Raw genomic sequence first — 57,323 nt, forward strand, 5'->3', positions numbered from 1 at the left:
GAACCTGTGCGTCATAAAATTTTAGACTTAGTAGGGGATTTGAGTTTATTGGGTTTTATCCCCCAAGCTCATTACTTAGCATACAAAGCCGGACACCATCTCCATGTTCAACTGGTTCAGGAAATATCAAAGTAATAAGCCCGACCGGGCTTCCATCCCCCCAGTAGTAAGCCCTTCAGGGCTTCCATCCCCAGTAGTAAGCCCTTCAGGGCTTCCATCCCCAGTAGTAAGCCCTTCAGGGCTTCCATCCCCAGTAGTAAGCCCTTCAGGGCTTCCATCCCCTCTGTACAAACAGGATATTGATCACGCTCTAACCCCTATTGTGACGATTGTTGATGTCTACCACTGACGCTAAATTAAATTCATCGGATTCGGACGACGCCCCTGTGTTGAACGCTCAAACAGTATTGATGATTGAAGAGATTCAAACTTTATTACCCCACCGCTATCCCTTTGCGTTGGTGGATCGAATTATTGAATATATCCCCGGTCAAAAAGCCGTTGGCCTTAAAAATGTCAGTATTAACGAGCCCCATTTTCAAGGTCACTTCCCTGGACGTCCAATTATGCCAGGGGTGTTAATTGTCGAAGCGATGGCGCAGGTCGGAGGAGTCGTTTTAACGCAACTTCCCGATTTAAAAGGCAGTCTATTTTTATTTGCAGGAATTGATAAATGTCGTTTTCGGCGTCCGGTTGTTCCGGGAGATCAATTAATTATGACCACTGTATTATTAACCGTGAAACAACGCCGTTTTGGTAAAATGCAAGCTCGCGCTGAAGTCGATGGTAAACTGGCCTGTGAAGGAGAACTAATGTTCTCTCTTGTGGACTAAATTCTTGTACCTTGTTAGGTTTTAAACCCATTTTAATTTCTATGACGACCTTAATCCACCCCACTGCTGTCATTCATCCTGGTGCAGAACTCCATCCAACGGTTCAAGTTGGTGCTTATGCTGTGATTGGGGAATATGTTAAGGTCGGTTCTGACACGGTGATTAGTTCCCATGTTGTGATTAATGGACGCACAGAAATCGGCGATCGCAATCAAATTTTCCCCGGTGCGGTGATTGGTTCAGAACCCCAAGATCTTAAATATGATGGGTCTTTGAGTTTAGTTAAAATTGGTAATGATAACCTGATTCGGGAATATGTCACCATTAATCGCGCTACAAATGCCGGGGAAGCTACGATTATTGGGAATCAAAATTTATTGATGGCCTATGCTCATGTTGCCCATAATTGTGTGATTGAAGATCAGGTTGTAATTGCTAATTCTGTGGCGTTAGCGGGTCATGTTTATATTGAATCAAAAGCGCGATTAAGTGGGGTTTTAGGAGTTCATCAATTTGTGCATATTGGACAATTAGCCATGATTGGAGGAATGACCCGGATTGATCGAGATGTACCTCCATTTATGTTAGTTGAAGGCAATCCTTCACGGGTGCGATCGCTTAATTTAGTCGGGTTAAAACGCGCCGGATTTACATCAGAAGATTTTGGTTTATTGAAAAAAGCCTTTCGACTATTATATCGGTCTGATTATTCTTTTACTCAGGGATTAGAACAGTTAAATTTATTACCAGATCATCCCTCTATTGAACATTTACGTCAGTTTATTCGCTGCTCTCAAACAGAACCTGGACGTCGGGGAGTTACGCCGGGAGGAAAACGCAAAACCACTGAAGATTAATTAATGAGGAGGTGAGTAATTGATGATGATAGATTTAAAATATCTCTATGAAATTGATGATGTTCAATGGTTAGAAGAAACTGTTAAATTGATTAAAAATCAACAATTTGAAGATTTAGATTTAGACAATTTAATTGAGGAATTAGAGGACTTGGGAAGAGAGAAAAAAAACGCGGTAGCCAGTCTTTTAGAACAGATTATCCGTCATTTATTATTACTGCAATATTGGACAAGTGAAGCTGAATATAATACAGTTCACTGGAAAGAAGAAATTTATACCTTTAGAGTTCAGTTGAGACGAAAAATTACAACCAATCTTCGTAATTATTTAGAATTAGAATTGGATTCTATCTATCAAGATGCGTTAGGATTTGTGAAGATTAAAACTCAAAATTCCGTCTATTTTCCCCCAGAAAGTCCCTACACCCTTGACCAATTATTGAATATTGAATGGTTTCCCGTTTAAATTTTATTAGCAAAATGTTCCTGTAATAAACGGTTAATAAAACGATAGCGATCGCCTTTTTAATTTCCTCGAAACTACCCCACCGTCAATTCGGTAAACTGACGCATATAAGGCGACCTGTATCCTAGCACAATATCAGATTTAGGGACTCCGGCTTCAATTAATTGGTTGGCTATCCCTTCCTCAGTTCCATCTCGTTGAATCCAAATTTTTCCCCCCTTAATTTCAATATAAATAACACATCCAAAAACTCGTCTTTCTCCACGCCATCCCAGATGAAACATCAGGTAGCGATCGCGTTCGAGATCGAAAGCGATTTGAGTCTCTACTTCCTGATCATCATCAGCCGAGTCAGAATGTTTTTCAAAAATCGATTTAATAAGTTTTCTATATCTCTCTATTTCCATATTACAATCTCCTTTTTAATGGGATTAAATACAATCAAGTTTAATTGCATTCTGGTCACTGACATTTGAGCTAAACGCCGAGTAAAAAACTCTTCATAAATATCTTCTGGAACTGCTAGATAAAGAATTCTATTTGGCTCTTGTTCTTCCAGGACAACTTTATAGTTCCAAGCTTGACCAATCGCTTCATGAAAATCATTAATCAATGAAAGACCTAAAAAACTTTTAATTTCTACTGCTATTTTCTGTCCATACCTTTCTGCTCCTAATAAGTTATTCTCAGCACCTAAATCTAAGTACAGCTTGTCTTCATCTACTTTGAGATACAGAGGATCATGAGTAATCGTCCACCTTTCTTTTTCCAGTGCTAAACGGACAACAGCATGAAAGATATCTTTTGCAGGCATAGTTTTATATGATGGTATCTCCTCAGTTCTTAATGGATATCTTTATTTATAGCAAATTTCCTGAATGATGTCCTCACCTCTTTAACTAATTTGGCTTTCCAGATTAAATTTTATTAGCAAAATGCTCCTGTAACAAACGGTTAATAAAACGATAGCGATCGCCTGTTTTTTGTAAAAATAATTTACGAGTAGCATCATTTAAAAATCGTTGATAATTCCAAGGAATATTCCCGTCTTTATAGAGAACCCATCGGATCACAAACTGCTCTATTTTTTCTTTTAAAGCCGATTTTTCTAATAAAATTGCTAATAATAATCCCAGTCCCATTCCCGTAATTAAAATAGGAGTTTCTCTCAGGATTATTCCGGCTAAAATGATCAGCAAAATAATTCCCCAAACTAAGCCTAAAATTAACTTTATTGTTAGTTTATAACGCTGTTTTTGGGTATCATTATTTAACCAATGAATCGGTATTTTTTTAATTGAAAACTCCGTTAATTCATCGGTTTTGAGTCGAGTTGCTAACCACCCTAACCACCGTCTAAAACTTTCGATTTTAGGTGCTTTTCCCTGGGGATATTCTGATGGATGAATATCTTGATTGAGTTGACGACGAATATAAGCATTAAATAAATATTGACGTTGTTCCTCAAAAGAATTGAGGTGTTTCCAAGACATGATTAAAATTTCTTCATAAGCTAAAGTCATCATCGTTAAATATAACGGGACTTTCGCTAATTTTAATAAGGGTTCATCGGTTTCAATATTTTGCCAAAGTTCTCGACTACGAGAATTAATCAGATAATCTTGAATTTGTTGGGAGGTTAAAGGACGTAAGAAGATAGCACCATTGAGATCTAAGCGTTCGGGAAGTTTTTGATAACTAATAACATTTGCACAGATGACTAAATGTAAAGGGGAAATATCTCCATTCAAGAGTTGATTAATCTGTTGAACACATTGAACTTGTTTGTTTAACGGGAGTTCATCTAATCCATCCAGTAACGGTAAAATTTGAAGTTGTTGTATCCAATCTTGACTCACAGAAACAGCTATTCCATATTTAATCTGAAGCTGTTCTATAATCCAATCTATGATTCCTTGATTTTGATTTTTCCAAGTTAATAAATTTAATAAAACCGGAAGGGGTTCTTCAGCATCAGTTCTCGCACGACCGACTAATACTTTAGCTAATCCGACTAAGGTTGTGGTTTTTCCTGAACCGGGAGAACCTAAAATTAATAATCTCCCATTTAAGCGATCAAAAACCTGAATAATTCCCGTATCAGCCGTTAAACGAACACTAGGATGATGACTGACTTTTAACTCCACATCCCAAGTTCGTCGCATTTTTAACGGGGGTGTTTCCTGAGCTAAATAAGTCAATACGGCTCGATGTAACGACTGTAAGCGATACTGCTTGACTTCATTTTGAATCTGAAGCAGTAATTTTTGACGATTTTGCAATTGAGTCCTGGAAGAAGTCAATTTTGACATTGAAGATTTAGAATATATAAAAAACAAAAAAACACTATAGCGCTACGCGAAAGGGAACAGGGAACAGGGAACAGGGAACAGGGAACAGTAAGAAGTGAAAGGGTTTCAAGATTTAGAAATGTCCTAACTGTAATGCGTAGCGCTATAACCTACCCGTTCTCAGAAAATATAATCAGTATATACCTATAAAATAAAGTTGTTAAATTTTAGGGGGATATCCTGAAAAATAATATTGTTAACTGCTTAAAAATTGATTACTAGCCGTGCCAAAATGCACGGCTAATCATCAATTAAACTTAGGTTTTAATAAGCTAATCCTACTAATTTAGCACTTAAATCCCACATCTTTTCACCCTTTTGATCATCACTGGCTTGGGGAGAGACTTTTTGAACAAAAGACTGGCGATCTTTCTTCTGACGATTTCCCCAACTCCAATAAACTCCCGATTGTTTATATTCAGGATCAGCCACAACCATTGCCACGCGATCGCCCGATAATTCTTCAGTAACAAATCCCCCCGTAATGTATTTTTGAAATAGGGGAAAAATCTTTTGAAATAGGGGATAATGGTTGCGGAATAAAGCCGTTGTTGCTACACAACCTGGGTACAGAGAAGTAAAGGTAATTCCTGTGGAATCATGATAACGACGATGTAATTCTCGCATCGTTAAAACATTACAAACCTTACTATCTTTATAAGCTTTAACAGGTTCAAACTTTTTACCATCAATCATCGTGATCGGATCTTTGAAACCTTGTGCAAAACCGTCAAGATTTCCTAAATCGGGACGAGGAGGAATTTTACCTCCTAACTCGTCGGGGTTGTGGGTAACAGTTCCCAAAATCACCATTCTGCGATCGGGGTAGGAGGAGCGTTTCATATCCTCTAACATGACATTGCAGAGGTAGAAATGGGATAAATGGTTGGTGGCTACGGTTAACTCATAACCTTCTGGACTGCGTAAGGGCTCTTTAATTAAAGGCATATAAATCGCCGCATTGCAGACCAAGGCATCTAGGGAGCGACCCAGAGACCGGAAATTAGCGACAAACTGTTTGACACTGGCTAAAGATCCTAAGTCTATGGGAAGAATGGTATAGCTGTCGGTGGACATTCCCACGGATTGAGCCGCCTGTTCAGTTTTGGCGATATCCCGACAAGCCATGACCACATACCAACCCTTTTGGGCCAAGGCTCTAGCGGCTTGCAAACCAACACCCGAAGACGCTCCCGTAATCACAACTGTTGCTTGATTTGCCATAGAATTTTAACTCAATTGACTGTCGTTGACTCTTTCTAGGATCTCATGTTTTACCACACTCAGTCACTATCTAATTCCCACTATATTCAGTTGAGTTGGAGAAGGGCGATCGCTAAAATCAAGACGATATCCAGTAATTGGTTTTATTTGTGGTCGGGTAATGCTAAACAATCCATTATTCCCCAACACACATAAACGGGAGTATTGCTATCAGGTAAACTCTCCCCAGTTTTGGGTTGACGAACCATAACATTTTCCCCAGATAATAATTTCACTACATATTGAATATGGGTTCCCAAATACATCGCATTTAATAAACGACCTTCAAAACAATTCACAGCACCGCCAACGGGATAAAAACTTAATGTTACTTTCTCAGGACGCACACTCACAACCGCCGATGCACCTGTTCTTAAATCCTGTTGGGGGAGTTGAATACCAGGGATTTCAATCTGTTGAATTTCAATACTTAATCCGGTTTCCGTGACAATATATAAACGGTTAGCATCGGCGCTTTCAACCGTTCCCCGAAATAGATTGGTATCGCCAATAAAATCCGCCACAAATGGCGTTTGAGGATATTCATAAATCTCGTTAGGACTGCCAATTTGTTCAATTCTGCCATCGTGCATAACTGCAATCCGATCTGACAGACTCATGGCTTCCTCTTGGTCGTGGGTCACCATGATAAAGGTTAAACCCAAATTGCGATGGAGGTTGGTGAGTTCCATCTGCATTTGTTTCCGCAGTTTTAAATCCAAAGCTCCTAACGGTTCATCTAATAATAATACGGCGGGGCGATTGACTAATGCCCTGGCTAAGGCGACCCGTTGCTGTTGACCCCCTGACATTTGAGAGGGGTAACGATTTGCAAAGGATTCCATTTTGACTAAACTTAACGCTTCCCGGACTTTTTCTTCAATTTCCGACTTGCTTTTGCGTTTGAGCCGCAGTCCAAAGGCAATATTTTCCCAAACCGTCAAATGGTTAAACAGAGCATAACTTTGAAATACCGTATTCACCGGACGCAGATAGGGGGGAGTTTGGGTAACGGACTGGCCCCGAATCAAGACTTCTCCCGCCGAAGGCATTTCAAACCCAGCAATCAATCGCAGCGTTGTAGTTTTGCCACAACCGGAGGGCCCCAAAATACTAAAAAATTCTCCTCGGCAAATATCAAGATCGACACCCCGAACGGCCGTTTCTCCATTAAAGACTTTGAACACTTTCCGAAGTTCAACATCGAGCTTGGTTTCAGCCCCAATAGCACCTTGATTCTGCGTAGCCGCTTGCAGCATAGTGTCACGTTTTTGCGGAGATTTACCCTCACTACAGCTTATCTGATCAAGACTGGACTGACAAGATGCACAGCCTAGAGAATTCCAGATTGCTAGTAGAGTGTTACACAGATTCCAGTGTACAATATCGAGCGCGAAAGTACAGCGATTAACGCGCTAACTTGTGTATGAATTGGCCAAAAGATCCCTTGTCCGTCCTGCAAGATACGAGTCGAACGTTTTATATCCCGATTAGTCGTTTACCTCCCTTACTCCAAGAAGCGGTGGCTTCTGCGTATTTGTGTATGCGGGCGATTGATGAAGTTGAAGATCACCCCGACTTGGATAACGCTACAAAAGCCCGTTTGCTGCATCGGATGAGCCAAAATTTTCAAGCGGCGGTGTGTCGAGAAACCATTGCGGATGAATGGTTTGCGGAATTTTCCCACACCGGAACTTTAGAAGAAGTCACCTTACGGGTGGGAGAATGGGCCAAATTAGCCCCGGAACGGATTGGCCCCCGAATTTGGGATGCAACGGCGGCGATGGCTGACCGCATGGCGTTTTGGGCCGAACGCAATTGGCGGATTGAAACCGAAGCCGAGTTAGATCAATATACCTTTGGTGTGGCGGGTGCTGTGGGGCTGTTGTTGTCGGATTTGTGGGCTTGGTATGATGGGACTCAAACCAACCGAGTTCACGCCATTGGTTTTGGTCGTGGGTTACAAGCGGTTAATATTCTGCGAAATTATCGGGATGATGGTAGCCGAGGGGTGGATTTCTTTCCCGAAGGTTGGACATCGGAACAAATGCACAGTTATGCTAAACGCAATTTAGCTTTAGCGGATGCCTACGCCGAGGCGTTACCCTCTGGCCCAGCGTTGGATTTTTGTCGCATTCCCCTAGCTTTGGCCCATGCGACTTTGGATGTGTTAGCAGACGGTCAAGACAAGCTGACTCGCAGTGCGGTTGTGCAGTTAATTGAACAGGTTTGTGGCGGAAAATAGGTGTCTGTTGACGGTTGGCCGTTGGCTGTGTACAGACGTGCCCTGGCGCGTCTCTACTGACTCCTGTTATAAAATCAAAGATCAATTGAATTTTATTAATGGGAAAAAATGGCTGAATTTTTGGGAACTGGAGGAACAATTGTAGCGATCGCCACTGCTATTGTACCCCAACAGGGAAGTGTGGGAATTGTGCGGATGTCGGGAACAGAATCTCAATCGATTGCTAAACAGTTATTTTATTTTCCAGGACGGCAAACTTGGGAAAGTCACCGAATTTTATATGGGTATATTCGCCATCCCCAAACCCAAAAAACCATTGATGAAGTGTTGTTATTATTAATGTTATCTCCCCGTTCCTATACCCGTGAAGATGTGGTAGAATTTCACTGTCATGGGGGGATAATTGCCGTTCAACAAGTCTTACAATTATGTATTGAATTAGGGGCAAGATTAGCGCAACCGGGAGAATTTACCCTGCGGGCTTTTTTAAATGGCAGATTAGATTTAACCCAAGCGGAAAGTGTGGCGGAATTAGTCGGATCTCAATCGATTGCGGCGGCACAAACGGCTTTAGCTGGATTACAAGGAAAATTAGCAAATCCCATTCGACAATTACGAGCAACCTGTTTAGATATTTTAGCAGAAATTGAAGCCAGAGTAGATTTTGAGGAAGATTTACCGCCGTTAAATGAGTCTGAAATTATCGCCAAAATTCATCAAGTTTTAGAACAATTATCGCAATTTTTAGCAACGGCTGACACAGGAGAATTATTAAGAACGGGGTTAAAAGTAGCAATTGTTGGTCGTCCGAATGTGGGAAAATCGAGTTTATTAAATGCTTGGAGTCGGAGCGATCGCGCCATTGTCACCAACTTACCCGGCACGACTCGTGATGTGGTAGAATCTCAATTAGTTGTGGGAGGAATCCCGATTCAAGTATTAGATACCGCCGGAATTCGTCACTCTGAAGATCAAGTCGAAAAAATAGGAATCGAGCGATCGCGGCAAGCTGCCCAATCTGCTGATTTAGTCTTATTAACCTTAGATGCTATTGTGGGTTTAACTGAAGCAGATTTAGAGATTTATCAACAGGTAAAACATCGTCATTTTATTGTTATTATTAATAAAATAGATCAAGTTAATCCAGATCAATTAGAGGCTGTAAAACTAACCGTTATTCAACAGTTAAATATAGAAAATATTGCTATTGTTCAAATGGCTGCTGCTTTAAATCAAGGAATTCCAGAGTTAGAAACAGCTATATTAAATTCAGTGCAGAGAGGAAATATTCAAGCTGCTAATTTAGAGTTTGCGATTAATCAACGTCAAGCAGCCGCGTTAACCCGTGCTAAAGTTTGTTTAGAACAAGTGGAAACTACGATTAATGATCAACTTCCCTTTGATTTTTGGACAATTGATCTCCGAGGTGCAATTCAGGCGTTAGGGGAAGTCACGGGAGAGGAAGTCACAGAATCGGTTTTAGATCGGATTTTTAGTCGTTTTTGTATTGGGAAATAGTCTTAATTTGACAGAAATAAACTAGGTTCGACATGAAACAAATTACCTAATGCGATCGCTTGATTTAAAGTAATATTCTGTTGTTGATTCAAAATTATTTCCAGATTATTTCTTGAGCCAAATATTAAAATTAAATCCTCCTCCAAAACCCCTTGAGCTTCCATTAAATGAAGTAACCGCGACTGTGGAGTTGAAGCATTCAACCCATAATGTTTTTCTTCAAAATCTTCAATTAATTTAACTAAAAGTTCTAGCAATATCTCCTGTTCAGGAGTTAGACTAGGACAAGCTAACAAGTCTTCTACAATCGTTAAAAATTGGTCATTTTCTGCTTCTGTATTAATCAAATTAGGTAGCATTTTATGAATTATTGAATTATGTTATTGAACAATGCTTTTAGAAACCTTTGACCAGACTGTTCTAAATCATCTTCTAAAGAAAAAGTGAGACTCTGTAAACGGATTGAACTATTAGGAACTAGACAATTTAGCGGTTGATTTAAAGGTTTTGGATAAACTAAAATAGCATTTTGACTCTTTTTTAAAGTAGCATAGGCGATCGCTTGATAAATGTCTGAGTTGGATGGTTTGGAATCAGGAATTTTATATTTAGTATCAAGAATAAAGATAACTTGCTTTGTATTTTTATCATAAATAACTAAATCAATCTGAGATTCTATAATTTTACAAAAATCAACAATTTCTTGAGCTTTAATTTCAAAATTACCGGGAAGATGAAACTTTAACCAAGCATAAACAAATCTTTCATAGAGTATATCAGTTCTAACTAAAAAAGGAAACATCTGATAATTTCCGATTTGATGCGCTACCCCACAATGATCTAAGAAAAATCGACATAAACTGTGTAAAGTCTGATAATCTTGATTTAAGCGATTATAAGATCTATTAATACAATTATCCCCCTTAAACGGTCGTTGAGTCGCTAAACCTTGTAAGGTATGATAGGCTTTTCTAACGGTTGTTGATAGCTGCTCTGAACATAACCCACTGCGACCAATAATATATAATGTCCATAACAAGATTTGATTCTCTTCAATATCAGCCGTATACTGATTATATTGGCAATTGAGTTTAACTTTCCCAGGATGTTTAAACTGATATTGAAAATCAACCTTTCCCCGAACATAAGGTAAAAGTTCAGTATTTTTAACATAAGCTCGATAAAATCCTTTTCGACTTTGTTCTAATATTTTTTGTGTTAAAATATCAGCTAATCGATTATAAAATTCAGGAATAGTTTCACAATGAACTGATCCGTCTAGGAGTTGAAAACTTTTTAAATTATAGGTATATTCCAACATCCTAAATAAATTAGCAATAGGAACTTTGGGTTTTAGCAAAATCTGAATATCAGGGGTTAAGGGAATAAAACCCACATAACTTTTAGCGGTAAGTTTATATTGTTTCTGGGTTTTCGGGGATGGATACTCAATCTCAATATATTTAGAATAATTATGATAGATGAGATCTGCGATCGCTTCTTCTAATTCCTCTGGTTTAAAGAATTTAGATTGATGTTCTATCAGTTCAATTATTTTCATCAGTATTTAAACCCAGTTTAAGTTTAACTTTATCCCAACGAAATTCCTCTATTTTATCCATCGCATTATAAAAATATTCTTCTAAATAGGGTTCGATTTCCATTTCCCAGATATCTTGAATATTATCCTCAATATTAGGTATCATAAAGAAAGATATCCCGATTTCATAATTCGGATCATTAATCATTGTGTTAATATCTTGAAGAACTTGAATGAGTTGATCTATCGAAAAGTTGATTTCATCGTCTTCATGATAACGTTTTAAAATATTATAATTTGGAGCAATTTTAATAAAAGCAAAACGACGACGCAACGCATGATCCACTAACGCAATAGAACGATCTGCGGTGTTCATGGTTCCAATAATTCTAACATTTTCAGGAATCTTAAAGGGTTCCTGACTACCCGCTAAATTGATTTCTTGATCTCGATATTCTAATAAATACATTAATTCTCCAAACACATTTGATAAATTTGCCCGATTAATTTCATCAATAATCAAAACACAAGTATCTTTATAAGATTCAGCTTTTTTACAAAATTCTAAAAATCGACCAGGGACGAGATCATAAGTTAATTGTCCGTTTGTACTCCGAGGACGTATCCCTTGAATAAAATCTTCATAACTATAAGATGGATGAAATTGAATGATTTCTGAAAAACCATCTCTACCTCTAGTGAAATGTTTAGCTAATTTTTTAGCAATAAAGGTTTTTCCTGTTCCGGGTGGCCCTTGTAAAATAATTTGTCCTTTGCGGTTAATATTATTTACCCATCTCTGAAGTTCAGTTTGATCTATTCCTATTCTATTAGAGCAGTTTTCTAAGCTATAAAAAAAATAATCATCTCGATAACTCAAGTATTTATTAATAGCAGGTATTGGATCATCTAAACCAGCTAAAATTAATAAAGGTAAAAACTCAAGAAATATGCGAATAAATTGTGCAATTATCCTATTATTTGATGATTCTAAAATTTCTGTTTTGCCAATTTTATGAAAAATTTTGATTCCTTTATTGTTAAAACTAGATTTATCCGTAAGATTGTCCAAAAAATCGCTAAGATATAAAGAGTAATTTACCAATTTTTTTAGGTTATTTTGAGTAGAAGATAAATTCTTTTTTGAAATAAAACTTTCTGGATAATTTAGATTAAATAGACGTTCTTGATCATCAGGATACCATAATGTTATAGCGTTATTGATTAACCGATCTTTATCATAAGCTTGATTATTAATAGTGAAAGTAATATTAATTCCCGCAGGATTGAGTGTAATTTTAATATGAGCATGATTATTAATATCAAAATCTTCTAAATCAGAATTTTCAGGAGTTGATGCAGTTAATTTACAAGTATAACTTGCAACATTAAAATCATATAAATATGATAAATTTAATATTCTGTTTAACCGTAAGTTAGATATAAAAGTTTTAAAAATATTTTCGAGGTAATATTTAGCATATTTAGTGGCTCTATCATCATCTTCATTCTCTAATAATCCCACACATTCAAAAGTTTTAGCACAAAATAAATTATTTTCTTGAGAATTTCCAATCATTTTTTATTGACATTTAAAATTATTCTATTCTGAATGATTCACTAGATTGTCAATCATTCATGCTATTATAGTATAGCATCAAACAGTAATTCATGCTATAGCTTTAAACAATCATGCTAAAAGCCTTGAAATCAATTTCAGGCTAAAAGCTCAAACCCGTTAAAACGGGTTAAGGAAGATCGGAGTTTAGTCATCTTTAGATGACTTCAGCTTTTAGCCCGAAATGCGCGTTCAGGGTATAGCTTTATTATATTAACCCTGAAATTGCGATAACAACCAAGCACTAACTTTACCATGATTGGTTTGACGACTACGACGAAATGCTTCCTCTAATATCCCCATTTGTAACCCAGGTAAAACGTGAGATTTTTTAATTCTATAACTACCTTGATTTTTAACCTCAAATGCAATAACTTTAACCGCTTGTACATCAATAATCCAATATTCTTGTACCCCCAAAGATTCATAAAGTAACCTTTTTTCGCCCTTATCATCTGCTAAAGAAGAATAGGCAACTTCTATGACTAAATCAGGCGACAGAAACTGATCTAAATCAATAATTGGGGTTTCCCAAGGAATGATTTCTGCATTGTCAGCAATATAAAAAGAAGCATCGGGTTGGGCTTCGTTAAACCCTGTTTTACGGTAGGTGCAGTTATCATGAGCATCTAAATCAATATTCCGCAATGCAGCAAATAGATAAAGGGCGGCGATAATGGTGGCGTGATCACGAGAATGGGGGTTTCCTAGGGGCGACATTTCTAACCTCATGCGTCCATTAAAATAGTAACCTCTGGCGTTAGCATAGGCGGGATTATCTAATGCAGCGAGGTATTCTTCCCAGGTTGCTGTTACCCAGGTATCGGTCAGGAGTTGGGTTTGAATAGGACTCATAAGGGTATTATTGATCAGCGATCGCTTTGATTTTAACAAAATTGTAACTAAGTTTTTTGGTTTAAGCGATCGCTTCCCTACAATCATTTTTTAAATAAATTGTTATAATGATGATTACCCCCCACTTGCAAGCTAAAATAGGTTATCCCAAACAACTATAAACTTTAATAAAAATGATACAATCATTGATTCAATTGCACGATTATTTTCATGTTCTTGCTTCTGATGATATCCGAATTAAAGGAACACGCATCAGCATTGAACAGATTTTGTATGAATATCTGTATAATCATCAGTCCCCTGAAGAAATTCAAAAGCATTTTACAACAGTTACATTAGAACAAATTTATGCCACTATTCTTTATTATTTTAGAAATCAAGAACAGGTTTCTGATTATTTAGAAAATTGGTTAACAGCTACGAATCAAGCTGAAGCAGAACATGATCAAAATCCCCCTACTGTTGTCAAAAGATTGTTGAAGTTAAAAGCTGAACAGGAAGTATATAGCAATCCCAAATGATTTGTGATAAAAACTTGTAGGGGTGGCGTCCCTCCCAACCCAGGCACCAAGAGGGTTGGGAGGGACGCCACCCCTACGATAAAATATTACAACCTATTTAGGACTGCTATAGCTGTTTGTCTCAAACTTTATTATATTAACCCTGAAATTGCGATAACAACCAAGCACTAACTTTACCATGATTGGTTTGACGACTGCGACGAAATGCTTCCTCTAATATCCCCATTTCTAACCCCGGTAAAACTTGAGATTGTTCAATTCTATAACTTCCTAGATTTTCAACTTTAAACGCCATTATTTTAACGGCTTGTACATCAATAATCCAATATTCCTGTACCCCTAAAGATTCATAAAGTAACCGTTTTTCCCCTTGATCATCTGCTAAAGAAGAATAGGCAACCTCTATGACTAAATCTGGGGGCGGAAACTGATCTAAATCAATAATTGTCGTTTCCCAAGGAATGATTTCTGCATTCACTCCAATATAAAAAGAAGCATCGGGTTGTGCTTCGTTAAAACCTGTTTTACGGTAGGTGCAGTTATCATGACCATCTAAATCAATTCCTCGCAGACTGGCAAATAAACCGATAGCCAAACAAATAATAAAGTGATCACGAGAATGGGGGTTTCCAAGGGGTGACATTTCTAACCTCATGCGTCCATTAAAATAGTAACCTCTGGCGTTAGAATAGGCGGGATTATCTAATGCAGCGAGGTATTCTTCCCAGGTTGCTGTTACCCAGGTATCGGTCAGGAGTAAAGTTTGAATAGGACTCATAAGGATATTATTGATCAGCGATCGCTTTTATTTTAACAAATTTAAACAGAACTGACTGAGCGCTCCTGCATAAATTTCTCCACTTCTTCTAAGGAAGTTTGTAATAATAAAACATCCCCCTCTTTTAACTTCAAGGATTTATTGACAGATTTATAAAGGTTTCCTTGTCTTCTAATAGCAATAATTCCGGTTGAATTATCCGTTAATTCTTCAGGAGTTAACAATAAACCAACTAAAGGAGATGTTTCTTCCAACGGAACCCAACGAATGGTTTCTCGACTTAACCAAGACGCTTGACCCATTAAAGTTTTAAACAGATCAATTTCATCCTTTGAACCTACAGCTAATACCCGATCATTGACCTGAAATTGAGTGTCCGCCGTCGGATAATTTAACTTTTCGTTTTCCCGTTCAATTTCCATAATTGTTACCCCGGTTAGATGACGAATATTCGCCTTTGCTAAGGTTAATCCCACTAAAGGAGAATCGGGGTGAATTCCGACCCAATTGGTGTTTAAATTCTCCCTTACTTCTTGTAACGCTCTTAATTCTAAATTCGTGACTTTTTCGGGTAGAACACTGCGATAACGTCCGGTACGAATTGAGCGAATGACTGATTGAATAATATCGGTATTTTTTCCTAATACAGCTAACACATTTGCCCCTATTTCTAAGGCGGCTTCAAATTCCGGTTGTACCACTTCCCACGCCCCTAATTGCGCTAAAATTTCTACTTCTGTATTTTCATGGGCACGAACTACAATTTTTAAATCCGGGGCGAGGGATAATGCTCTTTGTAATAATATTCGGGTACTAGCAGGATCAGGAAGGGCGATCGCTAAGGCTAAAGCGCGTTCTAAATGAACTTTTTCTAAGACTAATTCTGAATCTGCATCGCCAAAAATATAAGGAATTTGTTGCAATCTTAATTTTTGAATTGCTGCTTCGCTATTTTCAATGACTAATACCGTTTGTCCCTGATTTCTTAACATATTCACTAACACTTGTCCGACCCGTCCATACCCGGCTACAACCACATGATTTTGTAAGGTTTCGGGAAGGGCGATCGCTTTAACATCTCGAAATTTCTTTAAATAATTACCAATTCCGGGTAAAGTGGCGATTTTATCCGCTAACTGAGGCGCAGCTTTTAATAATACCGGAGTTAAGACTAATGTAATTGCCGTTGTTCCAATAATTAACAAATATTTTTTCTCTCCTAAAATCCCTAAATCTAAGCCTTCTTGAGCTAAAACAAAGGAAAATTCCCCAATTTGATTTAATCCTAAACTCGCAATAATAGCGGTTTTAAAGGAATAGCCAAACCCTAAAATAATCGGGGCTACAATTAATGCTTTTCCTAACATTACCGTTAATACTAAAGCAATAATTAGAGCAAAATTATTAAAAATAACCAAGGGTTCAATTAACATTCCAATGGAAACAAAAAATAAACTCGCAAAGGTATCCCTTAAGGGTAAAATTTTCGCTAACGCTTGATCAGAATAGTCAATTTCAGCAATCATTAACCCGGCAATAAACGCCCCCATTTCAATTGATAATCCCAAAGCATCTGTGAGTAATGCCACGCCCAAACAGAAAGCAATTACCGCCAATAAAAACAACTCTGAACTTTCCGTTGCTGCAATGGTTTTCATTAACGGAGGCACTAACCAAATTCCGGCAAAAATAGCAAAGGCAATAAAAATAACGCCTTTCAAACCTGCTTGTAATAGTGCTATTCCTAACGCTGATCCTGATTCACTTAACGCTGGAAGAATGGCTAACATTAACCCTAATGCCAAATCTTGAGCAATTAAAATTGCTAACATGACTTGACCATGAGTTGTATTCGTTTCTCCTCTTTCTGTTAAGGTTTTCAGAACAACTGCGGTAGAAGATAAGGATAATAAAAACCCTAAAAATATTCCTTCTATCGGTGTTTTTGCCCATCCTAATGTTAAGGAAATTAGAGCAATTACACCCGTTGTTAAACCAATTTGTAGTAAACTTCCTTTGAGGGCAATATCTTTAACTCGTTTCAGTTCAGCAATAGAAAATTCTACGCCTAGAGCAAATAGCAAAAAAGCCACCCCCACCTGTGCTAAAGACTGAATTTGAGGGACATCTTTAATTAACTTTAAACCAAAGGGCCCAATAATTAAACCGCTTAATAAGTAACCGAGTAGCACAGGTTGGCGCAAACGATTTGCTAAAAACCCCCCCACTGTAGCTGACCCTAAAGCGGTGACTAAATCTAATATAAATTTGGGTTCAGTTGCCATAATGAGTAAACAGGGAAAAGAGAACAGGGAAAAGAGAACAGTCAACAGTCAACAGTCAACAGTCAACAGTCAACAGTCAACAGTCAACAGTCAACAGTCAACAGTCAACTTTTCACGGATTACTGTTTACTGATAATGTACACTGTCCTTTTTGTTTACCAACGGGGGTAAAGTTAGGAATCATACGGCTATTAACATCCTCTTCCCGCAACCAACCCACATCTCCCGTTTCTAGGGGTGGGATGTTCGTAAGATCCAAAGGTTCTGACGGGTTGGAAGGTAAAGCTGTTGAATCAGGCTCAGGGGACTCCCCATTCGCCGCTTGTTCATCTGGGGGAGTCGGGGTGGGAGTCGAGCAAATTTTGACTTCAACCCAGTTTCCCGCTTTAGGAGTAGACTGTTTTTCCTGAATCTGAAATACCGTTCCCAGTGGGACAGTTCCCTTGATGGGGATTTTCCCAAATTCTTTGAAGAGAATAATCGGTGTTGAATTGACCGAAGGGGTTCCCAGTTGAATTAAGGATTGTAACTTTAAGGTACTGGTGGGGGAAGGGATTGGCGTTGGCGTTGGCGTTGACGTGGGAGAAGGGGAAGGGCTATTGGTGGATGTGGCTATTGGTTGTGCTTCCGGCTTTTTGTTAAACAAACCTAACCCATAGAGCAAAGCTCCTGAAATTCCTAATAAAACAGCAATTCCCAAGGATAAAAACCAAATCTTCTTAACGGCGGGTTTGACAGGTCGAGGGCGAGCAATTTCCGTTTCCATTGATGAATCTTCAGCATCATTTGTATCTGAAGAATCATCTCCTAACTCATCTTTCAATGGGATTATGGGAGCAACAGAGACTTCTTTTGGAGTATCGGCATCCTCCTTGGGAGTAACTTCAATATACAATAAAGCAATCGTGACATTATCATGACCATTCTGAGTATTAGCAATCTCAATTAGACGATCACGAACCGTTGCTAAATCCACTTCTCGATGCAGTACGGGTAAAATTTCCGTTTCCCAATATTGTTCAACCCGATCGCGATCGCTTAACCCATCAGAACATAATAAAAATACACAATCTTCATCCAGGGGAAAACGCTGTACCGTCGGATGCAGCGTTACCGATGAAGTAATCCCTAACGCTTGAATTAACGCCCCAGAAGCGCCCTGTTGTAACGCATCTCGATAGAGAGCGCAACCTAAACGCACCTGTCGAGAAGCGACATCATCATCCACCGTCACTTGATGACAACCACTGGAACTAATCCAATAGGCGCGACTATCTCCTAAATGAGTTAAATAAATTTCATGAACATGAGCCAACGCCATCACCAGCGTTGTTCCCATGCGTTCCCGACCTTGACGATTTTCATCATCATTGCGTTGACAAATCACATCATTAGCGATGCAAGTTGCCCGTTTTAATTTGGGGACTAAAGATAAAGGGTCCCAATTGGCTTGATGCAGGGGCATTTGTTCCACCTGCTGACGTAAAACCTCAATCGCCATCGAAGATGCCACTTCTCCGCCTTCCTGTCCGCCAATGCCATCACAGACAACAGCCAGCGCGGGTTCTGTTAGGGGAACTCGTATCGGTGGTGTTCCATTGGGATAACAAGCATCTTCATTATGGGAACGAGTCGGGCCAGCATCCGTACCCGTGGCAATCTCAATCCGACGACTATAAACTCGCCCACAAATGGAGAGGGCTTGATCCAATTGTTGGATCAGTTGGGTTGAGGTGCGTAACTCTCCGGCGGTCATTTGATGAGTCAGTTGTCGGAGGAATTTTTGAATTCGAGGGTGTGCGGTCGGAACCCACTGCTGCCAAAAATAACCCAACTGCGCCAGAGAAATATTGTGTCCATCTAAGTTGAGTTGCAACAAGCGCACAAACGGCCCCTGAACCCGCAACAAATCCGCATCAAGCAAACTCGAAGCGACAGCTTGACGGCTAAAGGGTTGCCAAAGTTGAGCCATTTGCCAAAGCCAATTGAGTTGACGCATCGCACTCGCATCAGACCACAAGGCTGTTAACGTGGGCATCAAGGTTTCGCCATGCGGCGCAATTGGCCCTTTTTCTAACAGGATAATGGATTTATTCTTCGCCCCTTTAACCGGGGAGACAACTCCATACACCTGCGGAATATGCAACCGATAAGAAAATAATTTGAGATAGGGGGCAATTTGATCAGAAATCTCGCTTGGTATTTCCGGCAGCAGTTCGGGTCGAGTATCAACCACAATTTTGCTGCTTTTGAGCAGGTAGCGATCTGCGATCAGCGTTCCCGAAGGCAAAGCTTCGATCCCTTCACCTACAGCCCACAGATAGTGTTTTGCCACAGCATTTTGCATTTGGGTTCCTCACGCCTCTGTTGCCACTCAACGGTAATCATTTAAAATTAGGAGGGTCTACCTCGATGAGGTTGGCTTTTGATCAACACGCTCTTAAGCGGGTCTTGATTCTGAATCATCATCTTTCTAAGCTACAACACCGATTGAGTTTCCTGTTATAGATTATTATCCAACAGATTCAGGGTTCCTCTATACCCCATCGGCACGAGGTGACAACAGAGAATTACAACAGATGTCCAATAGATGCCCCATTCTAAGAATTATCACTCACTCTAAAAAATTAGCACCGATTGGCAATCAACATCATGTAATCTGAACTATTGTAGCGTTTGAGCATCACCATCGGGTTGACTGTTTATCGAGAATTTGGGTCTAAAACCCCGTGCTTTGAGCATCGGCTTTGGATTAAGATAGAGAGGGTTGAAATCCCCAAGGTGGGCGGTTGTTTTGAGTATTGCTCGAAAGAGATCCGGTGCTTAAAGGTCAGTCGCTGAATTAAGAATCTCCGCGCGTAAACGCGCCGAGAGTGTCAAATTAAGTGTTCCTCTGTCCGGTAAGGATGCTCACCTCATGAGTAATTCTCCACCTAATCCGTCCGATGACCCTGAATTGTTACCTTATTTGGAGATTAATGAACGGCTGACTCAACTCAAACAGTCTCACGGTCACTACTACCAAATGATTAATTTAGAGGTTTGGGCATTAATTGAAACGATGGATCAGTTTTTTCCGGGTTCTTGGAATCGGTTTATGACGAACCGCCAACTTTCAATGAAACAATTTTTACAACGTCAGCGATCGAAAAAACAACCTCCTACACCCACTCCTAAACCAGATGTTTCGATATTTGATCCCGATCATCCGGTTTAGTATTGACTGTTGGTGAACAAGGACACCCGACTTAACAGGCAAGATGCCTGTTCCACGGCTTAACTACTGACTCTCGGTAATCCCATGCTATAGTTCACAGCCCGACAGTTAAGGTTATAGCTAATTTCACCTGCTTGGATCAGCGATCGCACCAAATGCTCTAAATCTGATCCAATCCGACGTAAATTATATTCGGTGAGGTCTTCGCCATTAAAGACTTCGACTAATTCGTCAAATTTACGATAGATTTGTTGCAAAGCTTGATCATTCCAGTTAAATTCATTGTCGGGATCAATATCCAAGGTGAGGACTTGTTCGCTGTCCACTAACTCTTCATTCTGAATTTCCGCCGTATAAATATGGATATGGCGAGTGGTCGATTTCAACAGCATAAGCGGTTTAACTGAATAGTTTTTATCTGGATTGTTTTTTATTTTGACATTACTCTAGGAAATAATGACTAATTTTTGGGATCAAATTTTTAACTTGGCATCAACAACCGCTAACGACGTTGGACAACAGTTAATCCTCGATTTTGGCACTGTCCAAGCCTCGGAAAAAGCCGATGGCAGTTTAGTCACTCGTTTTGACCAATGGGCCGATCAAGAAATTCGCACGCGCATCGCCACAACTTTTCCTGAGCATGGGGTGATCAGTGAAGAAGCGGAACACATTTTTCCTCATACAGACTGGTGCTGGGTGATTGATCCTTTAAACCAAACCTTTCACGGGTTATGGAACTCAATCCTATCCTACATTAGTTGTCAGTCAAGCTGAATTATTATCAGTATTTCAACCCTTTATTAATGATTTTATCAATAATATTAGTGCCTACTTTTGGAACTAAATGAACGTCAGCTTCCGATATATATCTTTGGATAGATTATTTACCCCTAATTTTGTAGCAATATCGGGGGTATGAATTGTATAGAAACATCTTAAAAACAAGTATAGCAATCCGTTTATGATTTGTTTAAATCGAGGAATGCGATCGCTTAGAGCGAGTATGAAACGGCGAGGTTTTGGTTCTGTAATTGCCTTAAGTTTACTTTTATCCCGAACCTTCTAAACCCAATCAACAATCATGAAAACTTATTTGAGCCTAGTTTGGGATTCACTGCGTTCTAGCTTTTGGTTTGTACCTACAGTAATGGTAAGTCTGGTAATTACGTTAGCTTTCACAACAATTACATTAGATGAATTAGAGGTAATTGTGATTGATCGATTTAGTTGGACTTACACTCGTGGGCCAGAGGGAGCTAGAGCAATTCTGTCTACCATAGCTAGTTCTATGATGACTGTCGCGGTTACAACTTTCTCAATTACAATTGTCGCATTACAGCTGGCTTCATCTCAATTTGGCCCCCGTTTGTTGCGTAACTTTATGCGGGATATCGGCAATCAAGTGGTTCTGGGTACGTTTATTTCTACGTTTATTTATTGCTTATTAATCTTACGAACCATTAGAACCCAAGAAGATAGTGAATTTGTACCCCATTTATCAGTTACCTGTAGTGTTTTATTAGCCCTTGCTAGTATTGCTGTTCTGATTTATTTTATTGATCATGTTGCTAATTCGATTCAAGCCGAAAACGTGATTACTGACGTTACTCAAGACTTAAATTCTGCGATTGAACGGTTATTTCCTGAAAAAATAGGGGAAGGTGAATCCGTCCATCATCCCCCCGTTACCCAAAGCATATTAGATGATTTTCATGCCCATTCTTGCTCAATTAAATCCTTAAAAAGTGGTTATATTCAAGCCATTAATCAACATCGTTTAATTCAGCTTGCAAAAGATAACGATCTTCTGATCTCGATCAAGTTTCACCCTGGGGAATTTATCGTACAAAATAGCGATTTACTCTGGGTTTTCCCTGACTACAGAATGACACCAGAACTTGCTAAAAACATTCATAAAACTATTGTTTTTGGCTATCAACGCACTCAACAACAGGATATCAAATTTTGTATCAATCAATTAGTAGAAATTGCGCTCAGAGCGTTATCTCCGGGGATTAATGATCCATTTACAGCCATTCGTTGTATTGATCAATTAAGTGCAGCCTTGTGTCATTTAGCTCAGAAAAAGATTCCCTCACCTTATCGTTACGATGATGATAATAAATTACGAGTTATTGCGAGTCCCGTTACCTTTTCAGAAGCAGTCGATTCAGTTTTTAACCCAATTCGCCAGTATAGTCAATCGATGGTAGGAGTGACCATTCGGTTATTACAAGCGATTGCTATTATTGCCAGTCATGTTCAAAACCAAAGTCAAAAAGACCTACTATTACACCATGCTGAAATGATTAAACAAGGAAGTCGGGAAGCTTTATCTGAAGAAAGCGATCGCCAGGATATCCAAAAGTATTATTTTAATATTTTAGAGAAGTTATAGTCAGTCTAAATCTATTGTACAACTGCTGTGACATCTAATTAATTGATTGTAGGGGCAAGGATAAGGATACCTCGCCCTTAACTTGAAAGCTTCAAGCACCGATAATTCCTGTTAACTGTAACAGATAAATAATGGCAAATCCCGCAAAAAATAGACCTGCGATTATAGTAGCACCCAAGCTTAATTTTGAGGGACGTAATTCTTGAGGTAATTTGCGATGATTGAGGTATAATGTTAATCCAGTTACAATCGGAATGTGAGCCGCTTCAATCCCTCCCGCTAACTGAAGTAATCCGATAGGTTTTCCAAAAATTAAATAAATGGCGATGGGTAAAATGGCAAGCAATACAATAATGTAGGTTTTGCGTAAAAATCTTTCGTTTGTCCAGCGCTCGGATTGTACATTAAACCCGCTTAAAAGAATATTCGTTCCATCCGCAAACATTCTGCCAAAACCATCTTGAACGGAAACAGTTGTGCTACAAAATGTTATAAAAACGATCACCACCATAAACCAAAATCCAAAAGAACCCCACAAATCACCGAGTAAATTCCCTAAGACTTCAGCAACTTGATTTTCTTGAGGAACTAACCCTTGGGGATAAAGTAATTCTCCTCCTAAAATCAGGAATGATAAAGCGGCTAATAATGCCCCAACCACTGCTAAAGTATTCGATAACGTCATTAATCGATTCCAACCTTGCAGGTGTTTCATTTCTTCCGGGGTAATTTGTTTGGGATTCACCTCTTGTTTGAGTCCGGCGGCTCCATATCCTCTGGCTTCTACCCAATAGGAATACCACATTAATCCGGCGGCTCCCGCTAACATAAACCCCAACCAAGGAAGAATTTCTTCATACTGTACATTGTTGGGAATTTGGGGGACTAAACCCGCCGATAATTTTCTTAAATTGGGAAACACAAAAATAGCAGCCGCAACAACAGCAATCGTGCGGGTTATTCCCACATAAGAGGAAATTTTTTCGACGTTTTCATACTGTCCTAAAAACACAATAGCCGCCGTTACCGCAATAATAATCGGTGTCCAAAGTTGAACACTTCCTCCGGTTACGAGAATTAACGCTGTTGCTGCTGCTCCGGTTAATCCGGCTACGGTTGCAATCGCAACCACCACTTGCGGCACTAAAATGATCCAAATTGCCCAATTTTTAGGGCCAGGAAGGGTTTTAAATCCTTCCAAAATGGTTGCGCCTGTACAAACCGAAAAACGTCCGACTTCTCGATTAATAAACCATTTGAGAACCACCGCCGCCAACAAAGCCCATAACAGCGTATAGCCATAAAGTGCCGCAATTCGAGGTGTAAATAATAATTCTCCCGACCCGGCGGCTGAAAGCATCCACAAAAAACTCGGCCCTAACCACTTTAAAGATTCCCAACCTTGGGGTGCTTGGGGAACTTGTTGGTTGTTTTGTTGGTTTTGGGGTTTGGCGGTTTGTGTTGACATAATTCAATCATTTTTAGTGCTTTCAGTTCTCAGCCTTATTGACTATTCTCTGGAGAGTTCAGTACGCTGACATCAATCAAAGGGGTGACATTAAACCCTTGTTGAACTAAACGATTTTGAATGCTTTGGGTGAGGCGTTGACGAATTTCTTGATCCGATGCGGTGACACCCGATTGACGTTGCACATAAACGACCCCCAGTAAGGTGTTTTGATTGTTAATACTCGGACGAGTAAAACGTACATTGGCTTCAATTAATTCTGCGAGTTGACTCTCACTCACCGCTTTTTGAATTTGGGCTGTTGCCCGTTGAGAACGGCTAGACCGTTGCAATGCGGGAGAACTCGATAATTGCCAAGTTAATAAACTAATGAGCCCTACAAGGGTAACGATCAAGGAAGTGGGAAATAACCATTTTTGACCCCGTTGGTAACGCACCCCGTCAGAAGATAAACCATAGATTCTGAAAATAATTGAGGCGGATAAATTAATTCCAACCAGTTGCAGCAGCAGCAAAAATATTCCGTTAATACTCATATCCCATCGACCAATAGCCCCTGCCATTCCGACTAATCCGGCCGGAGGTGCTAAGGATGCAGCGACTAACATTCCGGTTGCCGCACCGGAGACTAAACTACTTCTTTCCGATTGCATTAAATTGACTGCACCTGCGATTCCAGCCGCAATAGGAATCAGCACACTCACGGTGGAAATCTGGCTATTTTCGACCATTAAGCTGGTCGGAATTTGTTGCTGAAAAATCAAACTCAGGAAAGCCGCGACTAAAATTGTCACCAGTAAGGCAACAAAATAACGCAATAAAGACCGCTTGAGTAATATTTTGTCTCCTTTAGCCGTTGCGATCGCCACATTCATCGCTGGCCCTGCGAAGGGGGCGATTAACATAGCAGCCGTGAGCAGATAAATCCTATTGGTATATAAACCAATCCACACCACCACACCCGCCGTTGCTGCATAGCCTAAAAAGCCCCGCCAGGAGCCAATACTTTGTAAACCTCCAATAAAGACCTCAATGGGACTACGTTCCTGTACGTCGGTGACTTGTTGGGCCGTTTCGGAAGCAGGAGGTTTCAGGGCTATCACCCCATGGGGAAACATCGTGATGTGTAAGTTGTCGATTGCTTCTAACTGGTCGAGTAGTTTTCCTACTTTTTGATTAGAAACATGAATGATCACAACATCAATGGGTTGCTCATCGCTATAAGCTTCAAATTGAACTAAATTTGTACCTTTGCTATCTTGAGCAATATCGAGAACAGTTTTACCCCACCCACGGGGAACTTGTACAAGTAATTGGCGCATATTGTCTAATGATCCTTTGTCTTGATCTCATCAATCTCAAAGGAATTAGTTCTCTAGCTAGAGGAAGATTTAATGGCTTTCGCGTTAACTCAAGGTTATTGTAAACGAGTTGTGAGTAGGAACTCATGCACAGGATATCAAGATCCCAATAAGATTGAGAATCCCACGACTTTAATGTAGTGAAATGGTAAAAGTATCAAATTAGTTTAGGAAATCATGAGTAATTTTTGGAATCAAATTTTGAATTTTGCCACAACAACGGCTAAGGATGTTGGACAACAGTTAATCCTCGATTTCGGCACAGTCCAAGCCTCGGAAAAAGCCGATGGTAGTTTAGTCACCCGGTCTGACCAATGGGCCGATCAAGAAATTCGTGCTCGCATTGCGACAACATTTCCTGATCATGGGATGATCACTGAAGAAGCGGAACATATTTTTCCGAATACGGACTGGTGTTGGGTGATTGATCCTTTAGATGGGACAACTAATTTCGCCAGAGGTATTCCCATTTGGGGGATTTCTTTAGGATTACTTTATCAAGGAACTCCCGTATTTGGTTTGATTCATTTACCTCCTTTAAACCAAACCTTTCACGGGTTTTGGTTCGGCTCATCGGGGTTAACTGGCTCAGAAGGAGCTTTTTTAAATAATCAACCTATTCACGCCAGTTCTGATGCGTTAAGTTCTAATCACTTTTTTAACCTCTGTTCTCGAAGTATTGCGATCGCTCCCCAAATTCCTTGTAAAATTCGGATGTTAGGCATGGCGGCTTATAATTTCCTCACCGTCGCCGTCGGGGCAACATTAGGAGGCGTTGAAGCCACTCCTAAAATATGGGATATCGCCGGAAGTTGGGTAATTGTTAAAGCGGCGGGCGCGGTTTGGTGTCCCCTCTCTGCTGAACCTTTCCCCTTAGAAATAGGTCGAGATTATGCAACTCAATCCTATCCTACATTAGTCGTGAGTCAACCCGAATTAGTATCAGTATTTCAACCCTTTATTAAAACATAAAAGTAGGGTGCGTAAGCGATCGCGCACGCACCTTATAGAAACCGGATTTCTCAGGTTTAGTAAAATTTACACCTTCACCCCATTAGCTTAATTTTCAAATAATCGTCTTCTATTTTCGTTATCCCTAAAAATCTATCAACTGAGACTTTTTTCCTGGCAATTGGCAGAGTCAAGAAAAGATTTTTATTCCTTAACCTCCGTGATCGTACACTTTAAAAGATCTATCTAGCCATATAATCCGAAAAATTGCTTCATCCCGATAACCAACCATTGGTTTTAAACCACTAAATCGGAATGCGATCAGCTTGACATCTTCTGTAATATGTTTGGGAATAGAAACACCAAAACTGTTACGATCAATGATTTCATACCCAAGTCCATGACGAGGTGCACGACGAAGTTCCCTCCAAGATAACTGACTGAGTTTGTACAATGTAGATACCAAAGCTGCTTTTTCATCTTGATCACAACTATCTAAGCCGTGTGTTTTATCAAGATATCGAAAACAGAAAACAGGAGGTTCTAAATCGTAATTTTGGGTACTTGGCAAAGGTGGAGGTGGAGCAATGCGTTTTCCTTTTTTAGGGTCTTTACCCTTCATCTTTGCCATGACTACTTCAGCAGTTGAGTCTCAAAATATGCCTTCATCAAATCAAGGGATATCTCTGCATTAAGATCAGTTTCTTTATAGGGGGGTTCTTGATGAGTAAAACGCTTAAGTATTGGAGCCGTGTATTGTCCATAGACTTCATAAACTTCATCTAATAATTCTTGTGTTTCTTGACTATATTGATCTATATTAAAATCGTCAGGTTGTGGAAGAGGATTTGATCCATATTGCTTGTATATTCGGTAAACATCAGGCACAACAGGCCCATATTGCCAAGCTTCTATTTTTTCAGTAAATAGGCGTTTCCCAAATAGAGCTAAATGAAAACCTTGAGCATAGTAAAGCAATTTCTGAAGTCTTAGATTAGTCATTAAATCTTCTTCTTCAGGAGAAGCCAGGGTAATCAAGTATTTAGCTATATCTAAAGCATTAGACCCTTCAGTTTCAGACAATCCTTTTCTAGCATCTAGTTCAGGATCTTCGTCAACAATCACGTTAGAAGGAGATGGGCGATTAGAGGGTTTATAAGTTTCGGTTAACAATGAGCGATTAGAGGGTTTATAAGTTTCGGTTAACGATGGGAGATTAGATGGTTTGTAAGGTTCGGCTGACCATGAGCGATTAGATAGTTTGTAAGGTTCGGTTAATGATAGCGGATTAGATTGTCTGTGAGGTTTAACAATCGGTTCGGTTAACTCTGGTTTTTCTTCCTCTAGGTGTTCTGGAAATTCAGAAATCATAAGCTAGTTCTAATATTTAATTTGTTAAAATTGTAGTTTAATCTTAGGATACCATGTTTTTTATTATAACTCATTCTGATCATTAATGAAGTCATCTTGACGACCGCAACACGTCGCGCTAATTCCTGTAAAAACACCTCATTCGCTTAAATTTACAAAACTTTATTTCTAATTGAATAATGTTTTTGGCAAAGGTAAGTAGGTGGTCATAAATAAACGTTAAACCTGAAAACGTGAATTCTTTCTACAGAGAGACTTATAGCGTTTTACATTTTACGCTTAATTACGCCTACCTACTTATTGTCTAAGAAACCGGGTTTCTAAAATTTACACCTTCACCCCATTAGCAAACTTAATTTTCAAATAATCATCTTCCATTTTTGCCCCGGAAGGTTGCAACATCGCTAAAGCTTGGGGTAACACTAAATTGCGGCGATGATTACCAATTCTAATATTGAGTTCATCTCCGGTTTTATTGAGTTGAATTTGTTCTTTTGGAATTCCAGGTAAATACAATTCCAACGTATATTCATTTTTATCTTCCACCACCCGAACTGTATTTTCCTTATAGTAAACTTGACTAGGATCTTCATCTCCATATAACGTTTCTTTCAACCGTTCTAAAGCTTCAAGCCCACATAATTCCTCAGAAAATAACGGTACTTCCTTAACAGGTAAGGGCGAGAAATTATCATGAATTTCTTGACGATATTGTTGTTGACTTTCTTTCCATTTTTTGAAAAAAGGATCAGTCACTTCTTCAGGAATAATCCGATTTGCAATCACTAAATCCGTAGAAACATTATACAAACTTAAATAAGCATGGGCGCGTAAAGATTCCTTAATTACCATTTTTTCAGGGTTCGTAACTAAACGCACCGAGGTTTGCGTATTATCCGTTAACACTTTTTCTAAGGCTTCAATTTTTTCATAAAAGTCATAGGGCGCGTCCATCACTTCTTTATCGGGTAAAGAAAACCCCGTCAAAGGTTTAAAAATCGGTTCAAACAAAGGACGCAAGGCTACCGACATCCCTTGTAACGGTTTATAAAATTTTCTCATATACCAACCGCCCACTTCCGGTAAACTTAATAGTCTCAACGCGGTTCCCGTTGGGGCAGAATCAATAATTAAAACATCAAAATCTCCCTCATCATAATGGCGCTTCATCCGCACCAAACCAAAAATTTCGTCCATTCCCGGTAAAATCGCCAATTCTTCCGCCTGGACTCCATCAAGTCCTCGCGCCTGTAACACCTGACTAATATAGCGTTTCACCGCTCCCCAGTTGCCTTCGAGTTCCATCAGGGCGTCCAATTCCGCACCCCAAAGGTTAGGGCGGACGAGACGGGGTTCGTGTCCCAAGGGCATATCAAAGCTGTCGGCGAGGGAGTGAGCGGGGTCGGTACTCAAGACTAGGGTTTTATGCCCCAACTCCGCACAGCGTAGCCCTGTTGCAGCCGCAACGGAGGTTTTACCCACGCCACCTTTACCCGTCATTAAAATTACGCGCATACGGTTTTAAACTTAAAATTAGTTTACATTCTTTAACTTTAGCGGGTTTTCATCAAGAATAACTGTTTCACCACGTCCAAGCGGGAACAGTCCCAATAGTCGATATGGCTTTCAATCAAGTTATGGGCGTTTAATTTGAGTTCACTCCGTCCAGGGATAGAAATTCTGGGTTTCCAGGGGAGGGGTGTTGTCCAACTCAGTGTCCAACGGGTTTCAATTAAATTATCAATTTGAGTAATATTATGTAAATCCAGTTGAATCTCTAAAAACCAAGTTTTCATAAATCCAATCATTTTTTGATAGCGTTTTAACCCGTTAAATTGATTCATCGGGTCTTTAAAATAAACGTTATCAGCATAAATATCATAGCTTTGATTATCAGGAAATTGTTGATAATCTTGTTTAATAATCTCAATAATATTCATAATCGTAGGGTGTGTAAGCGCAGCGCACGCACCATTTATACAGTTTCCTATCAAACGGCGGACGCTGACTCTAATATAGGTTTGTGCGATCAAAAATCACTATATTTTATTATAACCCAAAACCGATTAATTTATGCCAATTCCTCGTTTCTAGGTTCTACCTAGAAATACTAAAACGGTGGCTCTGCCACTCGTCAATAATAGAGGCGGAGCCTCAATCATAGCATTCCCAGGCTGGAGCCTGGGAACGAGGGAATAAATTGAAATAACCGTAGGGTGCGTAAGCGCAAGCGCACGCACCATCTATATTCGCAATTAATAGTGCTTTTGCCTGGTTTTCACATATTGCGCCACCACCGGATTTAAAGTAAAAAAAGTTATTTTTTCCCGCTCTTGTGTCTCCAATAAAAATCGCATACACAGAGATTTTATCACATTAATTAAGTCGGAATTAGATAATTTTATTTTGTTTAATATTTCTGATAGGAGAACCCCTTCTGTTTCTTGGGCAAGCTGAGTAATTACCGCAATTTCTTCCTCTGTTAATCTTCCCAATAGTTGCTCTAAACGCGATTGTAATGATTCATCTAAAACGGGCATATCATATTGTAAAAAATCAGCGACTTTACAGCTAAATAATTCTCGAATCAGGGCAGCAGTTATATTTAACCAGAGGGGGTTGCCTTGATAGATATTAATTAGGGTTTCCCAGGTTTCGGATTCTAATAATTGATATGAGCTTAAAATCTCTTTCGCGCCTAGACCTAAACTCCCTAAAACTAAAGAATGAATAGGGGAATTTGATTTTTCTAATTCGGCAATTTCCCTGAGTTTTTCTGAACTAACTAATAGAAAACAACTATTATGATTAACTTCGGTGATTTGTTTAAAAAATAACTGATAATCTTCATAACCTGATTTATAGTGTCCAGCAAGTTGATTACTGCTAAAAAGTGCCTGCACGTCATCGAGAATAATTAGACATCGGTATTTTCGCAGATAATCGAGAGTTTGGGAAATTTGGGTTTCGATATTTTGGGGTATTTCTGATAATTCGGAGAAAATTTTTAGGATTTTGGAAAGATATTGTTCTAAGGTTGGAGAAAAGCGCAGACTTCGATAGATAATGTAATCAAATTGGGTTTTGATTGGGTCAATTAGGCAAAGGGCAAGGGTGGTTTTGCCAATACCACTGATTCCTAGAAGTGCGATTAAGCGTGTACGATCTTGTGTTATCCAATTTTCGAGAGTGGAGAGTTCAGAAGTGCGATCGAAAAAGCTGAATATTTCGGGTGCGTCGCCTAAGTCTATGTAGGGTTGTTTAGGAGTTTGTTGGTAGTTTTGGGGAGATGTGGGCGATTGCTCTTCAGATGTAAAAATGTTAATATTATTGAATGTTGAATTATTTTGACAAACTCCTGAAACGATAAATTTATTATTGTTTTTTAAATTTTTAAATATAGAGCTAAAATTAGATTTGGTAACTTTTTGACCTAATGCTGATGACAGAAGATGCCATAATTCATGTCCGACGTTTTTGACATGACTTTCACTAAAACCATTATTCTTAGCAATTTCTAGGTAAGTTTGACCTTGGACAGTGCCTTTTAATACAGTTTTTTGCAAACGATCTAAATGTTTTCCGGTTTTTGAAAATACTATATCCTCTGCCAGTTCTAAGATTTCCGCAATATCCATACACCTAATAAATACTAGATTTAAACATATTATACCATACTTTTCATACTTTCGTACTTTGACTGGGTGACGAAATTCCGTACTTTTCATACGGCAAAGTAGCGATCACTTGCTTTAGGATAGGAGTGTTTACTGCTATACGGGCGCTATGGTCATGCCTCAAGCAAACCAAATGAACATTAAAAGATTAAATTTGAAATAGTCAAGGATAAAAAGGGAGTTTGTGGACAGATGTTGAGGTTATTATTGCAATAGGGAAATATCCTTAATGAGAATATTATGAATATTAATTTCCGACAATATCGTGAACAACAGGGTATGAGCCAAGAAGAAGTTGCTAGTCGGCTCAGAATTTCTGTTGATAATGTTAGGCTGGGCGAGAAGTTTCCGGCAAAAGTTTCAATGGGGCTGGCCATGAAATGGTTACAAGTTTTAGGGGTTGATCTCGCAACCGCGATGTCAGAAGAAACGCCACCACTCCAAGGAATTGAACCTGGTTTTCCTTATGCTGAACTTTATCGGAGGCTAAATTTACTCAATCAATACATCAATGAAACTCCACCTTTGGATGAATTTGAATTTCCAACGAATCCGAAGCTACCTCTACCTGATGATGTTTTAACACAAATTCAGGACTATTATCAAAAACCTAATGTTGTTTTAACAGGAGGATTTGACACAGGAAAATCCCATCTAGCAAATAGTATTTTAGGCAGTAAAAATTTGCCTGAAAGCTATCAGCCTGCTACAAAACTGATTACAATAATTCGTCATCTTGGGAATCGTCCCCATTGGTTTAATTCCGATGTTTGGATTATTGATGAGGATTTTTGGCTAGATAAATATGGTAAACATACAATTGATTTAAAACTCTTAGACAATCGCAAACATTGTGAAAAGCATCGTTTGTATTCTGGCTCCTTCGATATTCTCGAAAAATATGGTGTGCACAAATATGATAATAATAAAACCGAGATCGCAGGTCATACAGCGATCGTTTATCTTGACTCGCCATTACTAAAAGCTTGCAACTTGATCGATCTCCCAGGTTATTCTGATCAACCTGATGAAATTTCAAAAGATGTTGACAAAGCTAATAGCGCAACTCAAATTGCAGATATCTTGATCTATACTTCGCTTGCAAAAGGTCACATTAATGGTCAAGATATGCCCCGACTTACAAATTTACTGCGTTTATTACCTACTCCAGAAAATGAATCTCAAAATTTTCCGACTCTAGGTAATCTGTTTATTGTGGCGACACACGCCGATCCAAGTATTTCTAATACTGATCTTCCTAATATTCTAAATAATGCCTCCGCCAGACTTTATAATCACCTCAATGAAACCGCAATACAGAAGCGCAGGGAGGCAACAAATCGGGAGATTACCCTGGATGATGTGCGAAAGCAATTTTTTACCTTCTGGACAGAAAGACCTGATCGCTGTCAACGTTTATTTGATGAGTTAACTAAACTACTTGCTGAGTATTATCCTGAATCAATCCAGTGTCAAGTTGATCGAGAAATTAATGCCATCAAAAATGATAATCAAAAACAATGTGCTGAACAAATTGAGCAATATCAGCAAACTCTTGCCAATATAGAAGAGTCTCGAAACGTCCTTAAAGAAGCCGAGGCTAATGAACCTGCCCGTCAAAAAGATATGCAGCAAAAGCGCAATTATGTTAGAAAACGCATCAAGGAGTTAGGAGAAGATACCGAAAAATCATTTCAGAAGTATGCAGAATCAATAATCAATGTAAATTCTATTGAGCAAACTATCCGCAAGAAATATAACAACAAGAAGGAAGCGCAAGAATATGTTGCTGGTTATCTGGTAGATCTGTTACAAAGTAATTTGGAAACTTTGATCAGCACCAATTCAGAAAAATTAAAAGCTGAAATAGATGATTATTTAGAAGGATACCCAGAGCTTAAACTTACCACAAAAGATGGGATAAAAGTCTCTATTCCCTTCGATACAAAAGGAGCTTTTTTAGGTGGAATAGCCGGATTAGGTGCTTATGGTGCTTTAGCAGCTTGGGCAGCAGGTCTTGGCAACCTTGGTGGCTATATTTTGGTAGCAAAATTAGTCAGTCTTTTGTCAGCACTTGGTATTAGTATTGGTGGCGGAACCGCAGCAGTAATTTCCTTTATTGCTGTCATCGGTGGCCCGATCGTTCTAGGAATCGCTTTAGCTGCTGGACTGGCTTCCTTAATATTTGGCTTATTTGGAGAAGCTTGGCAAAGTCGTTTAGCAAAACAAATTGTTAAATACTTTGAAGAACAGGATATTTGTGGAAAGTTACTAACAGGAAACAAACAGTATTGGCAAGATACAGCTACAGCTTTTGAAAAAGGTGCTGAAGCAGTAGAAACTGCCTGGAAAGACTATCTTGAGAATCAGCGCGAACTCGTTTCTCCTGAAACTCAGTCAAGAGAGCGTATTGAGGAAATTATTAAAAAACTGGAGGTACTGAGAGATTTTTTCGCCGACATTCCCTGGACAATACAGGGAGAATGTTAGTTAAAAATACAAGGCGTTCTCGTCACAAAAAACAACCAAAATAACAATTGATGAGGTATTAGATATTAGCGATCGCACATTTCTATCTTCTCCAAAATGCAATCGCACTCTTATTTTCCCAAAATCGCACCTTACCTTTTTTCACGCTTTTGGGCATCGCACCTTGCTATCCAGCGAGCAGAGCTATAATAACAAAAACCATCTGAAGTGCGATCTCGCTTCAGATGGTTTATCGACATCGACGCTTATTAGAAGCGGATAATCTCGATCGTGCATCGCGATCTCTGAAAACAAACATCAAATTCTCGAAAGAAGTTCGTTTGCCCAAGAATTAAGGGCATCTGAGAGGATTGTGCCCAGGCAAATGCTAGACGAACTGGTTCCAGATTCCCAATTTGAACATACACAAATACACCCCGCGCCTCAACCCTTGCAAGATTTCCAGTCAATGGCAAGCGGACAGTTTGTTCCTCCCAAATTGCACCCAATTGCAGCCCTATGTCATAAGGTAATAGGTTGACCGCAGACCCAGTATCTAGCAGTGCATTCGCGGAGACAGAAAAGCCTGCATGACTCAGAGTGATGGGAATCGTGGGTAATGCTTCATCGTCAGAAAAGGGAAACTCGATTGTACTAGGCATGAGTAGATGCCTCTTGGTCATCCCGAATCATCTGCATCAGAATGTTTGCAGCTTCCGTTGCGTCGTAGGGCGACCAAACCGGATACTCTGATGCAGAAAAAATAACTTGTAGTTCAGCCTTTGGGATTTGCACAGCTAGGAGTTTGAAGAGAGATAATTTGTCTGACTGGCTCAGATTGTTCACCAAAGGAATTAACTCAGCGAGAGACATGGTTTAAACTCCCAGACTTATGGTAATACATTTATCATAAGCGATTGAGCCTCTAGTGCAGCTTGGCAGAAATAACCCACCACTTGAAAAAAGGCAAAAAGCTGAATATACCAGGTTTCTTCCCTTCTGCCTTCTGCTGTCTGCCTTCTGCCTTATTGCACTAGGAGAGTAGCGATGTACAAAGACCCAATTTTGGAACAGATCCACAAGTACAGAGAAGAAGGCGATCGCACCAAGCGTCTTTTTTCCCGCTTCTGGGCGATCGCCTTTATCTTCCCCAAAAATGCGATCGCCTTTCTTTCCCCTTCTAAAAATACTTCCTCAAATTCTCAAATTCTCCAACACTAAAACCGTTAACTCCGGTAAAGAAGGCAACCGGGCATCATTTGTCAAAAAAAATGAAGCACCCTCACAGATAGCTGTAGCCATTTGAATAGCATCGGGCGATCGCAAATTATAAGTTGCTCTCAGTTGTGCTGCTTTTTCAGCAATATCTGGAGTTAATTCAACCACAGTTAAACTTTCTTGATTGAGCAATATTTCACGATATTTTTGAGCCAAAATAGTGTTTTTCTGTCGCAGGGGATGAACTAGCACTTCTACGAGTGTTAGTGTTGATGTCACCAGCCTAAAATCACCGAGATCGAACGATTTAAAGAAAAGTCTCATCATCTCTAAATAGTTTGGATTTTTCTCCATAAAGTAAATCAAAGGCGCGGTGTCTAATCCCACAACTTTTCCTTGTAACTGAGCTATCCATTCCATGAATTTCGTTCGTGATTCACATATTCTTGAGCATCAATTCCATGCCAAATTTCCTCACCCAATCCTTCTAATTCTAAAATACTCCGTTTAGGTTTAGGCTGAAATCGGTGACGAACATATACTAATAATTCAGAGATAAGTCGCAGTTGCTCATCTGGTGAAAGTCTCAGAACCTGAGTCAATACCGCACTGTAAGTAGACATTATGCTTGATGTTGAGATTTTTGGGTTGATTGTTATTATAGCAATTTAGGATAGAGGGAAAAGCGATCGCCCTTAATTTTCCGATCGGGCGATCGCACATTTCTATCTTCTCCAAAATGTGATCGCCCTTTCCAACACCAAATTAATTAACTCCCTATGCAAGCGGTTTTCTAAACCGATATCCATCAGCTTCTACAACCACAAATGCCCCTTTTAGTTCTACTTCAGAATAATTTTCTATAACTCTTGCGAGTTCGTTATGAACTCCATTCACCGTTTTAGGTAAAACTCGAAGGTAAATCACACCTGTTGCGATCGCCCTCACAAAAACAAGATTTCCGTAATCTCTGTCTCGCGTAACCAGGATGCGATTTTCTGCTTGCGCTACTCTGAGTATTTCTTCATCACTTGCTTGCGCTAGACCCATTTGAGCGACAACAATTACATCATGTCCTGCATCAATCAAAAATTTTGTGGTGACAGCGTATACATCTTGGTCTATCAGAAACTTCATAATTTAAGCTAATGCCAAATGCACATCTTCAGCCGCCACCAGTGCGATCGCATACTGTAGACACGCTCTAATATCCTCTACTTGCAAATCGGGATAGTAGTCTCGGATAATTTCTGCAAAAGAAAGTCCTTCATTTAGCAATTCGAGAACACTCTGAATAGTGATGCGGGTACCTGCTATGCAAGGCTTACCGAAGTGGATTTGAGGGTTGACCGATATCCTGTCCATGTTGACTACAGAGTTATATGTCTTTTTTATTTTAACTCATTAGATTGGCGATCGCAACTTGTCTTTTTCAACTTCAATTTCATCAAATATAGACTGAACTTCTGACCCATCATTAAAGTAGTAAATCAAGATGTTGGTATCGAGAAGATATTTATTAATCATCCCATTCTTCTCGAATTTGCAACTGGAATTCCAAAGCATCGACACGATACGGCAAAAAACCGCGCCATCTCTTTAAATTTTTTCCGGGTAATCTTTCACGGCTACCCTGAGTTTGGGTTGTTACCCGATCGCGCATCAATGCTAACAATACTTCTAAAAGTTGTTGTTGCTCGTCAGGAGTGAGATTTTGAGCCTGACTCAGTACCTCGCTATAAGTAGACATTATGCTTGATGTTGAGATTTTTGGGTTGATTGTTATTATAGCAATTTAGGATAGAGGGAAATGCGATCGCACTTCATTTTCAAAAATGCGATCGCCCTTCTCTTCAATACACTTTACTGAAAAGGAAAAGCAATCAGGTTAAGTTACTTACCAATTAACATTGACTGGATATTGGGCAACAATTGGATCGCCGCTAACTAAGGCAGCATTTTCTACATTCGCTTGTGCAACCAACAAACGATCAAAAGGATCTTTATGAATAAGTGGCAAACTATCCAATGCTAAAACATGATCCAGGTTCACAGGTAGCACTTCTATTTGATTAATTTTTTGCTGACTTTCAATAATTTCTAGTAAAGCTCGATTTAGTGTTAGTTTACCTACCTGTAACTTAATTTGTATCTCCCAAATACTGACCACACTAAGTAACAAAATACTTGATCTGTCTTGCAACAGTGCCAAAGCTGTTTGTGATAGTTTATTGGGCTGACTATCCCACCAAATAAAAGTATGAGTATCAAATAATAATTTCATCCACCTGTTGTCCAAAATTCTTCGGGTAATGGTGCATCAAAATCATTACTTGTCCATATTTCTCCCTGGTGTAGTCCGGCTATTCGAGGTACATTTTGTTGAGAAATAGGAACTAGACGAGCCAACGGGTTATTACCATCTGTCAGTAAAATCTCTGTCCCTTCATCAACCAGGTGTAATAATTCTTGTACACTCATTTGTGCTACACTGATATCTACTATTTTTTGAACTGTGGTCATATTAAGTTACCCTATTATTACTATTATAGCCCTTTCTAAATAGATTCTTGATTAAGATTTTTGGGCTGACTGTTATTATAGCAATTTAGGATGGAGAGAAGCAAAGACTGCGATTGAGTTAGGGTTAGTTGGGGTTGTTGGGTGACTTGTACCGATTGAGGACTGTTGTGGACAGATGTTGATGTTATTATTTTAATAGGTAAATGTCCTAGATCAGAATATTATCAGGTGTTGGATATTAGCGATCGCACATTCTTAATTGACTTTGTTTTAATAATTTGGCGATCGCTTCTACTAATTTATCCGGTTCAACAGGTTTAGATAAGTGCATTTGAAATCCAGCAGCCAGGGCTTTTTTGTGATTTGTTTCTCCGGCATAAGCAGTTAAGGCGATCGCGGGAATTTTTCCTCCTTTTTCTAAAGGTTTGCTTCTAATTTCACTCATCAACATATAACCATTCACCTCTGGCATTCCAATATCACAAATGATCACATCGGGTAAGGATTCATTTAATAATAATAAAGTCTCTTGAGCCGAAGCCGCTAACTGCACACAAGCCCCCGCTTCTTCTAACGAAAATGCCACTAACTCCCGCATATCTGCTTCATCATCAATCGCTAGAATTTTAATCCCCGTTAAATCAATCACATCTATGATCAATTCCCCATCAAAATCCGTCTCCTCCCCATCCATCATTAAAGGTAATCTCACCGTAAACGTCGCTCCCTGTCCTTCCCCTAGACTTTCAGCCCAAACCATTCCCCCATGTAACTCTGTTAAATACCGAACAATCGCTAACCCCAGTCCCAACCCCCCAAACTGCCGAGTGGTGGTACTATCGGCTTGCCGAAAATACTCAAAAACATGGGGTAGAAAATCCAATGGAATTCCTTGACCCGTATCCTGAACCCTGACTTGACCCTGGTTATTCACCGTTTCTAAATAGATGTCCACCCGGCCCCCTGGCTCGGTGAATTTGACCGCATTGGAAACCAGATTCCAAATAATTTGTTGTAAACGGCCTAAATCCCCTAAAACTGGGCGGACATTGGGTTCTAGGTGTGTATAAAGCCCAATTTCTTTGGCATCTGCGGCTAATTGTACCGTCTCCAAGGCTGCATGAATCGCATTTTCCAAATGCACCGGAAACGTGCTTAACGCCAACTTTCCGCGCAAAATCCGAGAAACATCTAACAAATCCTCAATTAGTTGCGCCTGTAACTTAGCATTGCGTTCAATAATTTCTAACGCCCGATGGGTTGTTTCCTCATTCATCTTACCCGCCCGCAATAAACTTGCCCATCCTAAAATCGGATTTAAAGGCGATCGCAACTCATGGGACAAAACCGCCAAAAACTCATCCTTAATCCGATTTGCTGCCTCTGCTTCTTCCCGTGCGGTTCGTTCCCGTTTTAGCAGTTCTTCCCGTTCAATTTCAGTTTGTTTGAGTTCGGTCAAATCTAAGACAAAGCAAAGACAAGTCAGGGGATTTTCTTCTAATAAAGTTGCCCCTAGTAAAATTGGAATCCGACTTCCCGACGAGTGAATATATTCCTTTTCAAAGGGTGTACATTTTCCGGTATTGCGGAGATCTTCTATTCCTTGTTCATCAAGATCAAGATATTCAGCCGGAGTTAAATTCAGCCAACTAATTTCACCCGCAATCAATTGTTCACGGGTATAACCGACCATCTGTAAAAACATATCATTGGCTTCCACAATTTTGTCTAAAGTGCAAACAATCACCCCAATAATATTGGCATCAACTAAACGGTTAAACTTGGCTTCACTCAATCTTAGAGCATCTTCTAAGCGTTTCGCTTCTGTAATATCCTGAAAAATAGCAACAACCGCCACAATCTCGCCGTGTTGATCTCGAATAGGGGCAGAATTGACGGAAATCAAGACTTCGCTCCCATCAGTCCGTTCTAACCGGATTTCCTCGGCGGTAACAATTTCTCCGGTGGAAAGCGATCGCATTAAGGGCCATTCCTCCGGTGCGTAGCGTTGACCATTGGCACGAAAACCCTCGAAATCTACGATTTGATCATATTCTTCAAGTTTCGATTCTGTCTCGTAGGAATAGCCAATAATTTGACTTACCTGTTTATTTGCTAACACCAGTTGACCGGATTTTCCATCGGCTAGTAATACCCCCGCAGGCATTTGTTGCAATACGGCTTCAAGTCGGGAGCGTTCGGTTTCTAATTGTTGTAAAAGGTCTTTTCGTTCTGTATCTTCCTGAGAAGGTATATTAACAAGTTCTAAAGTCGTTTCCGTCACCGTTGTAAAAATACCGCCAATACTTCCGGTTTCTGTCCAAATTGGACTATAGATAAAGGAGAAATAACGGGTTTTAACATCCCCATTCCGTTCAATTTGTAGCGGTTGGTTGAGGATTTGGGTGGTTTCTCCCGTTGTTAATACGGTCTGAAGACAGGGGTTAATACAGTTGCACAATTCTCCCTCCATTTCAGACGCAGGTTGTCCTAAACTCCGTTTCGGCTCAACAATCCCCAATAATAGACGGTAAGCATCGTTATACAGTTGAACCCAATTCTCACCCCAAAACACAATCATGGGCAAGGGAGATGTCAGGCTAATATTTAAAGCGGTGCGTAAACTCTGCGGCCAAGTCGAGATACTGCCCAGAGAGGTTACGTTCCAATCAATAGCAGATAATAGCTTACCGATTTCACCACCTTTCGCCAAGATATCTTCAAATTGAGATATCTTTCCCCCTTGATTCACGATTGTTACTCCTGTAGTTTTGGGTTTCCGGTGTTGGGTGTTAGGTTTGGGGTTTTGATTATAAGTTGTAGTCGTAGGGGCGGGTTGATTAAGGATGGGGTTGGTTCAGCAGAAACTCATAGAACTTCCCTGTATCAGTTAATAGTTGAATAATTAATATATCACAATTCTCCTATTATATCATTAACTTTTTTTGTAGCGCGGTTTACAATCAAACCGTAATTGAGTTTAAAACATTACCTTTTATTTTTGTTTTCGGAGATCGGTAGAAGGGGGATAAACCGTCATTTGACCTTAAGATTTCTTGCGTTTACCTTTGGATTTTCGAGGAATACCTCGGAGAAAATTACCGAAATCCGTACTTTTTCCATTATGATCATAATTATCTTCCCCAAAGGTTTTTCTTAACCTATCTTTATACCTTTGATATTCTTGGGGAACAGAACCCTCTAGTTTTAAAAATGCCTTCGGCGTAAAAGTAAAATTGAAATTTTCGCCAGTTTTTTGTAGAAAAGTATTAAAGTGATTATAGGTATTAATAACCTGTTCCGTTGCTCGTGATAAATCACCACTGCGTTTTAATTCTACAAAACAGATAATTCTTTCTTGATTTTTAGCATAAAATACCAAAGAATCGCAAATAGCCATATTAGGTTGATTTAATCCTAATATGTTTCTTAATTGACAGCTAGAATTATCGATTGAAAAAAAGAGAACAGTTTCTCCATTTTCTGGTTTTAAACTAACTGAAACACCTTCATCCTCACATGAAGTTTTCCCAGGTAAAAAGCACTCAGATAATAGTAGGATATTAAAACACATATTCTAGTCAAGTCTGGTAAATTTTTTTAAAAACTAATAAATTTAGGAAAAGATATGGGAAATATCATCAGAAACATTACTAAATGTTTCCCAATCAATAAATCCTTCCTCATTCAAAATATTTTTTGCTGTTCTATCTTTAAATAAATAAACACCTACTTTCTCCTGAGAAATAAATGCTTCTATATTTCCTAAATAAAACCTCTCTTTAATCGCTTCTTGGTCATCCCGTTTTGCTGCTCTCATTAAATTGGATAAATGATCAACAATATAAGGACTGTGGGTTGTAATTAAAACATTTAAACCTGCTTGAACAAGCATGGCTAAAAATTCAATCATTTCCACCTGCGCTGAGGGATGTAAATTCATTTCCGGCTCGTCAATAATCAACCATTCATCCGGTTCAACTAAATAACGAAGACACAGAACAAGTGGGGCCAGTTCTTTGACCATAGATGAAACAATGGGCATTTCTAACTTCATCTCATTAGAAGTTTGAAACAGGAGTTCTCGACGAAGTTCTGAAGGTTCAAAATCAACCTTACCTTTTAAAATATCTTGTTCTAATAACTTAGCTAAATTGATATATTTTTGGATTTTTGGTTTATCCTTAATTTCTTTTTCACGTTCTGTAAAATTTTTTTGAGAAGCTGTAAGCATAGTGAATATAAAACGCTGAACTGCATTAATGGGAGTCTCATTCTTCAGATCATTGGTAATTTCATTAGCATCTGCAACCGTAAAAACTTTTTCTTTCTGGATTTTATTAAATAAAGGAAGCGTGATAAACGTTGTTCTTTCAGTGGGAAAAGGATAGGTATATCCATAGAAAGAACGATGAATAGTTTGAAAAACAACCTCATAAATAAACTCTCTAATTACTTTCTCAGGTAACTTTTGCAAAATGTCAGATTCGTTTCCTGAATAAAAGTAAACCCGATTATTGTTGCTTTCTTTAACTGCATTAAGTAAACCTTTTTTACTTCTTTTGCTCGCGGAAATTTTGCTTTCTATAGCAGCATTACCAATTTTCGCAAAATAGTGATTAGCAGATTTACCTAATTCTATTTTGACATCAAGGTTATCAAAACTAATTCGTTGACTACACATGAATTCATTCATCAACGATGCAGCTAAATCAGCTACTCCATTAATATATTTTTCCAGATACTCTTGAGAAAAATTCACTAAATCAAGTTGAGCATTTCCTTCCTCTATTAATTGTTTAACTGCTGTTTCTAAGGGAGGATAATTAACTTCATTTTTTAGATCTAACTGTGTTTCTAAATATTCCTTATACGCTTCAACGCCAAAAATAGCAGCTAAAAGATAAGCTGTCCAGGTTTTACCTGTATTGTTTTCACCGATAAAAACAGTTAAAGGCTTTAGGTTAATTTCAGCTTGCTCAATGATACCTAGATTTTTGATTTTAATTTTCATAATAATTAATTAAACATTATTAATATTGTATCATGCCAAAGTACAAATGTTTCGTTAATAAGACTTAGACTTCAGGGGATGATCTGCTTATTTAGATAGAATCCCCCTCGTAGAATTAGGGGGAGGATGTCAGCACCTTTAATATTTCCGTTCCTGGGGTTCAAATAGGGTAATTTTGACCGGACGATAAGCTAAATCAATACCCGCAGGAGAATAATAAGCTAAGGTATGTTTGAGGAACATTTCATCATTGCGTTGAGGATAATCTTCCCGACTGTGAGCACCTCGACTTTCTTGACGGTTTAAGGCTGAAGTTAAAATCAGATTTCCCACAATCATTAGACTTTTTAATTCTAACGCTTCAATTAATTCGGTATTCCAACATTTGCCTTTATCATCTAAATAAATCCGTTGATAACGATTTTGCAAGGCTTCAATTTGACTTAACCCTTCTCGCATAACGCTATCATTTCTAAACACACCACAATGAATCGTCATCGCATCTTGAAAGTCTTGACGGAGTTGGCTAATTCGACAGTCTCCTGATTGCTCTAATAATGATTGTAATTGTTCTTGAGCTTCTGTCAAATAACGTTGTTCATCAATTGTTGGTAATTTGCGATTTTGCACAAATTGAGCGATCGCAGCCCCCGTTCTTTTGCCATAAACCACACATTCTAATAAGGAATTACTGCCTAAACGATTTGCCCCATGCACCGAGACACAAGCCGCTTCTCCGGCTGCAAATAATCCATCCACTAAACTATCAGCACCGCTTAAAACTTGCCCATTAATATTAGTGGGAATTCCCCCCATTGAATAATGAACGGTTGGACGTACAGGCATCGGTTCTACGACCGCATCAATGCCTAATAAACGGTGCGCTTCTTCCCAACAAAAAGGAATGCGACTCATAATTTTTTCCCGTCCTAAATGTCGCAAATCCAAATAAATATAAGGCCCCCCTGCACTCCCATCCGGGTTAATTCCTCGTCCGGCGCGAATTTCTAAAGTAATAGCGCGAGACGTAATATCTCTCGGTGCTAATTCCATCCGACTTGGGGCGTAGGTTGCCATAAATCGTTCCCCATTACTATTAATTAAATAAGCTCCTTCCCCCCGCACGGCTTCAGAAATTAACACCCCCGCCGGATATAACCCCGTGGGATGAAACTGTACAAACTCCATATCTTCTAGGGGAACTCCCGCCATCGCCGACATCGCCAACCCGTCCCCCGTTGAAGCGTAGTCATTGGACGTGGTATTAAACGCCCGACCATAGCCCCCCGTTGCGAACATCACCGCCTTAGCGCGAACAACGGTTAACTGTCCGTCATTGATACGGAACATGACCACACCCTTCGCCTGTCCCTCTTCTAAGATTAAGCGCATCACATACCATTCATCATAGATATGAACGCCATAGCGTCTGAGGTTATTGACCAGTTCGTGTAAAATCGCATGGCCGGTTTTATCGGCGGCGTAACAGGTGCGGTTATGAGAATGTCCTCCGAAGGCGCGTTGAGCAATACGGCCATCGGGAAGGCGGGAAAATAAGACTCCCAAATGTTCTAAATCGATAATCACATCTGGGGCTTCTTGGGCTAAAATTTCAACGGCATCTTGATCAGCTAAATAGTCTGAACCCTTGACGGTATCGAAAGCATGGGCTTTCCAACTATCGCTTTCATCGATATTTTTTAATGTAGCGGCGATACCCCCCTGGGCGGCGACGGAATGGGAACGAATGGGGTGAGTTTTAGCAACAACGGCTATATTTAAACTGGGGTTAGTGCGGGCAATTTCTACCGCCGCCCGACATCCGGCTAACCCGCCCCCAACAATAATCACATCATGTTCTAGCATTTTAATCAGTTATCAGTTGTCAGTTATCAGTTATCAGTTATCAGTTATCAATTATTAGTTATAGGTCTGTAAGGGCGCGGGAACCCCGCCCCTACGGGTATAACTCTTACACTGATAACTGATTACTGATAACTGATTACTGTATGAGTTGAATTTATTCTAACTCGCCACTTGCGCCGTTTGGGAACTGGGAAATTCAGCCCGGCTGGGTTCGTCTTCAATAGATGGGTCTACGGATAGAATTTCGATATGGTTAAATAAAGTGGTGACAAATGCGAAGAGTAAGAAAGGTAAAGACAGCACAACGATTAAGCCAACGGTTGCTAAGGCATAAATTTGGCGGGTTGTACTCCACAGTGCTAATGAAGTTGCTAAGGCGATAAAGATCACAATTAGCCAGATGATAATTTGGCTGTAGATGTCGCCATAAGTTAGTGTGCATCGGATACGATACTTTTTCAGATCTTGCATTGGCTTTCTCTCGTAATATTACTGTGAACTTCTAGGTTAAGCGATTGATTCAATTTTGGAAAATTTCTCAACATTTTAATAAGACTTGTAATTTAACTTTACGTTGGGTCATACATCAGGAGTCAGGACTCGGTAGCCTTCAATTTATTGTTGGGCTTCAGAGATCTCTTTAGGGGCTAAAGCCCAACAATGTTCTAATCTTCTGACCTAAAAAATAATAGGTTCGGTAATGCCAACCCAACGGGAATTCCTAATGTCATTAACAAGGCAGTTCCTGCCATGATAATAGTATTAGCAATTAAAGAAATATCGGTATTCATGCCTAATTCCATCATTAAAATTAAACCACTTCCGGCTCGAAACATAAAAATTCCAGGGATCATTCCGACAACAGCCCCAAATGCGATCGCAGCCGAAGGCACTTTAAAGCGTCGAGAAAAATAAACTGTCATTAATCCCACAACCATTGAAGCCAAAAGATTTCCCCAAATAATTCCTAATCCGATATTAATTGAAAAAATCCGCATCCCATAACCGACCATTCCACAAAAAATACAAATCCAAAGAATTCCTTTAGGGACATTAAATAAAATCGCAAATCCGGCAGCCACAAATCCGGCAAATAAAATATTTTCAGGTTGTAATAGAGGCGGCTTCATCGGATTAACAGCAACAGAAATATCCATTAAGCTGCCTGATAATAATAAACCAAATAAAATAGAAATCAACATCACTAAACTAAAATTTAATCGAGCAATTCCGGTAATTTGATGGTTATAAACCATATCTAAAACTGCATTAATTAAATGAACCCCTGGGACTAACATCATGGAGGGAACTAATAAACAGGGTTCTGGCGTTGTTGTCCAACCCAGTTTAATTCCAATTGCACTGATACAACCTCCTAAAAAAGCTGCGAAAAAGGTAATAATAAACCCATTAAAATTGCGTTTTGCTAATTCCTGCCTTAAGATTAATCCCAGGGCTGTTGCTAAACTCACAATCAAAAAGGTAGACCAATCTCCATTAAAAATTTTAGCTAAACTTCCCCCCGCAATTCCTAACATTAAAACTAAAAACCATTGGGGATCATGATGAGGAGCATGGTGATTAATTAGTTCTAACTCATCTGTAACTTGTTCTAAGGTTTTATGTCCTTGTTGAAGATCATCGACTAACCGCATTACTTGAGTTATTACCATCATATTAATTTTCATCGCCGGAATTGGGATACTAATCCGCGAATAGAATTGATTATGGATTTTTGTTGTTAATGTGATGGCTTCATAGGATACTAATAATCGGGCTTCAATTCCTAAACTATCCGCCAATTGACGAGTTACCCGATGAACTCGTTCTGTTGCGGCACTATTTTGTAGAAGAAGTCTGGCTGTGAGTAAAACCAGGTGAAACTTTTGATCAATCTCTCGCAGGACTGTTTGTGTCATCTGGGTTTTTCCTTAAACGGACATCTAATGTTATTAATAGTATTGGATTTAGGCTTAATTTTATGAATGGTTGGGAATTACTACAACGAAAAGCAACAGGGGAATGGAATTTTAAAGAGGTCGATTTAAGGGGTGCAGATTTGCAAAATTTTGATCTGAGTAAATTAGTCTTTATTGGGGCTGATTTAAGTGGGGCGAATCTTAGTCACGCTAATTTAAGTCGAGCTTGTTTACGCGGTGCGAACTTAATGGGGGCTAATTTGAGTTATGCCATTTTAAAACAAGCCAGTTTATATGAGACACAAATGATGGGAGCAAATCTCTCCCATGTCGATCTCAATGGTGCAAATTTAACCCAAGCCAATTTAAGTTATACGAATCTTTATCAAGCCAATTTAAGTGATGTAACCCTCTACCAGGGTAATTTAGAAAATGCTTGGTTAGTGGGGGCTGATTTACGAGATGCAGATTTAGAAAAAGCGAACTTCAAAGCCGCTAATTTAACTGATTCTAACTTAACTGATTCCATTGGATTTAATGATCATGATGCAATTATTTGTAATACGATTATGCCCAATGGTGAAGTGATGTTATCCTTATTCTAAATTAACGTTCAAAGTTTTCCCCCCAATTAACACTTGATCCCCTGTAACTAATTTACGTCCCCGTCGAGTTTCAATCTCACCATTGACTTGAACATCACCCGATTGAATCATGATTTTAGCTTGTCCTCCGGTGGAAACCTCGCCCATAAATTTAAGAAATTGATCGAGTTTAATCGTTTCAGACATGATTTTATAGGATCTACGAAAATTATCAGTTGCTCAATCTATTTTAATATTAAAGAGGATTTTGAGCAAGGCACTCCGAAGATAGCCAACGCCACCTACTCCGATGCCAATTCTTGCACAAAATCTTGATGGGCTTGACTTGCTAATCCCTGCTGAACAACCTCTAAAACTTTGGCTAAATTTCCCGCTAATAAAGCAGCTTTATCTAGCCATAATCCAGGGAAAACTTGCGAATAAATTATCCCATTGCTATCAGGTTCAAGTTTAATATATTCTCCGTTTTTCAATCTAAACCAATCAAATTCACTATCATAAATTCGCCAAACTAAATATTCTTGTACTTGATTTCGACGATAAACTTTTAGTTTTTGATGTAAATCTATTGAGGCAGTAGAAGCAGCAATTTCTACTATTAATTCTGGCGAACCTTCGACATAATCATCTTCACTAATCCTAGATTGTCCCCCTTCTTCTATTCTTAATAACGCATCGGGTTGTGGTTGGTTATCGACATCAAGGCGCACGGTGGCATTATCCAGGGTCTCTACTCCTGATGTGGCGGCTTCGTAAGCAATTAACCAACCTATAATTTGAGAATGAGGTTTGCTGTGTTTTTTTGCTCTGACTGGAGATGCCATATAAACAATTCCTTCAATTAATTCTGCCTTTTTTACTTCAGGCATTGCTTGATAGCGACGTTCAAATTCTACACGGGTTAGTTGGTCGCCGTTTTCTAATGGTGGCAGAATTGCAGGAGGAGAAAAGGTAGTAGAAGTAATCATAGTTTTTTGGGGGAATCAATTGCTGATCATCCTAACAAATTACTGGTATTATGCGATCGCATTCCCTGAAAATGAGGTAACGAAATATCAAAAGGGAAAGTGTGATCGGTTTTTGGTATACTCAGCGATCATAATCTAATCCTGAGCTAATTGCTGTACAAAATCTTGATGGGTTTGACTTGCCAAACCCTGCTGCAATACTTCTAAAACTTTCGCTAAATTTCCCGCTAATAAAGCCGCTTTATCTAGCCACAATCCAGGGAAAACTTGCGAATAAATTATGCCATTGCTATCAGGTTCCAGTTTAATATATTCTCCTTCATTTAATCTAAACCAATCAAATTCACTATCTAAAACTCGCCAAACTAAATATTCTTGTACTTGATTTCGACGATAAACTTTCAGTTTTTGGTTAACATCAATTGACACAGTGCTGGCAGCAATTTCTACGATTAATTCTGGCGCACCTTCGACATAATCATCTTCACTAATCGTTGATTGTCCACCTACCTTAATTCTCAAGAGTGCATCGGGTTGAGGTTCATTATCAGCATCAAGACGCACTGTAGAATTATCCCCAAATTCTACACCAGGAGTAGCAGCTTCATAAGTACCCACCCATGTCATCATATAACCATGAGGTTTCCCATGACTTTTAAATCTTAAAGGCGATGCCATATAAACTACTCCTTCAATTAATTCCGCTTTTTTTATCTGCGGCATAGCAGAATAACGACGCTCAAATTCAGCACGGGTTAGTTGATCTCCGTTTTCTAAGGGAGGAATAGTTAATTTAGGAGAAATTGTGGCTGATATCATTTTTAGTTTTTCTCCCGAAGTTAGGCAATAATTATATTTGTAAATGATAGCAAATCTAAGTTCAGTTTTCTGCTAAAAGTAGAAACTCTTATGACAAGAACCTATAATTCTGGCGCACCTTCGACATAATCACCTGTAGACCTCACCCAGATGGTAATACAAGCCAGTTTCCAGAGCGATAAGTTCTGGAAAACCTGGCAAGTAAGGTTGATGTCTGGAGTGTACAACTTTATTGTGTTTTTACAAATTTTTCCCCTAAAATATACAGTTTTATTCCACCGTAACTGACTTCGCTAAATTCCGAGGCTGATCTACATCTAACCCCCGTCTAGCTGCAATATAATAAGCTAACAATTGCAAAGGAATTACTGTCAGAATCGGAGATAAAATTTCATCCACAATCGGAACTGCTAGAATATCATTAAAGGTTTCCTTGGCTTCCGGTTCTTCTTTCGGCATTACCCCAATTAAACGTGCATCTCGCGCCTTGGCTTCTTGAGCATTAGAAATGACTTTTTCATAGACACTTCCTGGCATGGCGATCGCTACTACAGGGACTTTTTCATCTAATAAAGCAATAGGGCCGTGTTTCATTTCTCCGGCGGGATATCCCTCGGCATGAATATAACTAATTTCCTTTAATTTTAACGCCCCTTCTAAAGCAATGGGAAAATTAATTCCTCGCCCTAAAAAGATGAAATCTTGCGTTTCATTAAAATCATGGGCTAACTCCTCAATATATTTTTCTTGATCCTGTAACAACTGTTCCATTTGAGTCGGAAGTTGTCGCAAATCTTTGATAATTTCCAACAAACGAGATTCGGGTAAGGTTTGACGATGCCAAGCAATATCTAAGGCTAATAAATAAAAGGCAATTAATTGAGCTACAAAGGTTTTTGTAGCAGCAACCCCAATTTCAATTCCCGCCCTAGTATCAATAATATGGGGAACTAATTGGGCTAAAGAACTTTCGGGACGGTTCGTTATTCCTAATAGTTTAGGTGCGTATTTAGCCGGAGCATTAACCCGGCGTTGCTGTTCCATTGCTAAGGAGGCTAAGGTATCGGCTGTTTCTCCTGACTGTGTAACCCCAATTGTTATCGTATTAGGTCGGAGGGGAGTCGGTGCATAACGAGCCTCAGAAGCATATTGTACAATTGTAGGAATACCCGCTAATTGTTCTAACAAATATTTCCCCACTAAACTCGCGTGCCAACTGGTTCCACAGGCTAATATTTCAATTTGTTCTAAATCTTGATACCAGCTTGAAGGAACACTTAAATGAATCGGAGAAGGTCGATTTTGAACTGGAGTTTTTTCCGTTATTTTTTCCGGTTCTAGTTCCCATTCGGCATCTAAATAAGCTTGCAAACAATCCCGAACCACTCCCGGTTGTTCATGGATTTCTTTTAGCATAAAGTGTTTAAAAATGTGCTTCTCAACTAAAGAAGGACTCCAATTGAGAATCCGAGGAACTTTATGTAAACGTTCTCCGGCAAAGGTATAAACTTCCACACCCAAATGGGTTAAACGGGCAATTTCGCCATTTTCTAAACTTAAAACTGCTTGGGTATAAGGAACTAATGCCGGAGTATCCGACGCACAGAAAAATTCCCCTTGACCTAAACCAATGGATAAAGGAGCCTGTTGACGAGCAACAATTAATTCATTGGGATAATCTGCACATAAAACCGCAATAGCAAACGCCCCTTCTAAACGATTAATCGTTTTACGAACAGCCTCTAAAAAAGAGGGCTTTTCAGAAGTCGGAGTTGCTAAAAAATCAGCAATCAGATGCGGAATAACTTCCGTATCCGTATCCGATTTAAACTCATAGCCTTTGGCTTTTAATTCTTCTCGTAATTCTCGATAATTTTCGACAATTCCATTCTGAACAACCGCCACTCGCCCTTTATTATCCAGGTGCGGATGGGCATTGCGTTCTTCCGGTTTACCATGAGTTGCCCAACGTGTGTGACCAATCCCAATACTCGAAGGCATCTCAATAGAGGTTAATTTTTCTCGCAAGTTGTAGAGTTTTCCCTTAGCCCGAACAGAATGAATATTTCCTTCCCAAATTGTTGCTAAACCCGCAGAATCATAACCCCGATATTCCAGTTTTTCTAATCCTGAAATTAGAATATCACTGGCAACTTGAGTCCCAATATAACCCACAATTCCACACATAAATCCACAACTCCTACTTCAATCGCTTTTATCCCGAATTTTAATCCGAGTTTCCCTTATCTTACAGTTGAGGCTTCCTTGATTCCGTTATCGGCTATAGGTTAACAGCCAGTAGAGACGTTGCATGCAACGTCTCTACACCGCCAACCCATAAAAAAAGAGGGCGGAATTTCCCCCTCTGTAAAAATTGAACCAACTGTATCCTGTCTAGTAAAAGCAATAAGTTGGTATTGATCAGAACACCCGCTTTGGGGCAGAGTTTAATAGGCTAGACCCATACTGCGAGTCGTTTCAGCACCGAGATAAACCCGAATACTTAAGAAATCTGTAGGACAAGCTGTTTCACATCGTTTGCAACCAACACAATCCTGGGTGCGGGGAGAGGAAGCAACCTGAGCCGCTTTGCAACCATCCCAAGGAACCATCTCAAGGACGTCAGTGGGGCAAGCGCGAACGCACTGGGTACAGCCGATACAGGTATCGTAAATTTTGACTGAATGAGACATTGAATGATTTCTCCAGTAGATATCAAAATGTTACAAGTTCTGCCCTGAATACAGGTTAGAAGTCCAGCGTGATATGACACTCCTCCGAATTTAATTCGACGGACTCTTAAAAGAGTTAGACTCCCAAAGACGATGCCAACCAGCTAGTACCCACTTTGGCAAAACCATCGTGGCCTATTTTTTCTATGAGCGGAATCATCAGAAAAAATGGGTAGAAACTCCTAACTTTTAGTTAGGCTTTATATTTTTTCCCTTTTCGGGGAGGAGGGTATGGTGGCCCTCCTAACTCCTATTTCTAGGGTAAAGTTAGCTTCGCCAAGATTTTAAGAGCTTGTTAGGTTAGCAGCACTTCCTTAACCCGATAAAGATGTTTAACCACTAACGACAGAGCCTGGGACTAGCTACGCATCCACAGGGTGTCATGACTCAAAAAACGTAGTCAATTAAGACTTAGGCTGGTCAACTATCACGCTCTGGTGAGGCACTAGGTGCGAAGCCTGCGCTCCGCCCATAGCCCCGTCACAGAGAGTGCGGGGTGCTGACCCCATATATTCCATCACAATACCGTAGTGAAACACTACCCGTACACATAAGGCGATAAAACTTTAAACAATGTAATATTTCCGTCTCGGATGTCCATTGTCCATTGTCAGTCAACAACCAACCGTCAACTAATTTTATCCAAAACAGACTTCGTAGAAACAACATGGTGGTCTAAACCGAGTTGTTTGGGGTCAATACCGAGGGCGAGGGCCACTAATTGGGGAAGATGGAGCACAGGTAAACCCAAGGGACGACCGATGACTTTTTCCACTTCTGGCTGACGAGAATCTAAATTGAGATGGCACAGAGGGCAAGGTGTTACCAGACAATCTGCACCGTTGTCAATAGCCTCTTGAATCTGTTTTCCCGCCATTTGAAAGGAGGATTCTGTGGCGTAACTCGATAGGGGCCAACCGCAACATTGGGTTCTACCTCGATAATACACCGGAGTTGCCCCAACAGCCCGAAACAGATTTTCCATCGATTCCGGTTGATGGGGATCATCATAGGGGAGATGGGTTTGAGCGCGTAAGAGATAACAGCCATAAAATGCAGCACACTTCAAGCCTGATAGTGTGCGACTGACTCGGCGTTCGATTTCAGCTAAACCATAATCCACAACTAAGGCCCAGAGAAGGTGTTTAACTTCTGTTGTCCCTTGATAGGGTGAACATCCCTGTTGGCCGAGTAATCCATTCACTTTTTCAAGATAAGCCGGATCAGTTTCCTGAAATTCTTTTAAGCGTTCATCAACGTGACCAATAACCCCCTGACAGGTGCTGCAATGGGTCAGTAAGGGTAAATTTAATTCTTCTGCTAAAGCAATATTACGGGCATTGACGGTATCCTCTAACAGTCGAGAATCTTCTTTGAAGGTTCCCGAACCGCAGCAGGATGCTTTTTTAAGTTCAATTAGTTCAATGCCTAAAGTTTCGGTGAGGACTTGCGTGGACTGATACAGTTCTCGACAAGCTCCTTGGGCAACACAGCCCGGAAAATAGGCATATCTCAAGGATGGCATAGAAATTACCTTCTCCACTAACGACAGGGGGATTTGCGATCGCCCGTTATTTTCCATCATCTCTCGGACTCAGGTTGATTAGGGAAATTAAGAATTAAGAATTAAGAATTAAGGATGGGGGTTTCGGGTGTTTCAAGGATAGAGCGTTACAAAATAGCAATAAAACGATTAAGAGACTAAAGAAGCGTTTAAAATAGAAAGTATAACAAAAGTTTCCAGTTTTTATTTAACCTAGAACCCTATGAAAATTTTAGGTAAAGCGACTTTGGCGGGAACCCAAAGATATCGAGAACGGCATCAGCAAGATTGTGTAGCTGCTCATTTTCGAGAAGCTAATGATTGGGTTGTTAGTTCAATCGGGATTGGGACTTATTTGGGAGCAGCAGACTCTCGAACTGATGATCACGTTACTGATGCGATTATCGAGTCAGTTAAAAATGGAATTAACCTGATTGATACGGCGATTAATTATCGTTCTATGCACGCTGAATGGAGTGTCAGCGATGCTTTATTGACTTTAATGCGGGATGAAGTGATCTCCAGAGATGAATTCATTCTGTGTACAAAAGGAGGTTTTATTCCTGACCCAGAACGAATTAGTTGGTTTTATTCTCGATATATTGAGAATAGTCGGTTTTCAATTGAGCCAGGGGATTTAGTGGCGGAATGTCATTGTTTACACCCGGAATATATTGGGGATCAACTGGAGCGAAGTTTAGATAATTTAGGGGTAGAAACGATTGATATCTATTATCTGCATAATCCCGAAATGCAACTGTCTGAAGTTTCTCCAGAAATTTTTTACTCTCGTCTCAAGCTGGCGTTTGAAGGATTAGAAAAAGCCGTTAGTCAAGGAAAAATTAGTAGCTATGGGTTAGCCACTTGGGATGGCTTTCGAGTCCAACCCAACCACCCCAACCATCTTGATTTAGCTAAAATTAAAGCGATCGCAACTCAAGTGGCCCCCAATGGAACAGATCATTTCAAATTTATTCAGTTACCCTTCAACGCGACGAGGGTAGAGGCGTTGGTTAAGCCCACTCAACAAATTAAGCGAACCGGGCTCCCTGTCCTAGAAGCAGCCCATCGTTTGGGTTTATCGGTAATTTCCAGTGCCTCCATTGGTCAAACTCAGGCTATTGGTCACATCCCAGAAGCCATGCAAGAGATTATTCATCAGACCCCGTTAACGCCGACCCTGCAAGCCCTTCAGTTTACCCGTTCTTGTCCGAGATTACTGACCGCTTTAGTGGGAATGAAAACAATCGATCATGTCAGAGAAAATTTGGCCTTAACTCGGATTAAACCCCTAGCTCCCAAATTCTACAAAACTTTGGCTACGGCCAGTGTCTAAATCCCTTCTAGCTCAGGTTAGCAGAATTTTTCTGGGGAATAGTTAAAAAATAGTTACGATTCGTGATTAAATATTAAGTAGGATTAAACAATCTTAGTAATGGAGAGATTGGCTCTGACTGATTTGTTCGGTGAAAACTTAGCCCCAGCCTCCCCGACGGTTTGGCGTCCACAGCTATCAATCGGCGTTTTTGTGCCGACTGTGGGACTGGCGAATATCGTTATGTCCCATTTGCAAAATGATAGCTATATGGTGGTGCAGATTCAGTCTGTTGAAGCCTTTCTCAAATTTATGGTTCAAGAAAGACACCAACTGGATTGTATTATTCTTGAGGATAATCAAGATTTGTCCGCCCTGAGTCAATACCTTCTTGATCAGTCTATTTCTGTTCCGGCGGTCATTGTTACAGCACAACCCCAACCTGTAGACACATTCATTCAAACCGATGATTCTGCGGACGTGGCCAAACCTGGGGAAGCGTCTTCACTGTATTTTTACCAATGTACTGAGGTGCAAATCGGAGATAATCAACTGAATCAGATTCCCGGTTATATTGATAAAGCCATCAGTCAGTTTATTACCCATGCCATTACAACTCGCCTCACTGAACAGTCTGCAAGTGGCAATGCTCCCACAGAGCTAACAAATTTTATCATTCGTCAACAACGTCGCCTGGTGAGTAAACTCCATGAGCGATTAGGATACCTGGGTGTGTACTATAAAAGAAGCCCCCAGAACTTTATTCGCAATATGACTCCTGCGGAACGACAGGAATTTATCGATCAGCTAAAAACGAAATATCGTCAGATTGTTCTGAGTTATTTTTCAGCCGATCAAAGTCTCAATAATAAAATTGATGAATATGTAAATTTAGCCTTTTTTGCTGATATTCCCGTTACCCGAATTGTAGAAATTCACATGGAGTTAATGGATAATTTTTCTAAACAGCTTAAATTAGAACGCAGAAGCGAAGATGTTTTGTTAGATTACCGATTAACCTTAATTGATACCATCGCCCATTTGTGTGAAATGTATCGCCGATCCATTCCTAGAGATTCATAAAGTCTTCCCTATTGAAACAGCACCAATTTGATAAAGTTATAAAATTGGTTCTTCCTGCTCCTACCCACATTGGTCAAATAAAAATCTATGAGTCCTCTTCAAAAAACCTATGTCCTTAAACTCTATGTCGCTGGAAATACTCCTAACTCTGTCCGAGCTTTAAAAACCCTTAAAGACATCTTAGAACAGGAGTTTCAAGGCGTTTATGCTTTAAAAGTGATTGATGTTCTCAAAAATCCGCAACTAGCCGAGGAAGACAAAATTTTAGCCACTCCTACCCTATCTAAAATTTTACCCCCCCCCGTGCGGAAAATTATTGGTGATCTTTCTGATCGAGAAAAAGTTTTAATTGGACTGGATCTTCTCTATGAAGAACTGATGGATGATTGAGGTTCTCCTGCGTTTGGGGTGATCATAGACCCTGAGCGGAAGTAATTTTGAGATAAATATGGACTGGAAATAGATTCTAGGGACTGAGGACGGAGTAAAATAGATTACTTATGTTGATCAATCCTGATCGGTTTAACTGAAGTGCTGGGGTTTCCCGGCTAAGAATCATGACTTGATTCCCTATTGTTCCAGATTTTGTGGTAAATGTAGCAAGGGTCTCACAGGTTTATCGATCAGAGGCACATCCTTTAACATCAAAATTATGAGTGAAACTTCTCAGGAAACCAAAAACAATGGACGCAAACTGATAGGGGTGCAGAAAATCCGCACCATGATTGAAGGCTTTGATGATATAAGTCATGGGGGAATGCCTATCGCCAGAACCACCCTAGTCAGTGGGACTTCAGGAACAGGGAAAACCTTGTTTGCGGTTCAGTTTCTCTACAATGGAATCACCTATTTTGATGAGCCTGGGATCTTTGTCACCTTTGAAGAATCACCTACAGATATTATTAAAAACGCTTCTAGTTTTGGATGGGATCTCCAACAATTCATTGATGATGGCAAGTTATTTATCTTAGATGCTTCTCCCGACCCAGAGGGACAAGATATTGTCGGAAATTTTGACCTATCTGCCTTAATTGAGCGGATTCAATACGCCATTCGTAAATATAAAGCCAGACGGGTCTCGATTGACTCGGTAACGGCCGTTTTTCAACAATATGATGCGGCCGGAGTGGTGAGACGAGAGATTTTTCGTCTGGTGGCGCGACTCAAACAGGTGGGAGCCACAACGATTATGACCACCGAACGGGAGGCAGAATATGGCCCGGTGGCTCGGTTTGGGGTGGAAGAATTTGTCTCCGATAACGTCGTAATTTTACGAAATGTTTTAGAGGGAGAACGGCGGCGGCGCACGGCGGAAATTTTGAAATTACGGGGTACTACCCACATGAAAGGGGAATATCCATTTACGATTACCAATAATGGCATTGGCATCTTTCCCTTGGGTGCAATGCGACTTACTCAACGCTCGTCTAACGCACGGGTTTCTTCGGGAAATAAAACCCTGGATCAAATGTGTGGGGGTGGGTTCTTCAAAGATTCGATTATTTTGGCGACCGGAGCAACGGGAACAGGTAAAACCTTATTGGTTAGTATTTTTCTTCAGAATGCCTGTGCTAATGGTCAACGGGCGATGTTATTTGCCTATGAAGAATCTCGCGCTCAGTTATTTAGAAATGCGAGTTCTTGGGGGATTGATTTTGAAGAAATGGAAAGCA

General features: G+C 39.7%; 60 protein-coding genes (1 of these 60 running past the window's edge). 18 read left to right on the top strand and 42 right to left on the bottom strand.

Features of this window, described 5'->3' with window-relative positions:
• The 4 genes from PL8927_RS03555 to PL8927_RS03570 all read left to right on the top strand — a co-directional run.
• A partial coding sequence (locus tag PL8927_RS03555) for a UDP-3-O-acyl-N-acetylglucosamine deacetylase (RefSeq protein WP_197047301.1) occupies positions 1-135 on the top strand: 135 nt, incomplete at its 5' end.
• Positions 136-335: 200 nt separating this feature from the next.
• Positions 336-833, top strand: coding sequence for a 3-hydroxyacyl-ACP dehydratase FabZ (gene fabZ, locus PL8927_RS03560; RefSeq protein ID WP_083617676.1), 498 nt, complete (start codon positions 336-338; stop codon positions 831-833).
• 41 nt (positions 834-874) lie between these two features.
• Complete coding sequence (lpxA, locus tag PL8927_RS03565) at positions 875-1,690, top strand: acyl-ACP--UDP-N-acetylglucosamine O-acyltransferase (RefSeq protein ID WP_083617802.1); 816 nt, start codon at positions 875-877, stop codon at positions 1,688-1,690.
• A gap of 22 nt (positions 1,691-1,712) precedes the next feature.
• On the top strand, positions 1,713-2,156 hold the full coding sequence (locus PL8927_RS03570; protein WP_083617678.1) for a DUF29 domain-containing protein: 444 nt from the start codon (positions 1,713-1,715) through the stop codon (positions 2,154-2,156).
• Positions 2,157-2,230: 74 nt separating this feature from the next.
• Here PL8927_RS03570 and PL8927_RS03575 read toward each other — a convergent pair whose 3' ends face one another.
• The 5 genes from PL8927_RS03575 to PL8927_RS03595 all read right to left on the bottom strand — a co-directional run bounded on the left by PL8927_RS03575 (position 2,231) and on the right by PL8927_RS03595 (position 7,029).
• Complete coding sequence (locus tag PL8927_RS03575) at positions 2,231-2,563, bottom strand: XisI protein (RefSeq protein WP_083617680.1); 333 nt, start codon at positions 2,561-2,563, stop codon at positions 2,231-2,233.
• Positions 2,554-2,970, bottom strand: coding sequence for a XisH family protein (locus tag PL8927_RS03580; protein WP_083617682.1), 417 nt, complete (start codon positions 2,968-2,970; stop codon positions 2,554-2,556). The genes PL8927_RS03575 and PL8927_RS03580 overlap by 10 nt, the downstream gene beginning before the upstream one ends.
• A 103-nt stretch (positions 2,971-3,073) precedes the next feature.
• Positions 3,074-4,468, bottom strand: coding sequence for an NACHT domain-containing protein (locus PL8927_RS03585; RefSeq protein ID WP_083617684.1), 1,395 nt, complete (start codon positions 4,466-4,468; stop codon positions 3,074-3,076).
• A gap of 303 nt (positions 4,469-4,771) precedes the next feature.
• Positions 4,772-5,731, bottom strand: coding sequence for a protochlorophyllide reductase (locus PL8927_RS03590; protein ID WP_083617686.1), 960 nt, complete (start codon positions 5,729-5,731; stop codon positions 4,772-4,774).
• 143 nt (positions 5,732-5,874) lie between these two features.
• Positions 5,875-7,029 (bottom strand): ABC transporter ATP-binding protein, encoded by a 1,155-nt coding sequence (locus PL8927_RS03595; protein ID WP_083617688.1) that lies wholly within the window; start codon positions 7,027-7,029, stop codon positions 5,875-5,877.
• A gap of 167 nt (positions 7,030-7,196) precedes the next feature.
• Between PL8927_RS03595 and PL8927_RS03600 the strand changes: the two genes are divergently transcribed.
• Both PL8927_RS03600 and mnmE read left to right on the top strand, forming a co-directional pair.
• Positions 7,197-8,015 carry a squalene/phytoene synthase family protein gene (locus tag PL8927_RS03600; RefSeq protein ID WP_083617690.1) on the top strand — a complete coding sequence of 273 codons (819 nt, stop codon included), beginning with the start codon at positions 7,197-7,199 and terminating at the stop codon, positions 8,013-8,015.
• 108 nt (positions 8,016-8,123) lie between these two features.
• Positions 8,124-9,533, top strand: coding sequence for a tRNA uridine-5-carboxymethylaminomethyl(34) synthesis GTPase MnmE (gene mnmE / locus PL8927_RS03605; RefSeq protein WP_083617693.1), 1,410 nt, complete (start codon positions 8,124-8,126; stop codon positions 9,531-9,533).
• Between the two features lie 2 nt (positions 9,534-9,535).
• Here mnmE and PL8927_RS03610 read toward each other — a convergent pair whose 3' ends face one another.
• The 4 genes from PL8927_RS03610 to PL8927_RS03625 all read right to left on the bottom strand — a co-directional run bounded on the left by PL8927_RS03610 (position 9,536) and on the right by PL8927_RS03625 (position 13,633).
• Positions 9,536-9,892 carry a helix-turn-helix domain-containing protein gene (locus tag PL8927_RS03610; RefSeq protein ID WP_083617695.1) on the bottom strand — a complete coding sequence of 119 codons (357 nt, stop codon included), beginning with the start codon at positions 9,890-9,892 and terminating at the stop codon, positions 9,536-9,538.
• Positions 9,893-9,900: 8 nt separating this feature from the next.
• Positions 9,901-11,094, bottom strand: a complete 1,194-nt coding sequence (locus PL8927_RS03615) for an McrC family protein (protein ID WP_083617697.1) — start codon at positions 11,092-11,094, stop codon at positions 9,901-9,903.
• Complete coding sequence (locus PL8927_RS03620) at positions 11,081-12,652, bottom strand: McrB family protein (protein WP_083617699.1); 1,572 nt, start codon at positions 12,650-12,652, stop codon at positions 11,081-11,083. Before PL8927_RS03620 ends, PL8927_RS03615 begins: the two co-directional genes overlap by 14 nt.
• 252 nt (positions 12,653-12,904) lie before the next feature.
• Complete coding sequence (locus PL8927_RS03625; protein ID WP_331281791.1) at positions 12,905-13,633, bottom strand: Uma2 family endonuclease; 729 nt, start codon at positions 13,631-13,633, stop codon at positions 12,905-12,907.
• Between the two features lie 86 nt (positions 13,634-13,719).
• Between PL8927_RS03625 and PL8927_RS03630 the strand changes: the two genes are divergently transcribed.
• Positions 13,720-14,067, top strand: a complete 348-nt coding sequence (locus PL8927_RS03630) for a DUF433 domain-containing protein (RefSeq protein ID WP_331281792.1) — start codon at positions 13,720-13,722, stop codon at positions 14,065-14,067.
• Positions 14,068-14,203: 136 nt separating this feature from the next.
• Here the strand turns inward: PL8927_RS03630 and PL8927_RS03635 are convergent, their stop codons facing one another.
• The 3 genes from PL8927_RS03635 to PL8927_RS03645 all read right to left on the bottom strand — a co-directional run bounded on the left by PL8927_RS03635 (position 14,204) and on the right by PL8927_RS03645 (position 19,477).
• Complete coding sequence (locus tag PL8927_RS03635) at positions 14,204-14,845, bottom strand: Uma2 family endonuclease (RefSeq protein WP_083617701.1); 642 nt, start codon at positions 14,843-14,845, stop codon at positions 14,204-14,206.
• Positions 14,846-14,886: 41 nt separating this feature from the next.
• A complete protein-coding gene (locus PL8927_RS03640) occupies positions 14,887-17,130 on the bottom strand; it encodes a cation:proton antiporter domain-containing protein (RefSeq protein ID WP_083617703.1) in 2,244 nt (747 codons plus the stop codon).
• Positions 17,131-17,242: 112 nt separating this feature from the next.
• Positions 17,243-19,477, bottom strand: a complete 2,235-nt coding sequence (locus tag PL8927_RS03645) for a PP2C family protein-serine/threonine phosphatase (protein ID WP_083617705.1) — start codon at positions 19,475-19,477, stop codon at positions 17,243-17,245.
• A gap of 570 nt (positions 19,478-20,047) precedes the next feature.
• Between PL8927_RS03645 and PL8927_RS03650 the strand changes: the two genes are divergently transcribed.
• The gene (locus tag PL8927_RS03650) at positions 20,048-20,347 is read left to right on the top strand and encodes a hypothetical protein (protein ID WP_083617707.1); all 300 of its coding nucleotides are present in this window, start codon (positions 20,048-20,050) and stop codon (positions 20,345-20,347) included.
• A gap of 59 nt (positions 20,348-20,406) precedes the next feature.
• On the opposite strand, the gene ndhM is transcribed toward PL8927_RS03650, so the two are convergent.
• Positions 20,407-20,739 carry an NAD(P)H-quinone oxidoreductase subunit M gene (gene ndhM, locus PL8927_RS03655; RefSeq protein ID WP_083617709.1) on the bottom strand — a complete coding sequence of 111 codons (333 nt, stop codon included), beginning with the start codon at positions 20,737-20,739 and terminating at the stop codon, positions 20,407-20,409.
• Positions 20,740-20,803: 64 nt separating this feature from the next.
• Here ndhM and PL8927_RS03660 point away from each other — a divergent pair, with 64 nt between their 5' ends.
• Together PL8927_RS03660 and PL8927_RS03665 are read left to right on the top strand one after the other, a co-directional pair.
• Positions 20,804-21,124, top strand: a complete 321-nt coding sequence (locus PL8927_RS03660) for an inositol monophosphatase family protein (protein ID WP_083617712.1) — start codon at positions 20,804-20,806, stop codon at positions 21,122-21,124.
• A 307-nt stretch (positions 21,125-21,431) separates the two neighbouring features.
• Positions 21,432-22,748: a DUF2254 domain-containing protein gene (locus tag PL8927_RS03665; protein ID WP_083617714.1), complete on the top strand. Its 1,317-nt coding sequence runs from the start codon at positions 21,432-21,434 to the stop codon at positions 22,746-22,748.
• A gap of 91 nt (positions 22,749-22,839) precedes the next feature.
• Here the strand turns inward: PL8927_RS03665 and PL8927_RS03670 are convergent, their stop codons facing one another.
• Together PL8927_RS03670 and PL8927_RS03675 are read right to left on the bottom strand one after the other, a co-directional pair.
• A complete protein-coding gene (locus PL8927_RS03670; RefSeq protein WP_083617715.1) occupies positions 22,840-24,216 on the bottom strand; it encodes an Nramp family divalent metal transporter in 1,377 nt (458 codons plus the stop codon).
• A 35-nt stretch (positions 24,217-24,251) separates the two neighbouring features.
• Positions 24,252-25,538: a DUF389 domain-containing protein gene (locus PL8927_RS03675; protein ID WP_083617717.1), complete on the bottom strand. Its 1,287-nt coding sequence runs from the start codon at positions 25,536-25,538 to the stop codon at positions 24,252-24,254.
• Positions 25,539-25,754: 216 nt separating this feature from the next.
• On the opposite strand from PL8927_RS03675, the gene PL8927_RS03680 reads away from it, so the two are divergent.
• Entirely contained in the window at positions 25,755-26,549 is a 795-nt protein-coding gene (locus PL8927_RS03680) for an inositol monophosphatase family protein (protein WP_083617719.1), read from the top strand.
• A 190-nt stretch (positions 26,550-26,739) separates the two neighbouring features.
• Here PL8927_RS03680 and PL8927_RS27915 read toward each other — a convergent pair whose 3' ends face one another.
• From PL8927_RS27915 to PL8927_RS03705, 5 genes are all read right to left on the bottom strand, one after another.
• Positions 26,740-27,159: a hypothetical protein gene (locus tag PL8927_RS27915; RefSeq protein WP_083617721.1), complete on the bottom strand. Its 420-nt coding sequence runs from the start codon at positions 27,157-27,159 to the stop codon at positions 26,740-26,742.
• A gap of 2 nt (positions 27,160-27,161) precedes the next feature.
• Positions 27,162-27,899, bottom strand: coding sequence for a Panacea domain-containing protein (locus PL8927_RS28355; protein WP_231505900.1), 738 nt, complete (start codon positions 27,897-27,899; stop codon positions 27,162-27,164).
• A 327-nt stretch (positions 27,900-28,226) separates the two neighbouring features.
• Entirely contained in the window at positions 28,227-29,414 is a 1,188-nt protein-coding gene (locus PL8927_RS03695) for a TRC40/GET3/ArsA family transport-energizing ATPase (protein WP_083617722.1), read from the bottom strand.
• Positions 29,415-29,452: 38 nt separating this feature from the next.
• A complete protein-coding gene (locus tag PL8927_RS03700; RefSeq protein WP_083617724.1) occupies positions 29,453-29,839 on the bottom strand; it encodes a DUF2358 domain-containing protein in 387 nt (128 codons plus the stop codon).
• Positions 29,840-30,154: 315 nt separating this feature from the next.
• Complete coding sequence (locus PL8927_RS03705) at positions 30,155-31,537, bottom strand: ATP-binding protein (RefSeq protein WP_083617726.1); 1,383 nt, start codon at positions 31,535-31,537, stop codon at positions 30,155-30,157.
• A 279-nt stretch (positions 31,538-31,816) separates the two neighbouring features.
• Between PL8927_RS03705 and PL8927_RS03710 the strand changes: the two genes are divergently transcribed.
• Positions 31,817-34,066 carry a dynamin family protein gene (locus PL8927_RS03710; RefSeq protein ID WP_083617729.1) on the top strand — a complete coding sequence of 750 codons (2,250 nt, stop codon included), beginning with the start codon at positions 31,817-31,819 and terminating at the stop codon, positions 34,064-34,066.
• Between the two features lie 248 nt (positions 34,067-34,314).
• On the opposite strand, the gene PL8927_RS03715 is transcribed toward PL8927_RS03710, so the two are convergent.
• Together PL8927_RS03715 and PL8927_RS03720 are read right to left on the bottom strand one after the other, a co-directional pair.
• Entirely contained in the window at positions 34,315-34,707 is a 393-nt protein-coding gene (locus tag PL8927_RS03715; RefSeq protein WP_083617731.1) for a pepsin/retropepsin-like aspartic protease family protein, read from the bottom strand.
• Positions 34,700-34,918, bottom strand: a complete 219-nt coding sequence (locus PL8927_RS03720; protein ID WP_027255377.1) for a hypothetical protein — start codon at positions 34,916-34,918, stop codon at positions 34,700-34,702. The genes PL8927_RS03715 and PL8927_RS03720 overlap by 8 nt, the downstream gene beginning before the upstream one ends.
• Before the next feature lie 174 nt (positions 34,919-35,092).
• Between PL8927_RS03720 and PL8927_RS03725 the strand changes: the two genes are divergently transcribed.
• Positions 35,093-35,266, top strand: a complete 174-nt coding sequence (locus tag PL8927_RS03725) for a hypothetical protein (protein ID WP_156093085.1) — start codon at positions 35,093-35,095, stop codon at positions 35,264-35,266.
• Here the strand turns inward: PL8927_RS03725 and PL8927_RS03730 are convergent.
• The 14 genes from PL8927_RS03730 to PL8927_RS03795 form a co-directional block, all read right to left on the bottom strand.
• On the bottom strand, positions 35,240-35,683 hold the full coding sequence (locus PL8927_RS03730; protein WP_083617733.1) for a type II toxin-antitoxin system VapC family toxin: 444 nt from the start codon (positions 35,681-35,683) through the stop codon (positions 35,240-35,242). The genes PL8927_RS03725 and PL8927_RS03730 overlap by 27 nt on opposite strands.
• Positions 35,671-35,886, bottom strand: a complete 216-nt coding sequence (locus tag PL8927_RS03735) for a hypothetical protein (RefSeq protein WP_026788659.1) — start codon at positions 35,884-35,886, stop codon at positions 35,671-35,673. Before PL8927_RS03735 ends, PL8927_RS03730 begins: the two co-directional genes overlap by 13 nt.
• Positions 35,887-36,040: 154 nt before the next feature.
• The gene (locus PL8927_RS03740; protein WP_083617734.1) at positions 36,041-36,400 is read right to left on the bottom strand and encodes a DUF5615 family PIN-like protein; all 360 of its coding nucleotides are present in this window, start codon (positions 36,398-36,400) and stop codon (positions 36,041-36,043) included.
• A gap of 3 nt (positions 36,401-36,403) precedes the next feature.
• Entirely contained in the window at positions 36,404-36,628 is a 225-nt protein-coding gene (locus PL8927_RS03745; RefSeq protein WP_026797007.1) for a DUF433 domain-containing protein, read from the bottom strand.
• Positions 36,629-36,667: 39 nt separating this feature from the next.
• Positions 36,668-36,790 (bottom strand): PIN domain-containing protein, encoded by a 123-nt coding sequence (locus tag PL8927_RS28790; protein ID WP_269322003.1) that lies wholly within the window; start codon positions 36,788-36,790, stop codon positions 36,668-36,670.
• Entirely contained in the window at positions 36,783-37,013 is a 231-nt protein-coding gene (locus PL8927_RS03755) for a hypothetical protein (protein WP_083617736.1), read from the bottom strand. Before PL8927_RS03755 ends, PL8927_RS28790 begins: the two co-directional genes overlap by 8 nt.
• A gap of 147 nt (positions 37,014-37,160) precedes the next feature.
• A complete protein-coding gene (locus tag PL8927_RS03760) occupies positions 37,161-37,547 on the bottom strand; it encodes a type II toxin-antitoxin system VapC family toxin (protein WP_083617738.1) in 387 nt (128 codons plus the stop codon).
• Positions 37,544-37,786: a type II toxin-antitoxin system Phd/YefM family antitoxin gene (locus tag PL8927_RS03765; protein WP_083617740.1), complete on the bottom strand. Its 243-nt coding sequence runs from the start codon at positions 37,784-37,786 to the stop codon at positions 37,544-37,546. Before PL8927_RS03765 ends, PL8927_RS03760 begins: the two co-directional genes overlap by 4 nt.
• Before the next feature lie 238 nt (positions 37,787-38,024).
• Positions 38,025-40,538 carry a PAS domain-containing hybrid sensor histidine kinase/response regulator gene (locus PL8927_RS03770; protein ID WP_083617742.1) on the bottom strand — a complete coding sequence of 838 codons (2,514 nt, stop codon included), beginning with the start codon at positions 40,536-40,538 and terminating at the stop codon, positions 38,025-38,027.
• Between the two features lie 294 nt (positions 40,539-40,832).
• On the bottom strand, positions 40,833-41,186 hold the full coding sequence (locus PL8927_RS03775) for a hypothetical protein (RefSeq protein WP_156093086.1): 354 nt from the start codon (positions 41,184-41,186) through the stop codon (positions 40,833-40,835).
• A gap of 216 nt (positions 41,187-41,402) precedes the next feature.
• Positions 41,403-42,800, bottom strand: coding sequence for an AAA family ATPase (locus PL8927_RS03780; protein WP_083617745.1), 1,398 nt, complete (start codon positions 42,798-42,800; stop codon positions 41,403-41,405).
• 138 nt (positions 42,801-42,938) lie between these two features.
• A complete protein-coding gene (locus PL8927_RS03785) occupies positions 42,939-44,666 on the bottom strand; it encodes a succinate dehydrogenase/fumarate reductase flavoprotein subunit (RefSeq protein ID WP_083617747.1) in 1,728 nt (575 codons plus the stop codon).
• 159 nt (positions 44,667-44,825) lie between these two features.
• Positions 44,826-45,137 carry a hypothetical protein gene (locus tag PL8927_RS03790; RefSeq protein ID WP_083617749.1) on the bottom strand — a complete coding sequence of 104 codons (312 nt, stop codon included), beginning with the start codon at positions 45,135-45,137 and terminating at the stop codon, positions 44,826-44,828.
• Positions 45,138-45,331: 194 nt separating this feature from the next.
• Complete coding sequence (locus PL8927_RS03795; RefSeq protein ID WP_083617752.1) at positions 45,332-46,585, bottom strand: threonine/serine exporter family protein; 1,254 nt, start codon at positions 46,583-46,585, stop codon at positions 45,332-45,334.
• Positions 46,586-46,647: 62 nt separating this feature from the next.
• Here PL8927_RS03795 and PL8927_RS03800 point away from each other — a divergent pair, with 62 nt between their 5' ends.
• Positions 46,648-47,190 (top strand): pentapeptide repeat-containing protein, encoded by a 543-nt coding sequence (locus PL8927_RS03800; protein ID WP_083617754.1) that lies wholly within the window; start codon positions 46,648-46,650, stop codon positions 47,188-47,190.
• Here PL8927_RS03800 and PL8927_RS03805 read toward each other — a convergent pair.
• From PL8927_RS03805 to PL8927_RS03830, 6 genes are all read right to left on the bottom strand, one after another.
• Complete coding sequence (locus tag PL8927_RS03805) at positions 47,182-47,376, bottom strand: RNA-binding S4 domain-containing protein (RefSeq protein ID WP_083617755.1); 195 nt, start codon at positions 47,374-47,376, stop codon at positions 47,182-47,184. The genes PL8927_RS03800 and PL8927_RS03805 overlap by 9 nt on opposite strands.
• Positions 47,377-47,471: 95 nt before the next feature.
• Positions 47,472-48,158: a Uma2 family endonuclease gene (locus PL8927_RS03810; RefSeq protein WP_083617758.1), complete on the bottom strand. Its 687-nt coding sequence runs from the start codon at positions 48,156-48,158 to the stop codon at positions 47,472-47,474.
• A 135-nt stretch (positions 48,159-48,293) separates the two neighbouring features.
• Complete coding sequence (locus PL8927_RS03815; RefSeq protein ID WP_083617760.1) at positions 48,294-48,977, bottom strand: Uma2 family endonuclease; 684 nt, start codon at positions 48,975-48,977, stop codon at positions 48,294-48,296.
• A 270-nt stretch (positions 48,978-49,247) separates the two neighbouring features.
• Positions 49,248-51,164 carry a glutamine--fructose-6-phosphate transaminase (isomerizing) gene (gene glmS, locus PL8927_RS03820; RefSeq protein WP_083617762.1) on the bottom strand — a complete coding sequence of 639 codons (1,917 nt, stop codon included), beginning with the start codon at positions 51,162-51,164 and terminating at the stop codon, positions 49,248-49,250.
• Between the two features lie 260 nt (positions 51,165-51,424).
• Positions 51,425-51,670, bottom strand: a complete 246-nt coding sequence (psaC, locus tag PL8927_RS03825) for a photosystem I iron-sulfur center protein PsaC (RefSeq protein WP_083617765.1) — start codon at positions 51,668-51,670, stop codon at positions 51,425-51,427.
• 667 nt (positions 51,671-52,337) lie between these two features.
• The gene (locus tag PL8927_RS03830) at positions 52,338-53,234 is read right to left on the bottom strand and encodes a CoB--CoM heterodisulfide reductase iron-sulfur subunit B family protein (RefSeq protein WP_083617767.1); all 897 of its coding nucleotides are present in this window, start codon (positions 53,232-53,234) and stop codon (positions 52,338-52,340) included.
• Between the two features lie 241 nt (positions 53,235-53,475).
• Here PL8927_RS03830 and PL8927_RS03835 point away from each other — a divergent pair, with 241 nt between their 5' ends.
• The 4 genes from PL8927_RS03835 to kaiC all read left to right on the top strand — a co-directional run.
• The gene (locus tag PL8927_RS03835) at positions 53,476-54,588 is read left to right on the top strand and encodes an aldo/keto reductase (RefSeq protein WP_083617769.1); all 1,113 of its coding nucleotides are present in this window, start codon (positions 53,476-53,478) and stop codon (positions 54,586-54,588) included.
• Between the two features lie 99 nt (positions 54,589-54,687).
• A complete protein-coding gene (locus PL8927_RS03840; RefSeq protein ID WP_231505901.1) occupies positions 54,688-55,650 on the top strand; it encodes a circadian clock protein KaiA in 963 nt (320 codons plus the stop codon).
• Between the two features lie 87 nt (positions 55,651-55,737).
• The gene (kaiB, locus tag PL8927_RS03845; RefSeq protein WP_079677629.1) at positions 55,738-56,040 is read left to right on the top strand and encodes a circadian clock protein KaiB; all 303 of its coding nucleotides are present in this window, start codon (positions 55,738-55,740) and stop codon (positions 56,038-56,040) included.
• Positions 56,041-56,302: 262 nt separating this feature from the next.
• Positions 56,303-57,323, top strand: partial view of a circadian clock protein KaiC gene (gene kaiC / locus PL8927_RS03850; protein WP_083617771.1) — the 5' portion only. It continues 545 nt past the right edge of the window; the window shows 1,021 of its 1,566 coding nt (coding positions 1-1,021); it begins with the start codon at positions 56,303-56,305; its stop codon lies off the right edge, out of view.

The organism is Planktothrix serta PCC 8927, assembly GCF_900010725.2.
GTDB lineage: Bacteria > Cyanobacteriota > Cyanobacteriia > Cyanobacteriales > Microcoleaceae > Planktothrix > Planktothrix serta.

Coding starts and splice junctions, on each gene's coding strand:
- fabZ (WP_083617676.1), top strand. CDS start 336: ATGTCTACCACTGACGCTAAATTAAATTCATCGGATTCGGACGACGCC.
- lpxA (WP_083617802.1), top strand. CDS start 875: ATGACGACCTTAATCCACCCCACTGCTGTCATTCATCCTGGTGCAGAA.
- PL8927_RS03570 (WP_083617678.1), top strand. CDS start 1,713: ATGATGATAGATTTAAAATATCTCTATGAAATTGATGATGTTCAATGG.
- PL8927_RS03575 (WP_083617680.1), bottom strand. CDS start 2,563: ATGGAAATAGAGAGATATAGAAAACTTATTAAATCGATTTTTGAAAAA.
- PL8927_RS03580 (WP_083617682.1), bottom strand. CDS start 2,970: ATGCCTGCAAAAGATATCTTTCATGCTGTTGTCCGTTTAGCACTGGAA.
- PL8927_RS03585 (WP_083617684.1), bottom strand. CDS start 4,468: ATGTCAAAATTGACTTCTTCCAGGACTCAATTGCAAAATCGTCAAAAA.
- PL8927_RS03590 (WP_083617686.1), bottom strand. CDS start 5,731: ATGGCAAATCAAGCAACAGTTGTGATTACGGGAGCGTCTTCGGGTGTT.
- PL8927_RS03595 (WP_083617688.1), bottom strand. CDS start 7,029: ATGCTGCAAGCGGCTACGCAGAATCAAGGTGCTATTGGGGCTGAAACC.
- PL8927_RS03600 (WP_083617690.1), top strand. CDS start 7,197: ATGAATTGGCCAAAAGATCCCTTGTCCGTCCTGCAAGATACGAGTCGA.
- mnmE (WP_083617693.1), top strand. CDS start 8,124: ATGGCTGAATTTTTGGGAACTGGAGGAACAATTGTAGCGATCGCCACT.
- PL8927_RS03610 (WP_083617695.1), bottom strand. CDS start 9,892: ATGCTACCTAATTTGATTAATACAGAAGCAGAAAATGACCAATTTTTA.
- PL8927_RS03615 (WP_083617697.1), bottom strand. CDS start 11,094: ATGAAAATAATTGAACTGATAGAACATCAATCTAAATTCTTTAAACCA.
- PL8927_RS03620 (WP_083617699.1), bottom strand. CDS start 12,652: ATGATTGGAAATTCTCAAGAAAATAATTTATTTTGTGCTAAAACTTTT.
- PL8927_RS03625 (WP_331281791.1), bottom strand. CDS start 13,633: ATGATTGTAGGGAAGCGATCGCTTAAACCAAAAAACTTAGTTACAATT.
- PL8927_RS03630 (WP_331281792.1), top strand. CDS start 13,720: ATGATACAATCATTGATTCAATTGCACGATTATTTTCATGTTCTTGCT.
- PL8927_RS03635 (WP_083617701.1), bottom strand. CDS start 14,845: ATGAGTCCTATTCAAACTTTACTCCTGACCGATACCTGGGTAACAGCA.
- PL8927_RS03640 (WP_083617703.1), bottom strand. CDS start 17,130: ATGGCAACTGAACCCAAATTTATATTAGATTTAGTCACCGCTTTAGGG.
- PL8927_RS03645 (WP_083617705.1), bottom strand. CDS start 19,477: ATGCAAAATGCTGTGGCAAAACACTATCTGTGGGCTGTAGGTGAAGGG.
- PL8927_RS03650 (WP_083617707.1), top strand. CDS start 20,048: ATGAGTAATTCTCCACCTAATCCGTCCGATGACCCTGAATTGTTACCT.
- ndhM (WP_083617709.1), bottom strand. CDS start 20,739: ATGCTGTTGAAATCGACCACTCGCCATATCCATATTTATACGGCGGAA.
- PL8927_RS03660 (WP_083617712.1), top strand. CDS start 20,804: ATGACTAATTTTTGGGATCAAATTTTTAACTTGGCATCAACAACCGCT.
- PL8927_RS03665 (WP_083617714.1), top strand. CDS start 21,432: ATGAAAACTTATTTGAGCCTAGTTTGGGATTCACTGCGTTCTAGCTTT.
- PL8927_RS03670 (WP_083617715.1), bottom strand. CDS start 24,216: ATGTCAACACAAACCGCCAAACCCCAAAACCAACAAAACAACCAACAA.
- PL8927_RS03675 (WP_083617717.1), bottom strand. CDS start 25,538: ATGCGCCAATTACTTGTACAAGTTCCCCGTGGGTGGGGTAAAACTGTT.
- PL8927_RS03680 (WP_083617719.1), top strand. CDS start 25,755: ATGAGTAATTTTTGGAATCAAATTTTGAATTTTGCCACAACAACGGCT.
- PL8927_RS27915 (WP_083617721.1), bottom strand. CDS start 27,159: ATGGCAAAGATGAAGGGTAAAGACCCTAAAAAAGGAAAACGCATTGCT.
- PL8927_RS28355 (WP_231505900.1), bottom strand. CDS start 27,899: ATGATTTCTGAATTTCCAGAACACCTAGAGGAAGAAAAACCAGAGTTA.
- PL8927_RS03695 (WP_083617722.1), bottom strand. CDS start 29,414: ATGCGCGTAATTTTAATGACGGGTAAAGGTGGCGTGGGTAAAACCTCC.
- PL8927_RS03700 (WP_083617724.1), bottom strand. CDS start 29,839: ATGAATATTATTGAGATTATTAAACAAGATTATCAACAATTTCCTGAT.
- PL8927_RS03705 (WP_083617726.1), bottom strand. CDS start 31,537: ATGGATATTGCGGAAATCTTAGAACTGGCAGAGGATATAGTATTTTCA.
- PL8927_RS03710 (WP_083617729.1), top strand. CDS start 31,817: ATGAATATTAATTTCCGACAATATCGTGAACAACAGGGTATGAGCCAA.
- PL8927_RS03715 (WP_083617731.1), bottom strand. CDS start 34,707: ATGCCTAGTACAATCGAGTTTCCCTTTTCTGACGATGAAGCATTACCC.
- PL8927_RS03720 (WP_027255377.1), bottom strand. CDS start 34,918: ATGTCTCTCGCTGAGTTAATTCCTTTGGTGAACAATCTGAGCCAGTCA.
- PL8927_RS03725 (WP_156093085.1), top strand. CDS start 35,093: ATGTACAAAGACCCAATTTTGGAACAGATCCACAAGTACAGAGAAGAA.
- PL8927_RS03730 (WP_083617733.1), bottom strand. CDS start 35,683: ATGGAATGGATAGCTCAGTTACAAGGAAAAGTTGTGGGATTAGACACC.
- PL8927_RS03735 (WP_026788659.1), bottom strand. CDS start 35,886: ATGTCTACTTACAGTGCGGTATTGACTCAGGTTCTGAGACTTTCACCA.
- PL8927_RS03740 (WP_083617734.1), bottom strand. CDS start 36,400: ATGAAGTTTCTGATAGACCAAGATGTATACGCTGTCACCACAAAATTT.
- PL8927_RS03745 (WP_026797007.1), bottom strand. CDS start 36,628: ATGGACAGGATATCGGTCAACCCTCAAATCCACTTCGGTAAGCCTTGC.
- PL8927_RS28790 (WP_269322003.1), bottom strand. CDS start 36,790: ATGATTAATAAATATCTTCTCGATACCAACATCTTGATTTACTACTTT.
- PL8927_RS03755 (WP_083617736.1), bottom strand. CDS start 37,013: ATGTCTACTTATAGCGAGGTACTGAGTCAGGCTCAAAATCTCACTCCT.
- PL8927_RS03760 (WP_083617738.1), bottom strand. CDS start 37,547: ATGAAATTATTATTTGATACTCATACTTTTATTTGGTGGGATAGTCAG.
- PL8927_RS03765 (WP_083617740.1), bottom strand. CDS start 37,786: ATGACCACAGTTCAAAAAATAGTAGATATCAGTGTAGCACAAATGAGT.
- PL8927_RS03775 (WP_156093086.1), bottom strand. CDS start 41,186: ATGGCTATTTGCGATTCTTTGGTATTTTATGCTAAAAATCAAGAAAGA.
- PL8927_RS03780 (WP_083617745.1), bottom strand. CDS start 42,800: ATGAAAATTAAAATCAAAAATCTAGGTATCATTGAGCAAGCTGAAATT.
- PL8927_RS03785 (WP_083617747.1), bottom strand. CDS start 44,666: ATGCTAGAACATGATGTGATTATTGTTGGGGGCGGGTTAGCCGGATGT.
- PL8927_RS03790 (WP_083617749.1), bottom strand. CDS start 45,137: ATGCAAGATCTGAAAAAGTATCGTATCCGATGCACACTAACTTATGGC.
- PL8927_RS03795 (WP_083617752.1), bottom strand. CDS start 46,585: ATGACACAAACAGTCCTGCGAGAGATTGATCAAAAGTTTCACCTGGTT.
- PL8927_RS03800 (WP_083617754.1), top strand. CDS start 46,648: ATGAATGGTTGGGAATTACTACAACGAAAAGCAACAGGGGAATGGAAT.
- PL8927_RS03805 (WP_083617755.1), bottom strand. CDS start 47,376: ATGTCTGAAACGATTAAACTCGATCAATTTCTTAAATTTATGGGCGAG.
- PL8927_RS03810 (WP_083617758.1), bottom strand. CDS start 48,158: ATGATTACTTCTACTACCTTTTCTCCTCCTGCAATTCTGCCACCATTA.
- PL8927_RS03815 (WP_083617760.1), bottom strand. CDS start 48,977: ATGATATCAGCCACAATTTCTCCTAAATTAACTATTCCTCCCTTAGAA.
- glmS (WP_083617762.1), bottom strand. CDS start 51,164: ATGTGTGGAATTGTGGGTTATATTGGGACTCAAGTTGCCAGTGATATT.
- psaC (WP_083617765.1), bottom strand. CDS start 51,670: ATGTCTCATTCAGTCAAAATTTACGATACCTGTATCGGCTGTACCCAG.
- PL8927_RS03830 (WP_083617767.1), bottom strand. CDS start 53,234: ATGCCATCCTTGAGATATGCCTATTTTCCGGGCTGTGTTGCCCAAGGA.
- PL8927_RS03835 (WP_083617769.1), top strand. CDS start 53,476: ATGAAAATTTTAGGTAAAGCGACTTTGGCGGGAACCCAAAGATATCGA.
- PL8927_RS03840 (WP_231505901.1), top strand. CDS start 54,688: ATGGAGAGATTGGCTCTGACTGATTTGTTCGGTGAAAACTTAGCCCCA.
- kaiB (WP_079677629.1), top strand. CDS start 55,738: ATGAGTCCTCTTCAAAAAACCTATGTCCTTAAACTCTATGTCGCTGGA.